This is a genomic window from Prescottella defluvii (genome assembly GCF_000738775.1).
Classification (GTDB): domain Bacteria; phylum Actinomycetota; class Actinomycetes; order Mycobacteriales; family Mycobacteriaceae; genus Prescottella; species Prescottella defluvii.
On the sequence record NZ_JPOC01000020.1, the window covers coordinates 169182 to 226852 of the forward strand.

Sequence of the window (57671 nt, forward strand, 5' to 3'; positions counted from 1 at the left end):
TGGTGTTCCATGCGGCGCTGGCGGTGTTGCTGTCGCGGCTCGGGGGCTCCGACGACGTCACGGTCGGCACCCCGGTCGCCGGTCGCGGTGAGGCCGCGCTCGACGATCTGATCGGCATGTTCGTCAACACCCTCGCCCTCCGCACACGGGTCGAGCCGGGCGCGCCGTTCACGGACCTGCTGGCCCAGGCCCGGGAGAAGGACCTCGCCGCATTCGGCAACGCCGACGTCCCGTTCGAGCAGGTGGTGGACGCCGCCGGTGCGCGCCGCTCGGGCGCGTACACGCCGCTGTTCCAGGTGATGCTCACGTTCCAGAACATCGACACGGGCACCTTCGCGTTGCCGGGCCTCGAGGTGTCGGCACTGGATCTCGGCGGTGATCAGGCCAAGTTCGACCTGCAGCTCACCGCGGTCGAGCAGTACGACGCCGACGGCGGGCTCACCGGTATCCGGGCGATGTTCACGTACGCCACGGACCTGTTCGACCCCGACACCGTCGCGGTCTTCGCCGATCGGTTCGTGCGGATCCTCGACGCGGTCACCGAGAATCCGTCGATCGTCCTGCGGGCGATCGACGTGACGACCGATGCCGAGCGGGAGGCGCTCGAACCGAAGAAGCAGCTCACGGTCGACGACCTCCCCGAACTGGTCGCGGGCGCCGCGCAGGTCGCGCCGGACACGGTGGCGATCGCGCACGCCGGCACCGACGTCACGTTCGGCCAGTTGCACGCCAAACTGGCGGCGACGGCCACCGCGATGGGCGGGGCGTTGAAGCCCGAGGCCCTGACGACCGTCGCGTTGTCGGGTCTGCTGCCGGGCATCCTCCCGGCGCTGGGTGCCGACGGGTACCAGGCGGCTGTCGCGGGCATGATCGCCGAGGCGTCGGCGATCATCGAGGGCGGACACGAGTGATCGCAGTCGGATGATGCGGGGGAGCCGAGACATCGGCTCCCCCCGCATCGGGCGATCGAAGTTTTCAGATGTCGGGAAGGACACAAAGCACATGGCGGCCCAGCAGCCCGGAGTCGACGCGTTGACGGTCGAGGACCTGCCCCGGTTCCTCGCCGGGGTGGTCGAGGTCGATCCCGAGCGGATCGCCCTGACCGCTGGTGACGACACCGTCACGTACGCACGGCTGAAGCAGGAGATCGAGAACCTCGATGCCGCGATGGGTGGCGTGCTCGGTATCGACGCGCTCGTGCCGGTCGTGCTGTCGACCGTGGCACCGGGTCTGCTCGAGTCCCCCGAGACCGGAGGACTGGCCGGGCTCCTCGGCAGGCTGTTCACCGACGCCGCCGAGGTACTCGGTGACCTGGCCACCGCCGCGCCCGCCCCCGAGTCGGCCGCGACGCTGGCGTCGCTGTTCGACGAGCAGGTGGCCCGCACTCCCGACGCGGTCGCGCTCGAGTTCGACGGAGTCACCCTCACCTATGCGGACTTCGATGCGCGCGCCAATCGCCTGGCCCGGCACCTGATCTCGCGCGGTGTCGGCCCGGACACCCTGGTGGGCCTGGGGATTCGCCGGTCGCTCGACCTGCTCGTCGGTATGTACGCGATCGTCAAGGCCGGTGGCGCGTACGTGCCGCTCGACCCCGACCATCCGGCCGACCGCCTCGGCTACGTGCTCGACATCGCTCGACCCGTCGCGATCCTCACGACGACCCGCGACGGGCTGACCCTCGACACCGACACCCCGATCCTGCCGATCGACTCGCTGGACCTGCAGGCACAGTCGGGCGCTCCGGTCGTCGACGCGGACCGCCGCGCGCCGCTGTCCGCCGACAACATCGCGTACGTCATCTTCACGTCCGGTTCCACCGGGCGGCCGAAGGGCGTCGCGGTGGCGCACCGCGCGATCGTCGCGAACCTGCGCTGGCGTCAGCACATGTACCCGATGTCCGCCGCGGACGTGGTGCTGCAGAAGACGCCGTTCACGTTCGACGTGTCGGTGTGGGAATTCTTCTGGCCGTTGCAGGCCGGTGCACGCCTGACGATCGCGGCGCCGGACGGGCACCGGGATCCCGCATACCTCGCCCGGGTGATGGTCGAGAGCGGCGTGACCGTCGCGCACTTCGTGCCGTCGATGCTGTCGGTGTTCGTGGCATCGCTGGCGAGCGGAGCGACGGGGGATCCGACACAACCGTCGGCCGCGGATGTCACGACGCTGCGGAACGTGTTCGCGTCCGGTGAGGCGCTGCCGCCGCAGACCGCGGCCCGCTTCCGTGAGATCTCCGGAGCCGCGCTGCACAACCTGTACGGCCCCACCGAGGCCGCGGTCGACGTCACGTTCCACGAGGTGACCGCGGACGATCAGGCGACCGTCCCGATCGGTGCCGCGGTCGCCGACACCGACCTGTACGTGCTCGACGAGGGTCTGCGCCGCGTCCCCGCCGGTACCGAGGGCGAGCTGTACCTCGCGGGCGTGCAGTTGGCGCGCGGCTACCTGCAGCGACCGGATCTGACGGCGGACCGATTCGTCGCCGACCCGTACGGCGCCCCCGGGGACCGTATGTACCGGACCGGTGACCTCGTGAAGCTGGGCCGTTCCGGCGAGCTGGAGTACATCGGCCGCACCGACTTCCAGGTGAAGCTGCGCGGCCTGCGCATCGAACTCGGCGAGATCGAGTCCGCGCTCCTCGGCCACCCGGCCGTCTCGCAGTCCGTCGTCGTGGTGCACGCCGACGCCGACCTCGGGGACCACCTCGTCGGGTACGTCGTCACCGACGGCGGTGCCGACGTCGATCGCCACGAACTGGCGGCGGCGGTGAGCACGCGCCTGCCCGAGTACATGGTGCCGTCGCTGTTCGTCGCGCTGGCCGAGTTCCCGTTGAACGCGAGCGGCAAGCTGGACCGCAAGGGGCTTCCCGCGCCGGACTTCTCATCGCTGGCGAGCGAGTACCGGGCGCCGAGCACCGCCACCGAGGAAACCCTCGCCGCGACGTTCGCGGAGGTCCTCGGGGCCGAGCGGATCGGCGTCGACGACGACTACTTCGCGCTCGGCGGCAACTCGCTCAGCGCCACCCGCGTCGTCGCGCGCATCAACGCCGATCTCGGCATCCGCATCGACGTGCGCGACTTCTTCGACGCGCCCACCGTCGCCCGTCTCGCGGCCCTCGTGGACGCGGCGGTGGCAGCCGGCGGCGACACCCGCGCGCCGCTGGTGGCACAGGACCGCCCCGAGACCGTGCCGCTGTCGATGGCGCAGCAGCGGATGTGGTTCCTCAACCGCTTCGACACCGAGTCGGCGGCGAACAACATCGTCGTCGCGATCCGGTTGGCGGGGGCGTTGGACGTCGACGCTCTGGGCGCCGCCGTGTCGGACGTGGTCGCGAGGCACGAGTCGCTGCGCACCGTCTTCCCCGAGATCGACGGCACCGCGAGCCAGGTGATCCTGCCGGCCGATCAGGTGGTCGTCGACCTCGCGGCAGAGGTTGTGAGTGAGACGGAGGTGGCCGGCGCTGTCGCCGAGACGATCTCGCGGGGATTCGACGTCGCCGCGGCCGTCCCGTTCCGGATGCGGCTGCTCGCGGTGACGCCCACCGAGCACGTGCTGGTGGTGGTCGTGCACCACATCAGCGCCGACGGCTTCTCGATGGGGCCGCTCACCCGTGACATCGCCGCGGCCTATGCGGCCCGCTCCGCCGGGACCGCCCCGACCTGGGCACCGCCGGCAGTGCAGTACGCCGACTACGCGCTGTGGCAGCGCGCCGTCCTGGGCAGTGAGGACGACCCGGAGTCCGTCGTCGCACGACAGGTCGAGTTCTGGCGGGACACGCTGGCGGACCTGCCCGATCGACTCGACCTGCCGATGGATCGTCCGCGCCCGGTCGTGGCATCGAATGCCGGTGCATCGCATCGATTCTCGATCGGCTCCGAACTCGCCGCCAGGATCGATGCCGTCGCACGCGAGCACGGCGCGACACCGTTCATGGTGGTGCACGCGGCGCTGTCGGTGCTCCTGGCGCGGCTGAGCGGCACCACCGACATCGCGATCGGTACGCCCGTCGCGGGCCGGGGTGAGGCCGCCCTGGACGACCTCGTCGGCATGTTCGTCAACACCCTGGTGCTGCGGGCCGACGTCCGGAGCGAGCGCCCGTTCGCCGACCTGCTCGCCGGGGTGCGGGCCACCGATCTCGCGGCGTTCGGTAATGCGGACGTCCCGTTCGAGCGACTGGTCGAGGTGCTGAACCCGGCCCGGTCGCAGGCCCGGCATCCGCTGTTCCAGGTGGTCCTGTCGTTCCAGAACATGGACCGCACCGAACTGGCCCTCGGCGACCTCACCGTCTCCGGTGTCGACTTCGACGCCGCAGTCGCGAAGTTCGATCTGGCTGTGACGCTCGCCGAGACCGGCACGGGTGCAGCAGGGTTCGACGTCGACCTCACCTACGCGACCGACCTGTTCGACGCATCGACGATGCGTGGGTTCGCCGACCGGTTCGTGCGCGTACTCGACGCCGTCACCGCCGACGCCACCGTCCCGGTCGGGGACGTCGACCTCCTGGACGCCGCGGAGGCATCCGCGCTGACCGCGACGACCGACGACGGTGCACCGGCGCCGCTGCTGCTGCCGCAGATCCTCGCGGCCGCCGCGGACACCGATCCGTCGAAGATCGCACTCGTGTCCGGTGACGAGAACATCACCTACCGCGACCTCGACGAGCGGTCCTCGCGTCTGGCCCGCACGCTGATCGCGCGCGGCGCCGGACCGGACTCCGTGGTCGCCGTCGCGGTCACCCGCTCGTTCGAGTCCGTCGTGGCCGTGTGGGCCGTGTCGAAGAGCGGTGCCGCGTTCGTGCCGGTCGACCCGAACTACCCGGCCGACCGGGTGACGCACATGGTGTCGGATTCGCGTGCACTCCTGGGCATCACCGTCACCGAGCACATCGGTGCCCTGCCCGGCTCGCTGCCGTGGGTCGTCGTCGACGACGCGGCGACCGCCGCCGAGATCTCCGCGCAGTCCGCGGCCGCCGTCACCGACGCGGACCGCACTCGGCCCGTGCATGTCGCCGACGCCGCCTACGTCATCTACACCTCCGGTTCGACGGGTGTGCCGAAGGGCGTGGTGGTCACGCACACCGGTCTGGCGGCGTTCGCGGCCGAGCAGGTGGAGCGGTACGGCGTCGAGCCCGGTTCTCGGACGCTGCATTTCGCGTCGCCGAGTTTCGATGCGTCGATCCTCGAGCTGTCGATGGCGTTCGGTGCGGGTGCGACGATGGTGATCGCCCCGACGTCGATCTACGGCGGCCACGAACTGGCCGAACTCCTTCGGACGCAGCACGTCACGCACGCGTTCGTCACGCCGGCCGCGCTCGCGTCGGTCGACCCCGCGGGTCTGGACGCGCTGCGCACGGTCGTCGTCGGCGGCGAGGCCTGCTCGAGCGACCTCGTCGCCCGGTGGGCGCCCGGCCGGAAGATGTTCAACGCGTACGGGCCCACCGAGGCCACCGTCGCGTCCAACATCTCCGACGCCCTGGTCCCCGGCGAACCCGTCACGATCGGCCGCGCCATCCGCGGCGCCACCACGTACGTCCTCGACGCCCGCCTGCGTCCGGTTCCCGCCGGTGTCCCCGGCGAGCTGTACCTCGCCGGTGCGGGTGTCGCCCGTGGCTACCTCGGTCGTCCCGCCCTCACCGCGGAACGCTTCGTGGCCAACCCCTTCGGTGCACCGGGATCGCGGCTGTACCGCACGGGCGACGTGGTGCGCACCGGTGCCGACCGTGTCCTCGAATACGTCGGTCGCGCCGACGACCAAGTCAAGCTGCGCGGCTTCCGCATCGAACTCGGCGAGATCGAGGCGGTGCTGGCAGCACACGACGCGGTCGCGCAGTCGGCCGTCGTCGTGCTGCGGGATCAACTGGTCGCGTACGTCGTGGCCGCCGCCGGTCGGTCCATCGACGCCGCCGAGGTCACGGAGTTCGCGGCCCGCTCGCTCACCGCGTACATGGTGCCCGCAGCGGTGATGGTCCTCGACCGTCTCCCGCTCACCGGCAGCGGCAAGCTGGATCGGAAGGCCCTGCCGGAACCCGAGTTCGAGTCGCGCGAGTTCCGGGCCCCGACGACTCCCGCCGAGGAGGCCGTGGCGTCCGTGTTCGCCGACGTCCTCGGCGTCGACGGGGTCGGCCGGGACGACGACTTCTTCGCGCTCGGCGGCAACTCGCTGCTCGCGACGCAGGTGGCCTCCCGGCTGGGCGCAGCGCTGGACACCACCGTCCCGGTCCGGGTCCTGTTCGACGCGTCGACCGTGGAATCGCTCGCGGCCCGGGTGTCCGGGTCCACCGTCGGCCGGACGAAGGCACTGGTCGCCGGTCCGCGACCGGACCGGATTCCGCTGTCGCTCGCGCAGCAGCGGATGTGGTTCCTGAACCGTTTCGAGCCTGAGTCCGCGGTGAACAACATCCCGCTGGCGATCCGCCTGTCCGGCGACCTCGATGCCGAATCCCTCTCCGCCGCCATCAGTGATGTCCTGGACCGGCACGAATCGCTGCGGACGGTGTTCCCGGACGTGGACGGGATCGGCTACCAGTCGATCCGCCCGACGTCCGAGATCGCGGCCGCCGTCACCGCCGAGGCCGTCGTCGAGACCGACCTCCCGGCTCTCGTCGAGCAGATGGTCACGGCCGGATTCGACCTGACCGCCGACGTCCCCGTGCGGGTGCGGTTGTTCGCGCTGTCGGCGACCGAGCATGTTCTCGTCCTCGTCGTGCATCACATTGCCGCCGACGGCTTCTCGATGGGACCGCTGATCCGCGACGTCATGGCCGCGTACGCGGCACGGATCGACGGCCAGGTACCGGGATGGTCGCCGCTCGCGGCGCAGTACGCCGACTACACCCTGTGGCAGCGGGAGGTTCTCGGATCCGAGGACGATCCGGATTCGGCGATCTCGCGGCAACTCGGCTACTGGAAGCAGACCCTCGCGGGTCTTCCCGATCAAATGGACCTGCCGGCGGATCGGCCGCGCCCGGCCGTCGCCGGCTACCGCGGCGCCCGCCACACCGTCGAGGTCCCGGCCGACGTGCAGTCCGCCGTCGCCGAACTGGCCCGCGCGCGCGGGGTCACGCCGTTCATGGTGGTGCATGCGGCGCTGTCGGTGCTGCTGGCGCGGCTCAGTGGGACGTCGGACATCGTCGTCGGCACGCCGGTCGCCGGCCGCGGTGAGCAGGTGCTCGACGACATGATCGGCATGTTCGTCAACACGCTCGTCCTGCGGACCGAGGTGGACGGCGGCCGGTCGTTCGACGAGCTGCTCTCCCAGGTCCGGGCAACGGATCTGGCGGCGTTCGGGCACGCGGACGTGCCGTTCGAGCGGCTCGTGGAGGTCCTCGACCCGGCGCGGTCGCAGTCACGGCATCCGCTGTTCCAAGTGATGCTCACCTACCAGAACCTGGGCCTGAGCGCATTCGAACTCGGTGGCCTCGGCGTCTCCGAGGTCGACTTCGACTCCGTGACCGCGAAGTTCGACCTGCAGGTCACCGTCACCGAGTCCGACACCCGCGCACTGACCATCGACCTGACGTATGCGACGGACCTGTTCGATGCCGACACGATGCGCACCTTCGGTGACCGCTACCTGCGCATCCTGTCCGCGGTGACGGCCGCGCCCGCGGCTGCAGTCGGCGACATCGGCCTGCTCGGTGGGGCCGAGCGGGGCCGCGTCGTCGAGGAGTGGAACGCGACGTCGCGGCCGGTGCCGGATGCCACGTTGGTGGATCTGTTCGAGGCTCAGGTGGCGCGGACGCCGGATGCGGTCGCGGTGGTGTTCGAGGGCGAGGCGCTGTCGTATGCCGAGTTCGCGTCCCGGGTGCATCGGACGGCGCGGTTCCTGATCGCGGAGGGTTTCGGCCCGGACTCGTTGGTGGGTCTGGGGATGCGGCGGTCGCTGGATCTGCTGGTGGGTATGTATGCGGTGCTGGCTGCCGGTGGCGGCTATGTGCCGATCGATCCGGATCAGCCGGCCGAGCGCAACCGCTACATTCTCGAGACCGCGAATCCCGCCCTCGTGCTGTCCACGTCGCGGGAGGCGTCGGAGCTTCCCGCCGCGGTGCAGATCGTCGAGTTGGATTCACTCGACGTGTCGGGCTTCTCTGATGCTCCGGTTGCGGATGTGGATCGGGTTGGGTCGCTGCGTGGTTCGAGTGTGGCGTATGTGATCTTCACGTCGGGTTCGACGGGTCGTCCGAAGGGTGTGGCGGTCGAGCATGCGGCGATTGTGAATCGTCTGGTGTGGATGCAGGCCGAGTACGGTTTGACCACCGATGATGTGGTGTTGCAGAAGACGCCGTTCACGTTCGATGTGTCGGTGTGGGAGTTCTTCTGGCCGTTGCAGATCGGTGCGCGCCTGGTGGTGGCATTGCCGGATGGGCATCGCGATCCGGGGTATCTGGCGAAAGCCATGGTCGAGCACGGTGTGACGACGGCGCATTTCGTGCCGTCGATGTTGTCGGTGTTCGTGGCATCGCTGGCGAGCGGAGCGACGGGGGATCCGACGCAGTCGGCCGTTGCCGATGTGGATTCGGTGCGGTTGGTGTTTGCCTCCGGTGAGGCGTTGCCGGCGCAGACCGCGGAGCGGTTGCGTGAGGTGCTGCCGTCGGCCGCGTTGCACAATCTGTACGGGCCGACCGAGGCTGCGGTGGATGTGACGTTCCACGAGGTGACGGCCGCGGATGTGGCGTCGGTGCCGATCGGCGGCCCGGTGTGGAACACGCAGGTGTTCGTGCTGGACGGGCGGCTCAACCCGGTGCCGGTGGGTGTTCCGGGTGAGCTGTATCTGGCGGGCGTGCAGTTGGCGCGCGGCTATGTCTCGCGTGCGGATTTGACTGCGGATCGGTTCGTGGCGAATCCGTTCGCCGAGAACGGGACTCGCATGTATCGCACGGGCGATCTGGTGCGGTGGACGGCCGACGGCGAGCTCGAGTACATCGGGCGCACCGATTTCCAGGTGAAGCTCCGTGGTCTGCGGATCGAGCTCGGGGAGATCGAGACGGCGCTGCTGGCGGTGCCGGAGGTCGCGCAGTCGGTGGTGCTGGTGAAGAACGACCAGCTGGCCGCGTATGTCGTCGCGGATGCCGCGCTGGACATTCCCGCGGTCAAGGCGCAGCTGGGGACGTCGCTGGCGTCGTACATGGTGCCGGCGGTGTTCGTGGTGCTCGATGCGTTCCCGTTGAATGCGTCGGGGAAGTTGGATCGGAAGGCGTTGCCGGAGCCGGTGTTCGAGGTGGCGGTGTTCCGGGCTCCGACGACGCCGATCGAGGAGATCGTCGCGGGGGTCTTCGCGGACGTTCTCGGTGTCGAGCGGGTGGGCCTGGACGACGATTTCTTCGCGTCGGGTGGTAACTCGTTGCTGGGTACGCAGGTGATCTCGCGGCTGGGTGCTGCGTTGGACACGCAGGTGCCGGTGCGGGTGTTGTTCGAGGCGTCGACGGTGGAATCGCTTGCGGTGCAGGTGGAGTCGCTGGTCGGTGGGGGTGCGCGGAAGGCGCTGGTGGCGGGTCCGCGTCCGGTGCGGGTGCCGTTGTCGTTGGCGCAGCAGCGGATGTGGTTCCTCAACCGCCTCGATCCCGGGTCGACCAGCTACAACATCCCGCTCGCGATGCAACTGACCGGCGCACTCGACGTCGACGCGCTGCACGCCGCCCTGCGTGACGTGCTGGTACGCCACGAGTCGCTGCGCACCCACTACCCGGAGGACGCCGACGGGCCGCACCAGTCGATCGTCGCGGCCGACGACGTGGAGTTCGACCTCACCCCGGTCGCCGTCGACGCCACCGAACTGCCGGCGCGGCTGCTGGAGCTTCTCGGGCAGGGCTTCGATGTGCGCAGCGCGGTCCCGTTGCGTGCGGGCCTGTTCCGCCTCGACGACGCCACCCACGTCTTCGCGTTCGTCGTGCACCACATCAGTGCCGACGGTGTGTCGATGGCGCCGCTGGCCCGGGACCTCGTCGCGGCCTACGCGGCTCGCGTTCAGGGCGAGGCGCCGCAGTGGGCGCCGCTTCCGGTGCAGTACGCCGACTTCGCGCTGTGGCAGCGCGAGGTCCTCGGCGCGGCCGACGAACCCGGAACGGTCGCCGCCGAGCAACTCGACTACTGGGTGCGTGCGCTCGCGGGCGCGCCCGATCAGCTCGAACTGCCGACCGACCGGCCCCGTCCGGCGGTGGCGTCGATGCGGGGCGCCGAGACCGAGTTCACGATCTCCTCCGAACTGCACACGTCGCTCAGCGAGCTGGCGCGCACAGAGGGCGCGTCCCTTTTCATGGTCGCCCACGGTGCGCTGGCCGTTCTCCTGGCACGACTGAGCGGCACGTGGGACGTCACGGTCGGCACCCCGATCGCCGGGCGTGGCGACGCTGCGCTCGACGACCTCGTCGGCATGTTCGTCAACACGCTCGCACTGCGCACCGAACTCGCGTCGTCGATGCGGTTCACCGACGTGCTGGCGCGCGCCAAGGAGACGGACCTGTCCGCCTTCGGGAACGCAGACCTGCCGTTCGAGCGGGTGGTCGAGGCCGTCTCGTCGGATCGTTCGTCGGCGCGGCACCCGCTGTTCCAGACCGTGCTCTCGTTCCAGAACCAGCAGCAGGCGAAGCTCGAGCTGCCCGGACTGACCGTCGGCAGCGTCCCGGATGCCGACCGGGCGGCGAAGTTCGACCTGCAGCTCACCCTGATCCCGACCGACTCGGGGAACCTCGAGGCGATCCTGACGTACGCCACCGACCTGTTCGACGAGCCGACGGTGGAAATGCTCGGGCAACGGTTCGTCCGCATCCTCGAGGCCGTCGCCGCGGACACCCGTGTGGTGGTCGGCGACATCGACATCGTGTCCGACGCGGAGCGCGCACAGCTGCAGAGCGTCGCGTCGGCCGGACGCGCGGCGAGCGTCGAACCGGACGCCGTCGTCGTCCCGAGCGACAGCACGGTGCCGCAGATCCTGGCGGCGGTCGTGGAGGCCGACCCGGAGGCTCCCGCGATCTCCGAGGACGGCGAGGAGGTCCCCTACGGCGAACTCGACGAGCAGTCGTCCCGACTGGCGCGTCTGCTGATCGGCGCGGGTGTCGGCCCCGGCCACGGGGTGCCGATCGTGCTGCCGCGGTCGGCGGACGCGGTGGTCGCGGCGTGGGCGGTGCTCAAGAGCGGCGCTGCCCTGATGCCGATCGCGGCGGCCGACGTGGATCGGATTCCGTCCGACCTGCCGGCGAAGGTCGGCCTCACGACGTCCGAGCTCGTCGGCACCCTTCCCGACAGCGCGGACTGGATCGTGCTGGACAGCGATGCGGACCGGATCCGCATCGACGAGCAGTCGGGACGACCGGTCACCTACACCGAGCGCAATCGCCTCCTGAGCTCCGACGATCCCGCGCTCGTGCCCTCCGACGGATCGCCCGCACTCACCCACGGACACGTGGTGGCGCTCGCGGAACGGGACCGCGCTCGCTACGACGTCACCTATGAGTCCAGGACCACGTGCACCGAGCCCGTGAGCAGCGTGTGGTCGGTCATCGAGTTGATCGTGGCATCCACCGCGGGCGCGGTGACCGTCGTCTCGGCGGCGCCGGACGGTAACGTCACCGACCTTCTGGCCGACGAATGGGTGACCCATGCATTCGTGTCGGCGGCCTGTGCGCAGGCCCTCGACGTGGCGGACCTCGAGGATCTCGAGGTCCTGGTGCTCACCGACGGTGCCCAGCCGGAGGCGCGGCCGGACGTCCGGCGGGTCGTCGCCGATGCGGAGGTGTGGTCCGCGTGAGGCGATAATGATGGCTGGTCCCGGGCGATGTAGGTGTAAGGAAAGAGTCACTGTGGTGCGTTGTGAGATGCCAGGCCGTCGCATGTCGGCGATCGACACCCGAGGTGTTCGGAACGCATGAACGAGCAGAGTCGGGAACTGCACGGGAATGACGGGGACGAACGCAAGCGCACCAGGCGCCCTCGGCCGGAGCGCCGCGAACGCCCGGCGCGGCGGAGCGGCCCTCGGACGACGACGCTGCCGCAGCTGCTGGCCGCCGCCGTCGAACGTGACCCGGCGGCCACCGCGCTGGTGTGCGCGGACCGCTCCCGCACCTACGCCGACCTCGACGCGTGGTCCTCACGACTCGCCCGGGTACTGATCGAGCGGGGCATCGGTCCCGGCGACTCCGTGGCCGTGGCTGTCCCGCGGTCCATCGAATCGGTGTCGGCGGTGTGGGGTGTCGCGAAGTCGGGTGCCGCCTACGTACCCGTCGACCCGAACTACCCGGCCGACCGCGTCGAGCACATGATCACCGATTCGGGTGTCGTCGTGGGACTGACGACCGCCGAGTCCCGCGCCGCGCTCCCGGACACCGTCGAATGGCTGGTCCTCGACGACGACTTCGAGAGCGCACTCGCCGACCGCTCCCCGGAACCGATCTCGTTCGCCGACCGCACCCGGACATTGGCCGGAACCGACCCCGCCTATGTGATCTACACGTCCGGCTCGACGGGCCGGCCGAAGGGTGTCGTCGTCACCCAGGCCGGTCTCGGCGACTTCTGCGCCGAACAGGTCCGGCGGTACCGGCTCACCCCGGCGGCCCGGACACTGCACTTCGCGTCGCCCAGCTTCGACGCCTCGGTGCTCGAACTGCTGCTCGCGGTGGGCGCCGGTTCGACGATGGTGATCGCGCCGCCCACGGTGTACGGCGGAGCGGACCTCGCGGAACTGATTGCGTCACATCGCGTCACACACGGATTCGTGACACCGGCCGCTCTCGCGTCGGTCGATCCGTCTGGGCTGGACACCTTCCTCGACGTCGTCGTCGGCGGCGAGGCGTGCCCGCCCGACCTGGTGACGCGCTGGGCCACTCCGGGGCGCCGGTTCTTCAACGGCTACGGCCCCACCGAGACCACCATCATGACCGCGATCTCCGATCCGCTGGTCCCCGGCGAGCCGATCACGATCGGTGGTCCCACCCAGGGCATGTCGCTCGTCGTGCTGGACGATCGGCTGCGCCCCACCCCCGTCGGTGTCGCGGGTGAGCTCTACGTGTCGGGCCCGGGTGTCGCGCGCGGCTACCACGATCGATTCGCGCTCACCGCCGAGCGCTTCGTCGCGTGCCCGTCCGGTGAACCCGGAAGCCGGATGTACCGCACCGGAGACGTGGTGCGCTGGAACGCGAACCAGCAGATCGAGTACGTCGGGCGCTCCGACTTCCAGGTCAAGATCCGCGGATTCCGGATCGAGCTGGGCGAGATCGACGCCGCGCTCGGAGAGCACGACGACGTCGACTTCGCCGCCACGGTGGCACACGAGGCGACGACGGGCAGCAAGGTCCTCGTCTCCTATGTGCGCCCGGTCGCGGGCCGGCAGATCGACGTGCCCGCGCTGCTCGAGTTCGTCGGCCGATCGCTGCCCCGGCACATGGTGCCCGCGACGGTCATGGTCCTCGACACGATCCCGCTCACCCCGGTCGGCAAGCTGGATCGTCAGGCGCTGCCGGCGCCGGTGTTCGAGGCGCGCGAGTTCCGGGCGCCGGCCACCCCGACGGAGGAACTCGTCGCATCGGTGTTCGCCGACGTGCTCGACGCCCCGCAGGTGGGACGGGACGACGACTTCTTCGAGCTCGGCGGCAACTCGCTGATCGCAACGCAGGTGGTCTCCCGACTGTCCGCCGCAGTGGATGCCCAGATTCCGGTGCGTGCGGTGTTCGAGGCATCCACCGTCGAGGCACTGGCCGCCCAGGTCGCCGCGGCCTCGGGCGGCACGGCCCGCCCGGCGCTGACCGCCCGCCCTCGGCCCGAGCGGATTCCGCTGTCGCTGGCGCAGCAGCGGATGTGGTTCCTGAACCGGTTCGAACCCGAGTCCACCGTCAACAACATCCCGGTCGCAATCCGGCTGTCCGGCACACTCGACGTAGCGGCGCTGCGGGCCGCGGTGCGCGACGTCGTCGACCGCCACGAGTCGCTGCGGACGGTGTTCCCCGACGTCGACGGCGTCGGCCACCAGGTGATCCGCGAGTCGAGTGAGATCGACGAACTTCTTCCGGTACAGGACGTTTCGGCCGATGTGATCGTCGACCGGGTCGCCGCGCTGGTCGGGGCCGGATTCGATCTGGCCCGCGACCTCCCGGTCCGGGCACGGCTGTTCGCGGTGTCACCGACCGAGCACGTGCTCGTGTTCGTGGTGCATCACATTGCGGCCGACGGTTTCTCGATCGGACCCCTGACCCGCGACGTCATGCTCGCCTACGCGGCGCGGTCCGCGGGGACACTTCCAGGCTGGGCGCCGCTCGAGGTGCAGTACCCCGATTTCACCCTGTGGCAGCGTGAGGTTCTCGGTTCCGAGGACGATCCGCAGTCGGTGCTGGCACAGCAGGTCGCCCACTGGACATCCGCGCTCGCCGGTCTTCCGGACCAGCTGGACCTGCCCGCCGACCGGCCGCGTCCCGCGGTGGCGTCGAACCGCGGTGCCACCCACCGGTTCGATCTCGACGCCGAACTGTCGGCGGCGATCGCCGAACTGGCCCGCGCGCACGGGGTCACCCCGTTCATGGTGGTGCATGCGGCACTGTCGGTGCTGCTGGCGCGGCTCAGTGGGACGTCGGACATCGCGGTCGGCACGCCGGTCGCCGGTCGTGGCGAGCAGGTGCTCGACGACGTGATCGGCATGTTCGTCAACACGCTGGTGTTGCGTGCCGACGTGCACCCGGCAGCGACCTTCGGCGAACTGCTGGCGCAGGTGCGTACTTCCGACCTCGCGGCGTTCGGGCACGCGGACGTGCCGTTCGAGCGACTGGTGGAGGTCCTCGACCCGGCGCGGTCGCAGTCACGGCATCCGCTGTTCCAGGTGATGCTCACGTTCCAGAACCTCGGGAAGGCCGAGTTCGCGCTCGGTGACCTCGCCGTGTCGGAGGTCGACTTCGACTCCGCCACCGCCAAGTTCGACCTCCAGGTGACGATTCTCGAGACGGGCGACGAGTCCGGGTACTCCGTCGCCCTGACATATGCGACGGATCTGTTCGACGAGTCGACGATGACGGGCTTCGGTGAGCGGTTCGTGCGGGTGCTCGCAGCCGTATCGGCCGACCCCACCTCCGTGGTCGGCGAGATCGAGTGGCTGGACGCCGACGAACGCGACCTGGTGCTGCACGGCTGGAATGCGACGCCCCACCCGGTGCCGGATGCCACGTTGGTGGATCTGTTCGAGGCTCAGGTGGCGCGGACGCCGGATTCGGTCGCGGTGGTGTTCGAGGGCGAGGCGCTGTCGTACGGCGAGTTCGCGGCGCGGGTGCATCGCACCGCGCGTCTGCTGGTGGATCGCGGTGTCGGCCCGGACTCGTTGGTGGGTCTGGGGATGCGGCGGTCGCTGGATCTGCTGGTGGGCATGTATGCGGTGCTCGCTGCCGGTGGCGGATATGTGCCGATCGATCCGGATCAGCCGGTCGAGCGCAACGGCTACATTCTGGACACGGCAGCGCCGGCGTTGGTGCTGTCGACGTCGAGGGACGGTTTCGAGGCCGCGGGGGAGAGGTCTGTCCCCGTCGTGCATCTCGACGAGACCGATGTCACGGGGTTCTCGGATGCTCCGGTGTCCGATGCGGATCGGGTTGGGCCGCTGCGGGGTTCGAACACTGCGTATGTGATCTTCACGTCGGGGTCGACGGGTCGTCCGAAGGGCGTGGCGGTCGAGCATGCGGCGATTGTGAATCGTCTGGTGTGGATGCAGGCCGAGTACGGGCTGACCACCGATGATGCGGTGTTGCAGAAGACGCCGTTCACGTTCGACGTGTCGGTGTGGGAGTTCTTCTGGCCGTTGCAGATCGGTGCGCGCCTGGTGGTCGCATTGCCGGACGGGCATCGGGATCCGGGGTATCTGGCGAAGGCCATGGTCGAGCACGGTGTGACGACGGCGCATTTCGTGCCGTCGATGTTGTCGGTGTTCGTGGCATCGCTGGCGAGCGGAGCGACGGGGGATCAGACGCAGTCGGCCGCGCAGACGGTGCCGACATTGCGACACGTGTTCGCCTCGGGTGAGGCGTTGCCGGCTCAGACCGCGGAGCGGTTCCGGTCGATCTCGGGTGCGGCGTTGCACAATCTGTACGGGCCGACCGAGGCTGCGGTGGATGTGACGTTCCACGAGGTCACCGAGGCTGATGTGGCGTCGGTGCCGATCGGTGCGCCGGTGTGGAACACACAGGTGTTCGTGCTCGACGGGCGGCTCAACCCGGTCCCGGTCGGTGTTCCGGGTGAGTTGTATCTGGCGGGCGCTCAGCTGGCGCGCGGGTACGTGGGCCGTAGCGATCTGACGGCGGATCGTTTCGTGGCGAATCCGTTCGCCGAGAACGGGGCTCGCATGTATCGCACGGGCGACCTGGTGCGGTGGACTGCGGCCGGTGAGCTCGAGTACATCGGGCGCACCGATTTCCAGGTGAAGCTCCGTGGACTGCGGATCGAGCTCGGGGAGATCGAGACCGCGCTGCTGGCGGTGCCGGAGGTCGCGCAGTCGGTGGTGCTGGTGAAGAACGACCAGCTGGCCGCGTATGTCGTCGCGGATGCCGCGCTGGACATTCCCGCGGTCAAGGCGCAGCTGGGGACGTCGCTGGCGTCGTACATGGTGCCGGCGGTGTTCGTGGTGCTCGATGCGTTCCCGTTGAATGCGTCGGGGAAGTTGGATCGGAAGGCGTTGCCGGATCCGGTGTTCGAGGTGGCGGTGTTCCGTGCTCCGACGACGCCGATCGAGGAGATCGTCGCGGGGGTGTTCGCGGACGTTCTGGGTGTCGAGCGGGTGGGCCTGGATGACGATTTCTTCGCGTCGGGTGGTAATTCGTTGCTGGGTACGCAGGTGATCTCGCGGCTGGGTGCTGCGCTGGACACGCAGGTGCCGGTGCGGGTGTTGTTCGAGGCGTCGACGGTGGAATCGCTTGCGGTGCAGGTGGAGTCGCTGGTCGGTGGGGGTGCGCGGAAGGCGCTGGTGGCGGGTCCGCGTCCGGTGCGGGTGCCGTTGTCGTTGGCGCAGCAGCGGATGTGGTTCCTCAACCGCCTCGATCCCGCATCGGCCGTCAACAACATTCCCCTCGCGATCCGGCTGTCCGGCGCCCTGAACGTCGAGGCCCTGCGTGCCGCGATCCGCGACGTTCTCGCGCGGCACGAGTCGCTGCGCACGGTGTTCCCCGACACGAACGGTGTGGGCCACCAGTCGATCCAGGATGTCGACGACGTGGACTTCGCCGTCGAGATCGAGCCGCTCACCGAGGATGCGCTCGTCGGACGGATCGAGGACTGGGCCCTGTCCGGCTTCGACCTGACCACTGAACTTCCCGTCCGCGGGCGGGTGTTCGCGCTGTCGGCGACCGATCACGTGCTGGTGCTGGTGCTGCACCACATCGCATCGGACGGCGTGTCGATGGGCCCGCTCACCCGTGACGTGATGACGGCCTACGCGGCGCGTGCTGCCGGGCAGGCGCCCGGTTGGGTTCCGCTCGACGTGCAGTACTCCGACTACGCACTGTGGCAGCGTGAGGTGCTCGGCGCGGAGAACGACACCGAGGCAGTGATCTCGCAGCAGGTCGAGTACTGGAAGACGGCCCTGGCCGGTCTGCCCGACCAGCTGGATCTGCCGTCGGACCGGTCCCGGCCGGCAGTGGCCTCCAACAGTGGTGCCACACATCGGTTCTCGATCGACCCCGAGTTGCAGGCCGGTATCGACCGCGTTGCCCGCGCGCACGGGGCGACTCCGTTCATGGTGGTCCATGCGGCGCTTGCGGTGCTGCTGGCCCGGCTCAGCGGCACGTCCGACATCGCTGTCGGCACCCCCGTCGCGGGGCGTGGCGAGGCTGCGCTGGACGACCTGGTCGGCATGTTCGTCAACACGCTGGTCCTGCGCACCGAGGTCGACGGTGGACAGTCGTTCGCCGATCTCCTCGCGCAGGTCCGGTCCACCGACCTGGCCGCGTTCGAGCACGCCGATCTGCCGTTCGAGCGACTGGTCGAGATCCTCGACCCGGAGCGGTCGCAGGCCCGGCACCCGCTGTTCCAGGTGGCTCTGGCCTTCCAGAGTGGCGTGGCCGGTCAGTCCCTGGAACTGCCCGGACTGACCGTGTCGGGAGTCGACTTCGACATCGCACTCGCGAAGTTCGATCTGCAGGTGACGGTGGCCGACCTGACGGTCGAGATGACCTACGCCACCGACCTGTTCGACGAGGCCACCGTCCGGGACATCGGCGCGCGATTCGTCCGCGTCCTCGAATCGGTGGTCGCGGACGATTCGGCCGCAGTGGGGGACGCCGTCCTGCTCGCGGAGTCCGAGTTCGACGCACTCACCCGCGTCGCGGGACCCACTGTCGACCACCACGCGACGTTGACCGAGATCCTCGGTCGCCACGTGACCTCCGATCCCGCCGCACCCGCGCTGAGCTGCGGTGACACGACGCTCACCTACCGTGACCTCGACGAGCGGTCCAGTGCGCTGGCCCGTGAGCTGATCGCCCGCGGGATCGGACCGGAGAGCGTTGTCGCGCTGTCGTTCCCGCGCTCGTGGGAGATGGTGCTGTGTGTGTGGGCGGTCGCGAAGACCGGTGCCGCCTTCGTCCCGGTGGACCCGACGTACCCCGACGATCGCATCGAACACATGGTGACCGATTCCGCTGCCGCACTGGGCATCGCGGCCGAGGACACGATCGGCGACCTCCCCGGCGCCGTCTCGTGGTGGTTGCTGGGTGACCTCGAGGATGCGGCGGCCACCGCCGGTCGTGCGGTGACGCCTGTCGGCGACACCGACCGGACGCAGCCGCTGCGCCTCGACCACGCCGCCTACGTGATCTACACGTCCGGATCGACCGGCAAGCCCAAGGGCGTCGTCGTGACGCACCGCGGGCTGTCGGGCCTGGTGGACCAGTCCGTCGAGCTGTACGCCGTGGACGCCTCCGATCGGGTGCTGCACATCTGCTCACCCAGCTTCGATCCGTCGGTGTTCGAGTGGGCGCTGGCCGCCGCTGCCGGTGCGGAACTGGTCGTGGTGCCCCCGTCGATCCTCGGTGGGGAGGAACTGCACGCGCTGCTGGCACAGCGCCGGGTGACCGTCTCGATCATCACCCCTGCGGTGCTGGGATCGATGGATGCCACCGGCCTCGACGACCTGCGTCTACTGTCGGTCGGCGGTGACGCCTCGACCACCGAACTGGTGGGACGCTGGGCGCCCGATCGGCAGTTCTTCAACGCCTACGGGCCCACCGAGACGACGATCGTGTCGACCCGCGGTGAACTGTTCGCGGGCAAGCCGATCACCGTCGGCGGACCGGTGCCGGGCGTCGGCGCCCTGATCCTCGACACCCGGCTGCGGCCCGTCCCGGTGGGCGTCGCGGGTGAGCTGTACCTGTCGGGTGGCGCCCTCGCCCGCGGCTACCACGGCCGCAGCGGTCTGACGGCGGACCGCTTCGTCGCGAACCCGTTCGGGGAGCCCGGCGAACGGATGTACCGCACCGGAGACGTCGTCCGGTGGACCGCATCTGCGAGCGGAGCGGCGGGGGAGGACACCGACCTGTCGATCGAATACGTCGGACGCTCCGACTTCCAGGTCAAGGTGCGCGGCTTCCGCATCGAACTCGGCGAGATCGACTCGGCACTGACCGATTGCCCCGGAGTGTCGTTCGCGACCACCGTCGGACATCGGATGCCGTCCGGGCAGACCGCCCTCGTGTCGTACGTCCTCGCCGACGACGGCGTCGACACCGACACGATGACGCGGCACGTGGAGTCGCTGCTGCCGTCGTACATGGTCCCGGCGTCCGTCATCGTTCTCGACGAGGTCCCGTTGACCGCAGTGGGCAAGCTGGACCGGCAGGCGCTGCCGGAACCGGTCTTCGAGGCCAAGGCCTTCCGTGCACCGGTGACCGATACGGAGGTGGCGGTCGCGGACGCCTTCGCCGGCGTCCTCGGCGTCCAGCAGGTCGGCCTCGACGACGACTTCTTCGACCTCGGCGGCAACTCGCTGGTCGCGACGCAGTTGGTGTCCAGGCTCGGTGCGGTGCTCGGGGCCCGGATCCCGGTGCGGGAACTGTTCGAGGCGTCGACGGTGGAATCGCTTGCCGCACGGCTGGGGTCGCGGTCCGGTGGCGACCGCAAGGCCCTCGCCGCCCAGGCGCGTCCCGACCGCATCCCGCTGTCGCTCGCACAGCGGCGCATGTGGTTCCTCAACCGACTCGAACCCGAATCGGCGGCCGACAACATCCCGACGGCGGTGCGCATGACCGGCGCCCTGGACGTGGAGGCGCTGCGGGCCGCGGTGGTGGACGTGGTGACCCGTCACGAATCGCTGCGGACCCGGTACCCGGAGGTGGCCGGCGTCGGCTACCAGGAGGTGCTGCCGGTCGAGGAGGCGCTGGCGGAGTGGGACTTCGGTCCCGAGCGGGTGTCCGCCGACGACGTCCGCGACCGGGTCGGCGCGATCACGTCGAGCAGTTTCGACGTCACCGCCGAGGTGCCACTGCGCATCCGGCTGTTCGAGTTGTCCCCGTCCGAGCACGTCCTGGTCGTCGTGGTGCACCACATCTCCGCCGACGGCGTCTCCATGGGGCCGCTGATCCGCGACGTGATGACGGCCTACACCGCGCGGTCGGCGGCGTCGGCTCCGCCGTGGGCAGAGTTGGATGTCCAGTACGCGGACTATGCACTGTGGCAGCATGATTCGCTCGGCGCCGAGGACGACTCCACGTCGGTGATCGCTCGGCAGATCGACTTCTGGCGCGACCGACTGGCCGGCATCCCCGACCAACTCGACCTCCCGACCGACCACCTGCGTCCCGCACAGCAGACCTATGCGGGCGCCACCGTCGGCGCGCAGATCGACGCGGCGACCCACCGCGGACTCGTCGAACTCGGCCGGGCCCACAACGCCAGTTCGTTCATGGTGATGCACGCGGCGCTCGCGGTGCTCCTCGCGCGCCTGTCCCGGTCGCAGGACATCGTGGTCGGCACACCGATCGCGGGCCGTGGCGATGCCGCGCTCGACGATCTGATCGGCATGTTCGTCAACACCCTCGCGCTTCGGGTCCAGGTGGACCCCGCCGAGACCTTCGTGGACCTGCTCGCGCGGGTGCGCAGCGCGGACCTCGACGCGTACGGCCACGACGACCTGCCGTTCGAGCGACTGGTGGAGGTCCTCAATCCGGTTCGGTCGACGGCCCGTCACCCCCTGTTCCAGGTCGGATTCTCGTTCCAGAACATGCGGATCGGATCACTCGCCCTGCCCGGCCTCGAGATCGCACCACTCGAGATCGACTCCGATCTGGCGAAGTTCGATCTGCACGTGACCATCGTCGACAACACCGACGACGACGGGAACCCGGCGGACTTCGCCGTCCAGTTCACCTACGCCACCGACCTGTTCACCGAGACCACCGCCCGGCGGTTCGCGCAGATGTACGCGCGGATCCTGCACGGCGTGGTCGCGGACGCGTCGGTGCCCGTCGGCGACCTCGAGATGATCGATGCCGACGAGCGCGAACAGGTGCTCCGCCGGTGGAACGCCACACAGCACCCGGTCGACCAGACCATGACGCTCGTCGACCTGTTCGACGCCCAGGTCGCTCTCGTACCCGACGCGCCGGCGCTGGTGGCGGACACGGAGCGGCTGACCTACGGCGAACTCGATGCGCGGATCAATCGTCTCGCGCGGCGACTGATCGCACTGGGCGTCGGACCGGAGAGCCGGGTCGCACTCGCGATGCGCCGCTCCGTCGAACTGATCATCGGCATGTACGCGGTGTCCAAGGCCGGTGGCGCCTACGTGCCGATCGATCCGGACCATCCTGCGGACCGGATCGCCTACATCCTCGAGACCGCCGATCCGGTCTGCGTACTGACCACCGTCCGTGACGGGTTCGCGGGGGACCCACAGACTCCCGTCGTCCACCTCGACACCTTCGACGGCACCGAGTTCGACGCGGGCCCCGTCGCCGATCACGAGCGCACGTCACCGCTGCGCCCGGCCAACACCGCCTACGTGATCTTCACGTCCGGTTCGACGGGACGGCCCAAGGGCGTCGCCGTCAGCCATGCGGCGATCGTCAACCAGTTGGAGTGGAAGCGAACCGAGTACGGGCTGGACGCGTCCGACTCCGCGCTGCTCAAGACCGCGGCGACGTTCGACCTGTCGGTGTGGGAATTCTGGTCGGCGTTGACGTCCGGCGGACGTCTCGTCGTCGCCACGGCGGACGGCCACCGCGACCCCGGATATCTCAACGCGCTGGTGCACAGCGAAGGGGTCACGACGCTGCACGCCGTGCCGTCGATGCTGCAGGCACTGCTCGTCGAATCCGGGGACCGGCTGCCCGAATCCCTGCGCCGGGTCCTCGCGATCGGCGAGGTGCTGCCGGCCGACACCGCGGCGCGCTTCGCCTCCGCCGGTACCGCGGACCTGTTCAACCTCTACGGTCCGACCGAGGCCGCGGTGTCGGTCACCGCGCAACGGGTGCGGGACACCGACGGATCCGCGGTGCCCATCGGCGGCCCCGAATGGAACACCCGCCTGCTCGTTCTCGACGATCGCCTCCGTCCCGTCCCGGTCGGCGTGCCCGGCGAGTTGTACCTCGCCGGCGCCCAGTTGGCGCGCGGCTACTTCGGTCGCCCGGCACTGACGGCCGACCGATTCGTCGCCGACCCGTACGGGTCGGCGGGGGAGCGTATGTACCGCACCGGCGACGTCGTCGCGTGGCGCCCGGACGGCACCCTCGCCTACGTCGGCCGCGCCGACTTCCAGGTCAAGGTGCGCGGCTTCCGCATCGAACTCGGCGAGATCGAGGCCGCGCTGCGGGCGAGGCCCGACATCGCCGAGGCCGCGGTCCAGGTGTGGAGTGATGCACGCGCCGGCGACCGCCTGGTCGGCTATGTCGTGCCATCCGGGACCGATGCTCTCGACCTCGACGAACTCGGATCAGGTCTCGCAGCGGCGCTGCCGTCGTACATGGTGCCGTCGACGTTCGTGGAACTCGAGGCGCTACCGCAGAACATCAACGGCAAGATCGACCGGAAGGCTCTGCCCGAGCCGGTGATCGAGGCGCGGGAGTTCCGGGCCCCGGTCACGCCGCTCGAAGTAGCCGTGGCTGCGGCATTCGCCGACGTCCTCGGCATCGAACAGGTCGGCCTCGACGACGACTTCTTCGAACTCGGGGGCAACTCGCTCGTCGCGGTCACCGTCATTTCCCGGCTACGGAGTGCTGCGAACGTCAGCATCCCGCTGCAGTGGATGTTCGTGGAGCCGACCGTGGAAAGCATCGCGGCGCGCATCCAGTCCGGTGCGGCGACCGGCTCCGGGATGACGGAGTCGGGCGGGCTCGACGTGGTTCTGCCACTGCGCGAGTCGGGGAACGAAGCGCCGCTGTTCTGCATCCATCCGATCAGCGGCCTGTCTTGGGGATTTACGGGGCTGTCGCAGTACGTCGGCCCGGACCGGCCGATCTACGGTCTCCAGTCTCCGGCACTCGGCCAGGACACCGAACTTCCCGCGACGATCGAGCAGTGGGCGGCGCTGTACGTCGACGAGATCCGTCGCATCCAGCCGCACGGGCCCTACCACCTGCTCGGGTGGTCGATGGGGGGATCGGTCGCGTACGCGATGGCAGTCCAACTGCGGGCCCTCGGCGAGGAAATCCGCACGCTCGCGATGCTGGACAGTTTCGTCTCGGATCCGGAGAAGGACATCGAGCTGCATCCCAGTCCGTCGCTCGCCGACCTTCTCGGTGACTTCGCGGCCCAACTTGCCGGCGGCGACGTCGCGCTGGCCGAGATGAACGAGGAGAGAATCGAACAGATTCTGCAGGGCCTGCCGGCGCCGTTCGACAAGATCACCGAGCACGGCTGGGGACGGATCCTCGATGGCATTGCTCATTCGTCGGCGCTACTGGACCGTTACCGCCCCGCGGAGTTCGACGGTGACGTGTTGTACTTCCGGGCCGCTGCGAATGCCGATGCCGATGGTGACGTCGGCGTCGACGGATGGCGACCCTCCGTGTCCGGCACCATCGAGGTCGTTTCGGTACCGGTCGAACACCGGAAGATGACCTCCCCTGCGGGGCTCGAGGTCGTCGGACCGAGCCTCGAACGGTATCTGCGCGACTAGCGGGAGGATCAGCAGGGCACCGCGTTGCGCGCGCCGTAGCCCGGGTCGAGCGCGCTCTGCACCCGGTGGACCGAGCGCGGATCGCTCAGAAGTCCCACATGCGACACGGTGGCACCCGGGCAGAGATCCTGGATCCACTCGTTGCGCACCGACACGCCAGGGTCGGGTACGAGGAACGACCCCTCGGGCGGGGTGATGATCGCGTCGCTCCGGGACGCGACGACCGTGTACTCGATGCCGGAAATCGTCTCGCGGCCGGCATTGAGGTCGGCGAGGAACCGGGATCCGATCATCTGCTGGTACGACGCGACCCCGAAGCCGACCCCGGCGAGCCATTCGTTGCTCCGTTCGTCGGTGAGCCGCAGCGACGTGAAGGCGTCGACGAAACGCTGAAATCCGTTGAACGTGGTGCCGTGCGTCGTGGGACCCAGCATCACGAGACGGCCGACCTTGTTGCGGGACGGGTCGACGGCATCGGCCCCGCCCTCGAAGCGCAGGTACTGCCGGGCCATCGTGCCGCCCTGGGAGTGGCCCACGATGTCGACCTGGGCGGTGCCGGTGCGGGAGCGGACGGTCTCGACGAATCCGGCCAGTTCGCGCGCGGAGCTCCGGATGTCGCCCGTACCCCACGAGTGCGCCGAGGCGCCGTAGTTCAGTGTGAACACGCAGTAGCCCGAGTTCGCCAGCGCGGGAGACAGCGCACTCCAACTCTGCATGCTCATACCGGTGCCGTGTACCAGAACGACCGGCCGGGGGTGCTGCGCGCTCGGCCGGCAGGACCAGTCGTTGGCGCCCACCGGTGCGGCATCGGCCGACGCGGGTGCGGTGCCGGCCGCGGGCTGTGCGAGGCTCCCCGGCGCAGGCTCGGCAGTCGCGGAGGCCGGGTGAAGGCCCATCGCGCCGAGGAAAACCGCTGCCGTGGCGGCGAGGACGCGCGCCGTCGAGCGTTGCCGAATGGCCATTCTGGGGCTCCTGGAAAGCTGTGGAGATGCAGTGATTCGCTGAATTGATATCAGACGAAAGAGGCATTCAACCCGCTATCCGGATGAATGATCGGCTGCGTTGGGGTAGTACCGGGGACCGAACCGATCAAGCGGCCGGCCAGAGGTGGCCCAGAGGTCGTCCGGTAGGCACCGGACGACCTGTAGTCGGCGAGTGTTCCGGCTCAGCCGGTCGCGGCGGCGCGCCGGTAGCCGCGGATCGCCGGGTAGATGAACACCGCCATCATGCCGAACGACCACGCCAGCGTCTGCAACACCGGTTCGAGGACCGGGCCGCCGACCGCGAGACCGCGCATGGCGTCGATGGCACACGACATCGGCTGAGCCGAGACCACCGGTTGCAGCCACGTCGGATAGGCCATCACGGGGACGAATCCGGAGTTGAAGAACATCAGCAGCGTGCACGCGATGGAGACGAGTTCAACGAGCGGAGCGTCGCCGGCGACCGTGGCCAGTGCCGTCACCATCATCGCGAAGCCCATCCCGAAGATCACCGGAATCACCAGCAACAGGATGCTCGGGAGGATCCCCTGATTCATCCGGAATCCGAGCGCGAACCCGACCGCCAGGATGATGACGGTCGTCGCCAGAACCCGCACGGCCTCCGCCATCATCCGCCCGACGAGGCCCGCGGCACGATGGATGGGCAGCGTCCAGAACCGCGACAGCAGACCCGTTTTCCGTTCGGTCCGCAGACCCACCGCACTCACGATCGAGCCGAACATCGCGCCGACGAGGATGATCATCGGAACCTGCCCGTAGATCGCGGGCATGCCGGTCGCTGCCGTCACGGTGTTACCGATGACGACCCGGAACATGATCAGCGTCAACGCCGGATAGAGCAGCGCCTGGATCATCGTCGACGGGTCGCGTGCCCACCGCATCAGCAGTCGTTTGCACTGGATCGAACTGTGCGTCCACAACGACTGCATCGACTGCTCGTCCCACGCGTTCACCGGGCGCGGGAAGCCGAGGCCACCGTCGTCGATCCGGCGATCCGGCGACGTCACGGCTGACCGGGAGAACTGGGAGTGTTCAGTCATCGTCGCCTCATACTTGCCCACCAGGCGAGCGGACCGAACACCGCTGCCAATCCGACGCACCATGCGGCTGCGGGGAACAACGTCGACGCCGACACCCCGCCCTCGGCCATGTCGCGCATGGCGAAGGAGAACTGGGAAATCGGCTGGTTACGGACGAACGGCCGGATCCATTCGGGGAATCCGGATTCCGGGACGAAACCACACGACAGCATCCCGAGGATCAGCTGCGGAAGGGCGAGCGCCTGCGCGGTCGCCTCGGGCGACTTCGACAGCGTGCCGATCGCGTCGGCACCGAGCGACAGGGTGAGACTGATCGCGAGGGCCATCACGCAGAAGAGGACCGCCGGAACGAATCCCGCACCGAACCGGAACCCGATCGCATAGCCGTACGCGAGCGCCGCCCCGAGCGCGATCGCCGAGCGGACCAGCGCACTGGTCATGCGGGACAGCAAGGGCACCGGACCCGACACCGGCATCGTCTTGAGCCTGGTCGTCAGCCCGTGCAGCGCCTCGACCGACGCCAGCTGCGACGCCGAGATCGCGGTGAAGGCCATCGCCTGCAACACGATGATCGGCATCAGGAACTGCGCGTAGTCGATCCCCTGCAGCTTCATCACGAACCGCAGCGGTAGATAGAAGCCGATGGTGAAGATCAGCGGAGCAATGATCGCGACGGCGAGCTCGCCCGTCTTCACCATCGTCTTGAGAGTCCGGCCGGTCAGCGCCACCCACTGCTGGAACCCGTTGGGGTCCGGACGGCGGTGCGAGCCGATCCGCCGTGCGGGCACGCTCACCGCGGCCTGCTTCGACGACGCGGACACCGAGATCCCCTTCGCGGCAGCACTCTCCGCCGAGGTCGTCATCGCTGATTCTCCGGTGCGGAATGGCCGGTCAAGGACAGGAAGACATCGTCGAGGGACGGTCGGCGCAACGCGATGTCGGCCAGTTCGATCCCCGCGGCATCGAGTCGTCGCAGCGCCTCGGACAGCGTGCCGGCCCCGTGCGGGGCCGGAATCGCGAGCCGATCGCTGTCCTCGGAGATCTCGGCACGAACCTCGATCGGAACCAGATTGCCGAGCGCATGCACCGCCCACGGCAGTTTCTGCGGATCGAGCGGAACGATCTCGCAGTAGCTGCCGCCGGTCCGCGCCTTCAGTTGGTCGGCCGTGCCCTCCGCGATCACCGTGCCGCGATCGATGACGATGATGTTGTCGCTGAGCAGGTCGGCCTCCTCGAGATACTGCGTGGTCAACAGCACCGTGATGCCCTGCGCCTTCAGCGTGTTGACGAGCGACCACACGCCCTGTCGACTGCGCGGGTCCAGGCCGGTCGTCGGCTCGTCGAGGAACACCACCTCGGGGCGGACCACCAGACCGCACGCGATGTCGATGCGGCGGCGCATGCCGCCCGAGTAGTTCCGCACCGCGCGCTTACCGGTATCGAGGAGATCGAACTCGGCGAGCAGTTCCTGGGCGCGCTGGCGGGCCGACGCGCGGTCGAGACCCATCAGCCGGCCGAACAGCTCGATGTTCTCGCGGCCCGACAGCGTCTCGTCGAGCGCGGCGTACTGGCCGGTCATCATGATCGACCGGCGGACGTCCGCGGCGTGGCTGACCACGTCGTGGCCGGCAACCATCGCTCGGCCGCTGTCGGGTCGGAGGAGCGTGGACAGCACCTTGACCGTCGTGGTCTTTCCGGCGCCGTTGGGCCCGAGAATGCCCAGAACAGTTCCGCGCTGGGCCTGGAAACTGACGCCCTGCAAAGCCTTCACATCGCCGAAGGACTTGTGGACATCGTCGACCAGTACCGCTGCGTCCTGGAATATGGGCATCGACACTCCGCTGTTTCACCTGGGTTCGGATGGGTGACCGCTCACAGGGTCCACGTGTCCATCCGTCGACGTGTAATCCCTCCGCTCCCGCAAAATGTTACCCGGCGCTGTGACGCGGGTCGTTCTGTGCGGTTTGCCCCGAGCGTCGCCCCGCGGCTCGGGATCCGTCGATTTCCCGGTCGGCCGTTTGTTTGATCAGTGCCAAATTCCGACGGTCTCCAGGTGCCGCACCAGGCGTTTTGCGCCGTCCTCGAAATGCGCGTGGGTCTCCGCTGCGACCGCCACGGCGTCGCGCGCGGCAAGCGCCGACAGCAGGCGTGTGTGACTCGCCACCGCCTCGTGCCCCCAGTCCGGGTCCGACGAGTAGAAGTGCGCCGGTGTGTAGCGCGTGGCATTGAGAAGGAACCACGACAACTTCCGCGCACCGGCCAGCCGATTGAGGATGCGGTGGAAACCGAACTCGAGTTCCTCGATCCGGGCGGCGTCCCGGTCGGCGACCGCACGCCGCAGCTGTTCGTTCACTGCCCGGAGCTCCGCGAGGGCGTCGTCGTCGACCACCTCTGTGGCCCGAACAGCCAGTTCCTCGGCGATCCGGCCCTGCAACCAGAAGAGGTCGTCGACGTCGTCACGACTGAGTGGGGCGACGACGTAGCCCCGGTGGGGGACCAGTTCGACGAGGCCCTCGCCGCGCAGCGTCAGTAGTGCCTCGCGTACCGGCGTGACGCTGACCCCCAGTTCGGCCGCGGTCTCGTCGAGGCGGATGAAGTCCCCGGGCCGCGCACCGCCCGACATGATCAGATTCCGCACGTGCACCGCGACATCGTCGGAGAGCTGCGGCCGGCGGTGCAACGTGCGCGGTGACGTGGGGCGAGGGGCGGCGGACGAGGTCATGAGCACTCCTTCGCGGGACGGGAACTCCCGCTGTCGTCTGCAGCCACCGCGGAGGGTTCGCGATCCGAACCGGTCGCTGTGACGCGTGCAACAGTTGATCGGATCGAATATATCGGGTGGGTGCCGCCCGACCCGCATCCGCAGCCGATCGACGCCGGCGCTCGCACTCAGGCCGGCGTCACCCACACGGTGATGTCCGCGCGGACCACCTCGGTGCCGTCCCTGTCGGTGAGCGAGACCGGGATGGTGAGTTCGGTGCCGGAGGTGATGGCCGGGAAGTCGGGGAGTGCGGACAGCGACGCGGTCGCACGCAGTCGGGTCTGCGCCTTCGTGACGTAGCGGACGTTCATCGACTTGGGAATCCATCTATGCGTGGACGGCACCGTGGCTTCCGCCAGCATGCCCATCGCGGCCTCGGCGAGATTGCAGGCGGCGATCGCGTGAAAGGTCTTGATGTGGTTGTGGACTCCCCACCACTTCGGGGCCGAGATCACGCAGAGTCCGGGTGCCAACTGCTCCACGCTCGGCAGCACGGTCGCGAAGTAGGGGACCCGGGCGCACATGCCGATCGAGAACAGTGCGCGGCCGAATCGGTTGGCGGGCAGGCGTTGCCAGCTTCGGTAGGTGGCGGTCGCGGTCGTCATGGAACGCAACCTTACTCATCGGTAAGATGTTCGGTGGTGATTCGAGTCGACAGCAGCCGTTGACCTCGGGCTTGTCCGTGAACCTGTCCCGGGATGTGATTTGAACTCTCGGGTCCACTACGGCATACTGATCGGGTTGCCTTGACTGAGACGTGATCCGTCGCGACTCGGGTCGGGCGGGATGAACGTCGAAGATCGCGTCGAAAGACCTGGTCACGGCGAATGCAAGACGGAAGCAGTACCCAGCTTTGCGCCCATTGCGGGTGCATCCGGTTCGAGTTTCCGAGGCTTCTGGAGAGCGATCTCCGGGGCCCGGGAATAAGTGGCAGGGCGACACGCCCGACCGCGTGGACCGGAGAACCATGACAGATGAACAGCGGCAGCGGATCGAGTGATGTCTCGGTCGCCATTCCAATGTTCGTGTCGTGTTTCAGTCCGGGGACTGTGCAGACGAGGTAGTCCCCGGCTCGATCGGGTTCTACGAAACGCGGCAAGAAAAGGACACTAAGCGTGGCGGGACAGAAGATCCGCATCAGGCTCAAGGCCTATGACCATGAGGCGATCGACGCGTCAGCGCGCAAGATCGTCGAGACGGTGACCCGTACCGGGGCCCGCGTGGTCGGCCCGGTGCCGTTGCCTACCGAGAAGAACGTGTACTGCGTCATCCGCTCGCCGCACAAGTACAAGGACTCGCGCGAGCACTTCGAGATGCGTACTCACAAGCGGCTGATCGACATCCTCGACCCGACGCCGAAGACGGTTGACGCGCTCATGCGTATCGACCTTCCGGCCAGCGTCGACGTCAACATTCAGTGAGCTTGGGAAGACGCAGCGGAGATAACACATGACTAATCAGATCAAGGGAATCCTGGGCACCAAGCTCGGCATGACCCAGGTCTTCGACGAGAACAACCGGGTCGTCCCGGTCACCGTCGTCAAGGCTGGGCCCAACGTCGTCACCCAGATTCGTACCGAAGAGCGTGACGGCTACAGCGCCGTGCAGCTGGCCTTCGGCGCCATCGACCCGCGCAAGGTGAACAAGCCCACCTCGGGCCAGTTCGCCAAGGCCGGCGTCACCCCGCGTCGCCACATCGTCGAGCTTCGTGTCGCCGACACCTCGGAGTACGAGGTCGGCCAGGAGCTCACTGCCGAGGTGTTCGAGGACGGCGCATACGTCGACGTCACCGGCACCAGCAAGGGCAAGGGCTTCGCCGGCACGATGAAGCGTCACGGCTTCTCCGGCCAGGGTGCCTCCCACGGCGCGCAGGCTGTCCACCGTCGCCCGGGCTCCATCGGTGGCTGTGCCACCCCCGGTCGCGTGTTCAAGGGCATGCGCATGTCGGGCCGCATGGGCTCCGACCGCATCACGACGCAGAACCTCTCGGTCCACAAGGTGGATGCCGAGAACGGTCTGCTGCTGATCAAGGGTGCGATCCCCGGCCGCAAGGGCGGCCTCGTGATCGTCAAGACCGCAGTGAAGGGTGGTGCGTCGGCATGACCGAGACCGCAACCAAGCTGACCCTCGACGTCAAGGCTGCCGGTGGCAAGACCAACGGCACTGTCGATCTCCCCTCGGAGATCTTCGACGCGACCGCGAACATCGCTCTGATGCATCAGGTCGTCGTCGCGCAGCTCGCCGCCGCACGTCAGGGCACCCACTCCACCAAGACCCGCGGTGAAGTCCGCGGTGGTGGCAAGAAGCCGTACCGCCAGAAGGGCACCGGCCGCGCACGTCAGGGCTCGACCCGTGCACCGCAGTTCGCCGGCGGTGGCGTCGTCCACGGCCCGCAGCCGCGTGACTACAGCCAGCGGACCCCCAAGAAGATGAAGGCTGCTGCTCTGCGTGGCGCCCTCTCCGATCGGGCTCGCAGCGAGCGCATCCACGTCATCACCGAGCTGGTCGCCGGGCAGGTCCCGTCCACCAAGTCGGCGAAGTCGTTCCTGGGTGAGATCTCGGATCGCAAGAAGCTTCTGCTCGTCGTCGGGCGCGAGGACATCGCTGCCTGGAAGAGCGTGCAGAACCTGGAAGGCGTGCACCCCATCGCACCCGACCAGCTCAACACCTACGACGTGCTCAACAGCGATGACGTCGTGTTCAGCCTCGAGGCTCTGAACACCTTCATCGCGGGCCCGGCCAAGAACGAGGAGGAGAGCAAGTGACCACCATCGCCGACCCCCGCGACATCTTGCTGGCCCCGGTCATCTCCGAGAAGTCCTACGGACTGATCGAGGAAGGCACCTACACCTTCCTGGTGCACCCGGACTCGAACAAGACGCAGATCAAGATCGCCGTCGAGAAGGTCTTCGGCGTCACGGTGACGAGCGTCAACACCGCCAACCGTCAGGGCAAGCGCAAGCGGACCCGCTTCGGTTACGGCAAGCGCAAGGACACCAAGCGTGCGCTCGTGACCCTCTCGGCCGACAGCAAGCCCATCGAGATCTTCGGAGGCCCGGTCGCGTAAGCGGGCGGGACTTGACGAGATATAGAGGACGAGAAGACTCATGGCAATCCGTAAGTACAAGCCGACTACCCCGGGCCGTCGTGGCTCGAGTGTCTCGGACTTCGCCGAGATCACTCGGTCGACGCCCGAGAAGTCGTTGGTTCGCCCGCTGCACGGTCGCGGTGGTCGTAACGCCCACGGTCGCATCACCACCCGTCACAAGGGTGGCGGTCACAAGCGCGCCTACCGGTTGATCGACTTCCGTCGCAACGACAAGGACGGCGTGCCGGCCAAGGTCGCTCACATCGAGTACGACCCCAACCGCACCGCCCGCATCGCGCTGCTGCACTACGCGGACGGCGAGAAGCGCTACATCATCGCCCCCAAGGGCCTGGTGCAGGGTGCCCCGATCGAGTCCGGCGCTACCGCCGACATCAAGCCGGGTAACAACCTGCCGCTGCGCAACATCCCCACCGGTACCACCATCCACGCAGTCGAGCTGCGTCCGGGTGGCGGCGCCAAGATGGCCCGTTCCGCCGGCGCCAGCATCCAGCTGCTGGGCAAGGAAGGCACCTACGCCACGCTGCGTATGCCGTCCGGTGAAATCCGTCGCGTCGACGTGCGCTGCCGCGCAACCGTCGGCGAGGTCGGCAACGCCGAGCAGTCGAACATCAACTGGGGCAAGGCCGGCCGTATGCGCTGGAAGGGCAAGCGCCCGACCGTCCGTGGTGTCGTGATGAACCCGGTCGACCACCCGCACGGTGGTGGTGAGGGTAAGACCTCCGGTGGTCGCCACCCGGTCAGCCCCTGGGGCAAGCCCGAGGGCCGCACCCGCAAGAACAAGGCGAGCGACAAGCTCATTGTCCGCCGCCGCCGTACCGGCAAGAACAAGCGCTAGGAGGGAGTGAAGGATGCCACGCAGCCTTAAGAAGGGCCCGTTCGTCGATGACCACCTCCTTGCGAAGGTGGACGTGCAGAACGAGAAGGGCACCAAGCAGGTCATCAAGACCTGGTCCCGTCGTTCCACGATCATCCCGGACTTCATCGGTCATACGTTTGCCGTCCACGACGGACGCAAGCACGTTCCGGTGTTCGTGTCGGATGCGATGGTTGGCCACAAGCTCGGAGAGTTTGCACCGACCAGGACGTTCAAGGGCCACATCAAGGACGACCGGAAGAGCAAGCGTCGATGAGTACTGAAACACAGAACCCCACTGCGAAGGCGGTCGCGCGCCACGTGCGCGTGACCCCCATGAAGGCGCGTCGTGTTGTGGACCTGGTCCGCGGACGCTCGGTCGAGGATGCACTGTCGATCCTCAAGTTCGCGCCGCAGGCCGCCAGCGAGCCGGTCGCCAAGGTGATCGCCAGCGCAGCCGCCAACGCGCAGAACAACCTGAACCTGGATCCCTCCACTCTCGTCGTCGCGACGGCGTTCGTGGACGAGGGCGCGACCCTCAAGCGGTTCCAGCCGCGCGCTCAGGGCCGGGCCTTCCGGATCCGCAAGCGTTCGAGCCACATCACGGTCATCGTGGAGAGCCGGACCAACGTGTCCGGTGCCTCGGGCCGTAATCGCCGGAAGGGAAGTGGTCAGTAGTGGGCCAGAAGATCAACCCGCACGGCTTCCGTCTCGGCATTACGACCGACTGGAAGTCGCGCTGGTACGCAGACAAGCAGTACGCGGAGTACGTCAAGGAAGACGTCGCGATCCGTAAGCTCCTCGCCACGGGCATGGAGCGGGCCGGCATCGCGAAGGTCGAGATCGAGCGCACCCGTGACCGTGTGCGTGTGGACATCCACACCGCACGCCCGGGCATCGTCATCGGCCGCCGCGGCGCCGAGGCCGATCGCATCCGCGCCGAGCTCGAGAAGCTGACCGGCAAGCAGGTCCAGCTGAACATCCTCGAGGTCAAGAACGCGGAGGCCGAGGCTCAGCTCGTGGCACAGGGTGTCGCCGAGCAGCTCTCGAACCGTGTCGCGTTCCGTCGCGCCATGCGCAAGGCCATCCAGTCGGCCATGCGTCAGCCGAACGTCAAGGGCATCCGCGTGCAGTGCTCGGGTCGCCTCGGCGGCGCCGAGATGAGTCGCTCGGAGTTCTACCGCGAGGGTCGCGTTCCGCTGCACACGCTGCGTGCGGACATCGACTACGGCCTCTACGAGGCCAAGACCACCTTCGGTCGCATCGGCGTGAAGGTCTGGATCTACAAGGGCGACATCGTCGGTGGCAAGCGTGAGCTGGCCGCAGGCGCTGCTGCTCCGGCGGATCGCCCGCGTCGCGAGCGTCCGAGCCGCCCGCGTCGCTCCGGTGCTGCCGGCACCACGGCGACCAGCACCGAGGCCGGTCGCGCTGCGACTGCAACCGCCGATGCTCCCGCTTCTACCGAGCAGAAGGAGGGCTGACGCATGTTGATCCCACGTCGGGTCAAGCACCGCAAGCAGCACCACCCGAGCCGTTCGGGTGCCGCCAAGGGCGGTACCCAGGTGGCCTTCGGTGAGTACGGCATCCAGGCTCTCGAGCCCGCCTACATCACCAACCGGCAGATCGAGTCCGCTCGTATCGCCATGACTCGCCACATCAAGCGTGGCGGCAAGATCTGGATCAACATCTTCCCGGATCGCCCGCTCACCAAGAAGCCTGCCGAGACCCGCATGGGTTCCGGTAAGGGTTCGCCGGAGTGGTGGGTCGCGAACGTCAAGCCCGGACGGGTGATGTTCGAGATGAGCTACCCGAACGAGGAGATCGCCCGCGAGGCCCTGCGCCGCGCGATGCACAAGCTCCCCTGCAAGTGCCGGATCGTGACGAGGGAGGAGCAGTTCTGATGGCAACCGCAAGCCCCGCTGCAGAGCTCCGCGAGCTGACCGAAGAAGAGCTGGTCACCAAGCTCCGTGAGTCGAAGGAAGAGCTGTTCAACCTTCGCTTCCAGATGGCCACCGGTCAGCTGGACAACAACCGCCGGCTGCGCACGGTCCGTCACGAGATTGCGCGCATCTACACCGTCCTGCGCGAGCGTGAGCTCGGCCTGGCCTCCGGTCCGGACGCAGGTGACGCGGCATGAGTGAGGAAAAGGCAGTGAGCACCAACAGCACCGAAGAGCGCGGCAGCCGCAAGGTCCGCATCGGCTACGTGGTCTCGGACAAGATGGAGAAGACCATCGTGGTCGAGCTGGAGGACCGGGTCAAGCACCCGCTCTACGGCAAGATCATCCGGCGGACCTCGAAGGTCAAGGCGCACGACGAGAACGGTATCGCCGGCGTCGGCGACCGCGTCCAGCTCATGGAGACCCGACCGCTGTCGGCGACCAAGCGCTGGCGTCTGGTCGAGGTCCTCGAGAAGGCCAAGTAAGAGCCGAAGAGTGTATCCAGTACGATGGTGGGGTTGCCCTGCGAAAGCAGTGGTGGCCCCACCATCGGCGGGTACAGACCGCGCGCGTCGGGTCGGAATCTGCCGCGCATGATCAGCGCGAACCACTGCGGTTCGCACTGGTCGAAACAAGCCAGGTCAAGGAGAAGTAAGTGATTCAGCAGGAGTCGCGACTGCGCGTCGCCGACAACACGGGTGCCAAGGAGATTCTCTGCATCCGCGTTCTCGGTGGCTCGTCTCGTCGCTACGCCGGGATCGGCGACATCATCGTCGCCACCGTCAAGGACGCGACCCCGGGTGGAAACGTGAAGAAGGGCGAGGTCGTCAAGGCCGTCATCGTCCGTACCGCCAAGGAGCGTCGTCGTCCGGACGGCTCGTACATCAAGTTCGACGAGAACGCTGCCGTCATCATCAAGGCGGACAACGATCCTCGTGGTACCCGAATCTTCGGACCCGTCGGCCGTGAGCTGCGCGAGAAGAAGTTCATGAAGATCGTCTCGCTCGCCCCGGAGGTGCTGTGATGAAGGTGCACAAGGGTGACACCGTGCTGGTCATCTCCGGCAAGGACAAGGGCGCGAAGGGCAAGGTCATCCAGGCCTTCCCCGCGACCAACAAGGTCCTGGTCGAGGGCGTGAACCGCATCAAGAAGCACACCGCGGTCTCTGCGAACGAGCGTGGCGCCTCCTCGGGCGGCATCGTGACGCAGGAAGCACCGATCAACGTTTCCAACGTCGCGGTCGTCGACTCGGACGGTAACCCCACTCGCGTGGGCTACCGCACCGATGAGGAGACCGGTAAGCGCGTTCGGATTTCCCGGAAGAACGGGAAGGACATCTGACATGACCTCCACTGAGAACAAGATCCAGCCGCGCCTGAAGCTCCGCTACCGTGCGGAGATCAAGGACGCGCTGAACGCGGAGTTCGCGTACGCGAACGTCATGCAGATCCCCGGCGTCGTCAAGGTCGTCGTCAACATGGGTGTCGGCGACGCCGCCCGTGACGCGAAGCTGATCAACGGCGCGGTTGCCGATCTCGCTCTGATCACCGGTCAGAAGCCTGAGATCCGCAAGGCTCGCAAGTCCATCGCGCAGTTCAAGCTGCGTGAGGGCATGCCGATCGGCGCGCGCGTCACGCTGCGTGGCGACCGCATGTGGGAGTTCCTGGATCGCCTGGTGTCGATCGCGCTGCCCCGTATCAGGGACTTCCGCGGTCTGTCGGGTAACCAGTTCGACGGCAACGGCAACTACACGTTCGGCCTCAACGAGCAGTCGATGTTCCACGAGATCGACGTGGACAAGATCGATCGTCCGCGCGGTATGGACATCACCGTCGTGACCACCGCCACCAACAACGAAGAAGGCCGTGCGCTGCTCAAGCACCTCGGCTTCCCGTTCAAGGAGAACTGAGCCCATGGCTAAGAAGGCACTGGTCAACAAGGCCAACAAGAAGCCGAAGTTCGCGGTGCGCGCGTACACCCGCTGCCAGAAGTGCGGCCGTCCGCACTCGGTGTTCCGCAAGTTCGGCCTGTGCCGTATCTGCGTTCGCGAGATGGCGCACGCCGGCGAGCTGCCGGGCGTTCACAAGAGCTCCTGGTAACCCCTTCCGGGCTACACAGATTTCCGTTCCGCATCCGCGGAACGGTGAAGGTAAGAACCACTTCGTTGTAGGCCCACGACCGGGCCGGCTCCGCTCCCCAGATTCGTCGGGGGAGCGGAGCCGGGATCGGTGTTGCATGGGAACCCCAGCGAGAAAGGTGCACAGGTCAACTCATGACCATGACTGATCCGATCGCAGACTTCTTGACTCGTCTGCGTAATGCCAACTCGGCGTACCACGATGAGGTGAAGCTGCCGCACTCGAAGATCAAGGCGAACATCGCCGAGATCCTCAAGCGCGAGGGTTACATCGCGGACTACCGCACCGAGGATGCCGAGGTCGGCAAGACGCTGATCGTCGACCTCAAGTACGGCCCGAGCCGCGAGCGCAGCCTCGCCGGCGTCCGCCGTGTTTCCAAGCCCGGTCTGCGCGTGTACGCGAAGTCCACCAACCTGCCCAAGGTCCTGGGCGGCCTCGGCGTGGCCATCATTTCCACGTCGTCCGGTCTGCTCACCGATCGTCAGGCGGCCAATCAGGGAGTGGGCGGGGAAGTCCTCGCCTACGTCTGGTAAGGGAGGCCACCACTATGTCGCGTATTGGAAAGATTCCGGTCGCCGTCCCCGCGGGCGTCGACGTGACCATCACCGGCCAGGACGTCGCGGTCAAGGGGCCCAAGGGCGCCCTGACGCTGACCGTCTCCGAGCCGATCTCGGTTGCCCAGGAGGACGGTGCCCTGCAGGTCACCCGTCCTGACGACGAGCGTCGCAGCCGTGCGCTGCACGGTCTGTCGCGCACCCTGGTGCAGAACATGATCGTCGGTGTGACCGCCGGTTACAACACCAAGATGGAGATCCACGGTGTCGGTTACCGTGTGGCGCTGAAGGGCCAGGACCTCGAGTTCTCCCTCGGCTTCAGCCACCCGGTCCTGATCGAGGCTCCGGAGGGCATCTCCTTCGCTGTCGAGACGCCGACCAGGTTCTCGATCTCCGGCATCGACAAGCAGAAGGTCGGCCAGATCGCGGCCAACATCCGTCGTCTGCGTAAGTCCGACCCGTACAAGGGCAAGGGCATCCGCTACGAGGGTGAGCAGGTCCGTCGCAAGGTCGGAAAGACGGGTAAGTGATATGAGCCAGACTGCAAATCAGAAAGCCAAGCGGATCCCGCTGGGCAAGGACGCGTCCACGACGCGTCGTCTGTCGAAGGCGCGTCGTCACTTCCGTCTCCGCAAGAAGGTCTCCGGCACCCCCGAGCGTCCCCGTCTGGTGGTGAACCGCTCCGCGCGGCACATCCACGTGCAGCTGGTGGACGATCTGGCCGGCAAGACCCTCGCCGCTGCGTCGACCATCGAGGCGGACGTTCGTGCGCTGGACGGCGACAAGAGCGCCCGCGGTGCCAAGGTCGGTCAGCTGATCGCCGAGCGTGCCAAGGCAGCCGGCGTGGACACCGTGGTCTTCGACCGCGGCGGCCACACCTACACGGGTCGCATCGCGGCCCTGGCTGACGCCGCTCGCGAAGGCGGGTTGAAGTTCTGATGACCAACATTACTAACGGAAGGAATGCCTGATGCCGGGACGTCAAAGGCGTGACGGCGGAAGCGGACCCGCCGGACAGAATGGGCCGAACAGCGGCAGTGGCGACAACCGTGGCGGCCGTGACCGTCGCGACAACCGCCGCGACAACGCTGCCGAGAAGTCGAACCACATCGAGCGGGTTGTCTCCATCAACCGTGTCTCGAAGGTCGTCAAGGGTGGTCGTCGCTTCAGCTTCACCGCTCTGGTGATCGTGGGCGACGGCAACGGACTCGTCGGCGTCGGCTACGGAAAGGCCAAGGAAGTTCCCGCGGCCATCCAGAAGGGTGTCGAGGAGGCTCGCAAGAGCTTCTTCCGCGTGCCGCTCATCGGCAGCACCATCACGCACCCGGTGCAGGGCGAGGCCGCTGCCGGCGTCGTCATGCTGCGTCCGGCCAGCCCCGGTACCGGCGTCATCGCCGGTGGCGCGGTGCGTGCCGTGCTCGAGTGCGCGGGTGTCTCCGACATCCTTGCGAAGTCGCTCGGTAGCGACAACGCGATCAACGTCGTGCATGCGACCGTTGCTGCCCTCAAGGGTCTGCAGCGTCCCGAAGAGGTTGCGGCTCGCCGTGGCCTGCCCATCGAGGACGTTGCCCCCGCCGGCATGCTGCGCGCTCGTGCACAGGCTGGGAGCGTGAAGTAATGGCACAGCTCAAGGTCACTCAGGTCAAGAGCACCATCGGCACCAAGCAGAACCAGCGGGACAGCCTGCGCACCCTCGGACTGAAGGGCATCCGTAAGACGGTTGTCCGCGAGGACAACGCGCAGAACCGCGGTCTGATCAACGTGGTGCGCCACCTCGTCACAGTTGAGGAGGTCTAACCATGACCATCAAGTTGCACCACCTCCGCCCCGCGCCGGGCGCCAAGACCGACAAGACTCGCGTCGGTCGCGGTGAAGGCTCGAAGGGTAAGACCGCGGGCCGCGGTACCAAGGGCACCAAGGCTCGCAAGAACGTTTCGGCCGCCTTCGAGGGTGGACAGATGCCGCTTCACATGCGTCTGCCCAAGCTCAAGGGCTTCACGAACCCGTTCCGCACCGAGTACCAGGTCGTCAACGTCGGCGACATCGCTCGTCTGTTCCCCGAGGGTGGACAGGTCGGCGTTGCCGAGCTCGTTGCCGCTGGCGCGGTTCGCAAGAACCAGCTCGTGAAGGTTCTCGCCGAGGGTGAGCTCACGGTTGCCGTTCAGGTGACCGCGAACAAGTTCTCCGGCGCTGCCAAGGAGAAGATCGCTGCTGCTGGTGGTTCCGCCACCGAGCTGTGATCTCGCTCAGCTAGTCGTCGAATGGCCGCAACTCTGCCCCAACGGGTCAGGTTGCGGCCATTCGTCGCTCTGCAGGTCGTTCTGTCGGCATAATGTTGAGTGTCCGGCCCCGGGAACGGGGCTGTGTTTTCATGTGTCACTGTTAGAGTTCTAGAGTTCTGCAATCCATGGGACGGGTCAATCGACTTGGCTCCCCGTATGTCGTGCGCCAGGAGGATCTTTGCTTTCCGCCTTTGTCTCGGCCATCAGGACGCCTGACCTGAGGCGGAAGATCCTCTTCACTCTCGGTCTCGTCGCGCTGTATCGCCTTGGCGCGACACTGCCGTCTCCTGGTGTCGACTACGGCAATGTCCGTGAATGTATCGACCAGGTGTCGGGCGGCGAATCCGCCGGCATCTACTCGCTGATCAACTTGTTCTCCGGCGGCGCGCTACTGCAGCTGTCGGTGTTCGCGATCGGCATCATGCCGTACATCACGGCGAGCATCATCGTGCAGCTGCTCACCGTCGTCATCCCGAAGTTCGAGGAACTCCGCAAGGAGGGCCAATCGGGCCAGGCGAAGATGACGCAGTACACGCGTTACCTGTCGATCGCTCTCGCGATCCTGCAGTCCACCGGCATTGTGGCTCTCGCGGCGCGAGGGCAGCTGCTGCAGGGCTGTTCGCAATCGATCATCGCCGACGAGAGTGTGTTCGGGCTGATCATCATCGTGCTCGTCATGACCGCCGGTGCGGCGCTCGTGATGTGGTTCGGTGAGCTGATCACCGAGCGCGGCGTCGGCAACGGAATGTCGCTGCTGATCTTCGCCGGTATCGCCTCGCGCATCCCGTCCGAGGGCAATGCGATCCTCGAAAGCCGCGGTGGCCTGACGTTCGCGCTCGTGTGTGTGGCCGCGCTGGCCATCATCGCCGGCGTCGTCTTCGTCGAGCAGGGCCAGCGGCGGATCCCGGTGCAGTACGCGAAGCGCATGGTCGGCCGCAAGATGTACGGCGGATCGTCGACCTACCTGCCGCTGAAGGTCAACCAGGCCGGCGTCATCCCGGTGATCTTCGCGTCGTCCCTGCTCTACCTGCCGAATCTGATCGCGCAGCTCACCGGCGCCAACACGAGCGCCGATCCGAGCTGGTGGCAGCGGTTCATCAACGAGTACCTGGTGAACCCGGCCAACCCGGTCTACATCCTGATCTACTTCGGCATGATCGTCTTTTTCACCTACTTCTACGTTGCGATCACCTTCAATCCGGAGGAACGCGCGGACGAGATGAAGAAGTTCGGCGGGTTCATTCCGGGCATCCGCCCGGGCCGTCCGACCGCCGACTACCTGAACTACGTACTGAGCCGTATCACCCTGCCGGGCGCCATCTACCTCGGCACCATCGCGGTCCTGCCGAATCTGTTCCTCGATATCGGCAATTCGGGCGGCGCGGCGAACCTGCCGTTCGGTGGCACCGCGGTGCTGATTATGGTCAGTGTGGGCCTCGATACCGTGAAGCAGATCGAGAGCCAGCTTATGCAGCGAAACTATGAAGGGTTCCTCAAGTGAGACTTGTCCTCCTTGGTCCTCCCGGTGCCGGTAAGGGCACCCAGGCCGCGATCCTGTCCGAGAAGCTGGGCGTTCCGCACATCTCCACCGGCGACCTCTTCCGCGCGAACATCGGGCAGCAGACGCCGCTCGGGCTCGAGGCCAAGAAGTACCTCGACGCAGGGGACCTGGTTCCCAGTGAGATCACGAACAACATGGTGAAGGCCCGCGTCGCCGAGCCCGACGCCGTCAACGGCTTCCTGCTCGACGGGTTCCCCCGCACGGTGGATCAGGCGAAGGCGCTCGAGGACATCCTCGAAGGCCTCGGTGCCAAGCTCGACGGTGTGCTCGCATTCGACGTCGACGACGACGTCGTGGTCGAGCGGATGCTCGCCCGCGGTCGCGCGGACGACACCGAGGACGTCATCCGCAACCGCATGCGCGTCTACCGCGAGGAGACGGCGCCCCTGCTCGACCACTACGCCGGCCAGATCGTCACCGTCGATGCTGTCGGCGCTGTCGAAGAGGTCAACGCCCGCGCTCTGGCCGCGCTGGGGAAGTAATGGCATTCGGCCGCAAGCGCAAGGTCGTTCCGTTCCGCACCGCGGGTGAGCTCGACGCCATGGCTGCTGCGGGCGCGATCGTCGGGACCGCCCTCGTGGCGGTGCGGGACGCGGCCAAGCCCGGTGTCAGCACCCTCGAGCTCGACCGGGTCGCCGAATCCGTCATCCGGGATGCCGGCGCGGTGCCGTCGTTCCTGGGCTACCACGGGTTCTCCGGCTCCATCTGCTCGTCGGTCAACGATCGCGTCGTGCACGGGATCCCGTCCGCGGACGACATCCTCGTCGAGGGTGATCTGGTCTCGATCGACTGTGGGGCCATCCTCGACGGTTGGCACGGCGATTCGGCATGGACGTTCGGTGTGGGTCAGCTCAGCGAGGCGGATGCTCAGCTGAGTGAGGCGACGCGGCTGTCGATGGAGGCCGGGATCGCGGCGATGGTCGAGGGCAACCGCCTCACCGACGTCTCGCATGCGATCGAGTTGGGCACGCATGCCGCGGAGAAGTTGCACGGCAGGCCCTACGGCATCGTCGACGGCTACGGCGGTCACGCGATCGGCCGTGAGATGCACATGGATCCGTTCCTGCCGAACGAGGGTGCCCCGGGTAAGGGCCCGCATCTGGTGATCGGGTCGGTTCTCGCGATCGAGCCGATGCTCACTCTCGGCACGTACGAGACCGAGGTCCTGGGCGACGACTGGACTGTCGTCACGACCGACGGAAGCCGTGCCGCCCACTGGGAGCACACCGTCGCGGTGACCGAGGACGGTCCGCGGATTCTCACGCTCCGTCCCGGAGACAACTGAAGATCTGCAAGACGCCGAACGGGCAGTGGATTGATCCACTGCCCGTTCGGCGTTTTCGTGTCTCGGCCGGGAGCGGCCGGGTCAGGCGTCGAGCAGGACGGTGACGGGTCCGTCGTTGACGAGGCTGACTCGCATGTCTGCGCCGAACCGGCCGGCCTCGACGGTTGCCCCCAGTTCCCGGAGTGCGGCGGCGAAGGCATCGACGAGGGGTTCGGCCACGGCGCGCGGCGCGGCCGGTGACCACGACGGTCGGCGACTCCGGCGGGTGTCGGCCATGAGGGTGAACTGGCTGACGACGAGGATCGGTGCGTCGACGTCGGACGCGGAGTTCTCGTCGTCGAGGATGCGCAGTCTCCACACGCGTCGCGCGAGGTTCGACGCCGCGGTGGGGTCGTCGTCGTGTCCGACGCCGAGCAGGACGAGTAGCCCCTGCCCGCCGTCGGCCGGTTCGATCCGGGCGACTTCCTCGCCGTCGATCTCGACGGCGGCCGAGGTGACGCGTTGGACGAGTGCGCGCATGAGCGGTGCGGATCCCTTCTCGAAGGATTGGGGGAGCGGTTCCCGGTGGAGTCTGCGGCGACTCGAGGACCCATTTGGCCTGGTTGGGAAATGCCGGTAAGATGGATCAACGGTGCGCCCTGCGTATCGGTTGACTGGCTGTCCGGCCTCGTGTCGGGAAGCGATCGTCGACCGGTAATGCCTGCGGGGTCGCCCTGTAGCGGATACCGGTGACGGTAGCCGATGCATCCAAACGCCACTCAACGGATCGCGGAGGATATGGCTAAGAAGGACGGGGCCATCGAGGTCGAGGGACGAGTTGTCGAGCCGCTGCCCAATGCGATGTTCCGCATTGAGCTGGAGAACGGCCACAAGGTCCTCGCACACATCAGCGGCAAGATGCGGCAGCACTACATTCGCATCCTTCCCGAGGACCGCGTGGTCGTGGAGCTGTCGCCCTACGACCTGTCGCGTGGACGCATCGTTTACCGCTACAAGTAAAAGCTTCCCCGGCCACATCCGGCCGGGGAAAACTGTGTCCGCCGTCCGGCGGACAGACAACAGGAGATCAGACGCAACGTGAAGGTTCAGCCTAGCGTCAAGAAGATCTGCGAGAAGTGCAAGGTGATTCGTCGTAACGGGCGCGTCATGGTGATCTGCGAGAACCTGCGTCACAAGCAGCGTCAGGGTTAATCCCAGCAGTACACGCTCTCTTCGAGATCTGCTTGGCAACAAGCGCAAAGAAGACCTCTCAGCACCAACCGCAACCCGGGCCCAGGGAGAAATCCCGAAGGCAGGTGGCGGTCGACCCCCGGCACGGAGGCCGGGGCCCCACTGCGATTCGAACGCAGAGTCTTACGCAGGGGACGGACTGGGAGCAGACCTCCGCACACCGATAGGAATGCCACATGGCACGTCTCGCAGGTGTTGATCTTCCTCGCGAAAAGCGCATGGAGATCGCACTGACCTACATCTACGGCATCGGCCGTACCACCTCCCAGGCGATCCTGGCTGCCACGGGTGTCAACCCGGACCTGCGCAGCAAGGATCTGACCGACGAGGACCTCGCCAAGCTCCGCGAGTACATCGAGGAGTCGGTGAAGGTGGAGGGTGACCTGCGCCGCGAGGTGCAGGCCGACATCCGTCGCAAGATCGAGATCGGCTGCTACCAGGGCCTGCGCCACCGTCGTGGTCTGCCCGTGCGTGGACAGCGCACCAAGACCAACGCTCGCACCCGTAAGGGTCCGAAGCGCACCGTCGCAGGAAAGAAGAAGTAATGCCCCCCAAGTCACGTAGCACCGGTCCGAAGAAGACCCAGAAGGCGCGTCGCAGGGACAAGAAGAACGTCCCGCACGGTGCCGCTCACATCAAGAGCACCTTCAACAACACGATCGTGTCGATCACCGACCCGGCCGGCAACGTCATCTCCTGGGCGTCGTCGGGCCACGTGGGCTTCAAGGGCTCGCGTAAGTCGACGCCGTTCGCTGCTCAGCTCGCTGCTGAGAACGCTGCCCGCAAGGCGCAGGAGCACGGCGTGAAGAAGGTCGACGTTTTCGTCAAGGGTCCGGGTTCGGGCCGCGAGACGGCGATCCGCTCGCTGCAGGCTGCAGGCCTCGAGGTCGGCACCATCTCCGATGTCACCCCCCAGCCGCACAACGGCTGCCGTCCGCCCAAGCGGCGTCGGGTTTAAGTAGCGGGAAGGATAGGTAAAAGAACATGGCACGTTATACCGGACCCATCACCCGCAAGTCGCGTCGTCTGCGCGTCGACCTCGTCGGAGGCGACCAGGCGTTCGAGCGGCGTCCTTACCCGCCGGGCCAGCACGGCCGCGCGCGCATCAAGGAGAGCGAGTACCTGCTCCAGCTGCAGGAGAAGCAGAAGGCTCGCTTCACCTACGGCGTCATGGAGAAGCAGTTCCGTCGCTACTACCAGGAGGCGGTCAACCGTCCCGGTAAGACCGGTGAGAACCTGCTCCAGATCCTGGAGTCGCGTCTCGACAACGTCGTGTACCGCGCAGGCCTCGCTCGCACCCGCCGTCAGGCGCGTCAGCTGGTCACGCACGGTCACCTTCTCGTGAACAACAAGAAGGTCGACATCCCCAGCTACCGCGTCTCGCAGTACGACATCATCGATGTCCGCGAGAAGTCGCTGGCGACGCTGCCCTTCCAGATCGCCCGCGAGACCCAGGGCGACCGCCCGATCCCGGGTTGGCTGCAGGTGGTCGGTGGACGTCTTCGCATCCTGGTGCACCAGCTCCCCGAGCGTGCGCAGATCGAGGTTCCGCTGCAGGAACAGCTGATCGTCGAGTTCTACTCGAAGTAAGGCGTGATGCCTGTGAGTGGCTGGTTCGCCGGCCACTCACAGGCCCCAGGCCTTTCCCATCGTGGGCGTCAAATAGCGGACGCCCGTACAGGAGGAAATCCAATGCTCATTTCTCAGCGACCCACGCTGACCGAAGAGGTCATCGCTGAAAACCGCTCGAAGTTCGTCATCGAGCCCCTCGAGCCTGGCTTCGGGTACACCCTCGGCAATTCGCTGCGCCGCACCCTGCTGTCGTCGATCCCCGGCGCTGCTGTCACCAGCATCCGTATCGACGGCGTCCTGCACGAGTTCACCACCGTCCCCGGTGTGAAGGAGGATGTCACCGACATCATCCTGAACCTCAAGGGCCTGGTCGTGAGCTCCGAAGAGGACGAGCCGGTCACCATGTACGTCCGCAAGCAGGGCCCCGGTGCCGTGACTGCAGGCGACATCGTTCCGCCGGCAGGTGTCACGGTCAACAACCCGGATCTGCACATCGCCACCCTGAACGACAAGGGAAAGCTGGAGATCGAGCTCGTCGTCGAGCGCGGTCGCGGCTATGTCCCCGCCGTCCAGAACAAGGCGTCCGGTGCCGAGATCGGCCGTATCCCGGTCGACTCGATCTACTCGCCGGTGCTCAAGGTCACCTACAAGGTGGAAGCGACTCGCGTCGAGCAGCGCACCGACTTCGATCGGTTGATTCTCGACGTCGAGACCAAGAATTCCATCACCGCTCGGGACGCGCTCGCTTCTGCGGGCAAGACCCTGGTTGAGCTCTTCGGCCTGGCCCGTGAGCTGAACGTCGAAGCAGAAGGCATCGAGATCGGACCCTCGCCCGCCGAGGCCGATCACATCGCTTCCTTCGGACTCCCCATCGAGGATCTGGACCTGACGGTCCGTTCCTACAACTGCCTCAAGCGCGAGGGTGTTCACACCGTCGGCGAGCTGGTTGGTCGTACCGAGTCCGATCTGCTGGACATCCGCAATTTCGGACAGAAGTCCATCGACGAGGTGAAGGTCAAGCTCCATTCGCTCGGCCTCGCACTCAAGGACAGCCCTGCGTCCTTCGACCCCACCACGGTTGCCGGTTACGACGCCGCCACCGGAACGTGGAGCGACACGGATGCCGGTTCCTTCAGCGACGCTGACGGGGCCGAGCAGGACTACGCCGAGACCGAACAGCTTTAACCCGTAGCCCCCGGCACATGGGCAAATGTGCTGGGCGAGCCCTAGAGGAGCTTCAATGCCCAAGCCCAAGAAGGGTGCCCGCTTCGGCGGGTCGGCGTCGCACCAGAAGGCGATCTTCGCGAATCTCGCGACCGCTCTCTTCGAGCACGGCCGAATCACCACCACGGAAGCCAAGGCCAAGGCCCTGCGTCCGTACGCCGAGAAGCTCGTGACCAAGGCCAAGGGTGGAACCCTGGCCGACCGCCGCGAGGTTCTCAAGGTCATCCGCAACAAGGACGTCGTGCACGCCCTGTTCGCGGAGATCGGCCCGTTCTACGCCGACCGCGATGGCGGTTACACCCGCATCATCAAGACCATTCCCCGCAAGGGCGACAACGCTCCGATGGCCATCATCGAGCTCGTCCAGGAGAAGACGGTCACCTCCGAGGCCGACCGCGCTCGTCGCGTCGCGGCTTCGCAGGCCCCGGCTGAGGAGAACGTGGTGGAGGCCGTCGAGGCCGACGCCACCGACGCCGAGGTCGATAACGCTGACGCTGTGATCGAGGCCGTCGAAGACGAGACCGCGACCGCAGCCGACGCCGACGAGGCCAAGAAGGACTAGTCCACTTGGTTTCGGCATCTGCCGCATCGAACGAACCCGCCGCTCCCTCCGGGGACGGCGGGTTCGTTCGCTTGCGGCTCGACATCTCGTACGACGGAACCGACTTCTCCGGGTGGGCACGTCAGCCCGGTCGCCGCACGGTGTGCGGTGAGATCGAGGAGAAGCTGAGTGCGATCGTGCGCACACCGGTGTTGCTGACGGTCGCCGGTCGTACCGACGCCGGGGTACATGCGAGCGGGCAGGTCGCGCACGTCGACGTCCCGGCCGACATGATCCCGGACGATCCGTCCCGGATGGTTCGACGGCTGGCACGGTTCCTGCCCAAGGACGTTCGGGTGAAGGCGGTCTCGTTCGCGCCCGAACATTTCGATGCCCGGTTCTCTGCGATCCGCCGGCACTACGAGTACAGATTGACGACGGCGCCGTACGGTGCGGAGCCGCTGCGGGCCCGGGACACGGTCGCGTGGCCCAAGGACGTGGACGTGGACGCGATGCGGGAGGCGTCGGCGCGACTGCTGGGCCTGCACGACTTCGCCGCGTTCTGCAAGCGCCGCGAGGGCGCGACGACGGTGCGTGAGTTGCAGCGCTTCGACTGGGCTGTGTCCGATGGCCGCTCCGCGGGCTCCGCTCCCGAGTCGGGCCACGAGCTCACCGCGTTCGTCAGCGCCGACGCGTTCTGCTGGTCGATGGTGCGCAGCCTCGTCGGTGCCGCGCTGGCGGTCGGTGAGGGTCGGCGCACGGTCGACTGGATGGCCGGCCTGCTGTCCGAGCGTGAACGCGCCAGCGCGGTGGCCGTCGCTCCGGCGCACGGGCTTTCGCTGGTGCGGGTCGACTATCCCGCGGACCAGGATCTGGCGGCCCGCAACGAGGCCACCCGGGAGATGCGCACGGCGATCGAGCCGGGTGGCGCCGGTTGCTGCGGCGGTTGAGGGTCAGCCCGCGAGCTGGCGGGCGATGACGAGGCGCTGAATCTGGTTGGTGCCCTCGAAGATCTGGGTGATCTTGGCTTCGCGCATGTACCGCTCGACGGGGAAGTCCTGCGTGTAGCCGTAGCCGCCGAACACCTGTACGGCATCGGTGGTGACCTTCATCGCGGCGTCGGTCGCGACGAGCTTCGCGACGGAGGCGTTGCGGGAGTAGGGCAGGCCGGCGTCGCGGCGTCGGGCGGCATCGATGTAGGTGGCGCGGGCGGAGTCGACGGCGGCGGCCATGTCGGCGAGGACGAAGCCCAGACCCTGGTGGTCGATGATCCGCTTGCCGAATGCCTTGCGCTCCTTGGCGTAGGCGACGGCGTCGTCGAGCGCGCCCTGTGCCAGGCCGACGGCGACGGCGGCGATGCCGAGTCGACCGGAGTCGAGGGCGCTGAACGCGATGGGCAGGCCCTGTCCGGTCTTGCCGATGAGCCGCTCGCCGGGGACGAAGGCGTCGTCGTAGTGTGCGGCGGTGGTCGGGACGGCGCGTAGTCCCATCTTCTCCTCGGGCTTGCCGAAGCTGAGGCCCTCGGTGTCCTTCGGGACCAGGAAGCACGAGATGCCGCGGGCGCCGTCGTCGCTCGTGCGGGCGAAGAGGGTGTAGAAGTCGGCGCGACCGCCGTTGGTGATCCATGCCTTGCTGCCGTTGATGCGGAAGCCGCCGTCGACCTCGGTGGCCCGGCACGTCAATGCGGCGGCGTCGGAACCGGCCTGCGGTTCGGACAGGCTGTAGGCGCCGATGGTCTCGCCGCCGAGCATGTCGGGCAGCCACTGCGCCTTCTGCTCGTCGGTGCCGTGGGTGGCGAGGGCGAAGCAGGACAGGCTGTGCACGCTGGTGGCGACCGCGACGGCCGCCCAGCGCGCGGCGATCTCCTCGAGCACCTGCAGGTAGACCTCGTACGGCTGGTCGCCGCCGCCGAACTCCTCGGGGTACGGCAGGCTCAGCAGGCCGGCCCGGCCGAGGGCGGGGAAGACGCCGTCGGGGAACGTCTCGTTCTTCTCGTGGCCGTCGACGATCGGTGCCAGCACCTTGTCCGCGACGTCGCGGGTGAGGTCGATCAGATCGTGGGCTTCCTGGGTGGGCAGCAGGCGTTCGACGGGCACGGCGTTCTCCTCGCGAATGTGACGAGCTCGAAAAATAGTACTGATGACGATACTCCAGTACTGTTTTGAGTATGGCAACCCCGGTGAAGATGACGGCCCGACGACTCGCGCTGTTCGACGCCCTCGTGGACCTCATCCTCGCGGAGGGGTTCGCTCATCTCACCCTCGACGACCTCGCAGCCCGCCTGCACTGCTCCAAGTCCACGCTGTACCGGCTCGCGGACAGCAAGGAACAGCTGGTGCGGGCCGCCACGGTGCACTTCTTCCGCGGCGCGACCGACCGGGTCGAGGCGAGTCTCGCCGGGGCCGTAGGCGCCCGCGAACGCATCCGGATGTACCTGGAGGCGGTGGGGGAGCAGTTGCGGCCCGCGTCGGCGCGGTTCATGGAGGATCTCGCCGCGGAATCGGCGGCGCGCGAGGTGTACGAGCGCAACACCCGGTTCGCCGCCCGGCGGGTCCAGGAACTGATCACCGAGGGCGTCGCCGCCGGTGAACTGCGTGACGCGCACGCGGCGTTCGTCGGCGACGTCGCGGCAGCGGTGATGGTGCGGATCCAGCAGCGTCAGGTGTCGGCGTCGACGGGGCTCGACGACGCCCAGGCCTACCAGGAACTCGCGGTCCTGCTGACCCGCGGACTCTGACCGCACGCTCTACGATCGGACCGGAAAGGGGGCGTGCCGATGACCGAACCGGGCCGACCGCTGCGGCTGGAAGTGATCGTGGGAAGTGTCCGTGCGAAACGGTTCGCGCCGGTGGTCGTGGACTGGGTCGTCGAGCGGGCCCGTCGTCGCGAGGAGTTCGACACCTCGGTCCTCGACCTGGCAGATTCCCCTCTGCCCCTGGATCTTTCGCCGACGCCGGAGGCCGAGCGGTTCTCCCGACGGATCGGCGACGCCGACGCGTTCGTCGTGGTGACCAGCGAGTACAACCACGGCTACCCGGCGGCACTCAAGACCGCACTCGACACCGTCAAGTACGAGTGGCGGGCCAAGCCGGTGGCGTTCGTCGCGTACGGCGGAATGTCGGGTGGGCTGCGCGCGGTGGAGCAACTCCGCCAGGTGGTGGCCGAACTGCAGATGGTGTCGATCCGGGAGACCGTCAGTTTCCATCAGGCGCGCAAGCACTTCGACCCGACGGACGGCGCCGCGAACGACGCGGCTGAGCGCATGCTCACGCAGTTGTCGTGGTGGGCCGACGCCCTCCGCTCCCAGCGGGAACGGCGACCGTATCCGGGCTGACGGTCACCGGGCGCCGACGAGTCCGGTGGGCGTACGTCCGCGTCCGATGAAGGCGGTCTCGGACGCGATCGTCACCAACGCCAGTTCGACGTGTCGGTCGCCGGTGGTGAGCACCACCCGATCGCCGGCCGCACCCGGTTGCATGATCGCGAGGTCGGGAGCCGTCGGTGGCCACTGGCGGGGATGGCTGTGGAGATGGATGGTCGTGACACCCGCCCGCGCCGGCGGTGCCGGGACCCCGTCGACGACGACCGTGTCGAATCCCGTGTCGGACCAGGAGGATTCGCCCGCGGCCCGCAGTCGGGTCGGGGTTGCGACGACGCCGATCAGCATCGCCCACGCGTGCGGACGATCGGTGTGGATCAGGACGCGGGCGCCGGTCGCCACCGCCCGGAACACCACCTGCTGGGCCAGATACAGCTCGCCGGCCAGGTACACGTCGACGACGCCGCGACCGGTGACTCGGGCCGTCACCGCGTGTCCGTGGGCGTCGGAGCCCACCAGTTGGCCGCAGCCCGCGACGGGCAGTGCGAGCGCGTCGAGGTCGGCTCGGTCGATCTCGGACAGCGGCGTCAGGCCGTCGAGGTGCGGCGAGGACGTGGGCAGGTGGGACAACAGGGCGTCGCGGTGGCGACCCTGCATGGTGATCACGCCCGGAACGGCGAGTTGCTCCGGTGTGCTGCGCACCGTGCGGCGGAAGGCCGCGCCTGCCCGGACCGAGCCCGGCCGGCCCGACGGGCGGAGCCGGATCGCCACGGTGGTTCCCACGCTCGGTGCGGCCCACACCGCGGTGAGCACCTCCCGGGAGAGCCGGCGGGGATCGATGGCGTTGCCGACGTTGACCACTCCCGGCAACGGCACGTGGGACCAGTCCTGATCCATCGCGGTCGGGTGCACGCCGCGGCAGATCCGCGCCGAGGCCGACTCGATCTCCGATGCCGTCAGGATCCGCGATCGGCATCCGGCGTCGGCGAGTGCGCGGACCACGCGACGCGCCGCGACGGCCACCGTGCGCGACGCGCCCTCCTCACCGCCGCCCCTGCGGGCGACGGACTCCGGGTGGTCGGCGGCATCGAAGCGCAGCACGATCCACACACCGCGCTGCGCGACGGCGGGCAGCGGCCCGACCAGGCTGTCGTACACGTCGGCGGCGGGCGTGCCGGCGACCGCGCGACTGCCGTGGCTGACGATGTCGATCCCGCTCAGGCTGACGTCGTGCTGTTCGAGGCAGTCGGCGAGGGCCGACACCGGAACGCACTCACCCGAATCGAACGACTCGCGCGTGATCCGGGTCCAGCCCCGCTGCGGCGGGAGCAGCTCCACGACAGCCAGGACCTGACCGTCGATCCAGTGCAGCCCCACCGATTCGCCGGGTGAACGGAAGTCCGCGGAGTGTCCTGCGACGGGCCGGCGGTTGCGGAGGAAGAGCCACACGGACCCTAGCCAGGACAACGTCATCCGCCCACCGACCCGGGCGAACATCACGCCGCCGGCGACGAAGGCCGAGACGGCCGCGGCCCACAGCGGCAGCCCGGCGAGCAGCGCGAGCAGGCACGCGACGGCCGCGAGAATCTGCGCGACGATCACGGTCGCCACCGGTACGGCGGGTGTGTGCCGACGGCGTCGGGCACGGAATTGGTCCACGGATCCTCCCCGATACCTGAACCAGACGGACCGAGTTGTCGACCGCCGAAGTGTGTTTCCAGGCGAACTGTACTGTGTGGGTCCGTAGCGTGCGCCTCATGGGGGAGGGAACATGGCAGCACAGCCGACGACGCGATGGCAGGTCAGTGGATATCGATTCCTGGTCCGTCGCATGGAACATGCGCTCGTCCGACGGGATGTGCGCATGCTGCACGACCCGATGCGATCGCAGTCGCGGGCACTGGCGGTGGGTGTGGTCGTCGCGTGCCTCGGCCTGGCGGCGTGCGCGGCGCTCGCGTTGATCCGGCCCCAGGACAAGATCGGCGATGCCTCGATCGTCGTCGGAAAGAGTTCGGGCGCAATGTTCGTCGTCATGAACGGCACGCTGCACCCGGTGCTCAACCTGGCATCGGCACGGCTCGTGATCGGCGACGCGGCTCGCCCGGTGATGGTCAAGGAGTCCGAGATCGACACGCGGCCACGCGGCGCCCTCGTCGGGATCCCCGGCGCACCGTCGGCGCTCCCTGCCGGCAGTGGCGCAGACGGTCGACCCTGGACGGTGTGCGACACGGTCGCGGCGGGCGGAAGTGATTCCGTCACAACCACAGTGGCTGTCGGTGAACCGGTGTGGGGTGAACGTATCGGTCGGCTCGGGTCGGACGAGGCGCTGCTGGTGTCGCACGCCGACGAGATGTTCCTCGTGTACGACGGTCGCCGGGCTCCGATCGACCTGAGCGACCAGTCGGTGTCCCGGGCTCTGGGGCTGGAAGGGGCACGTCCGCGCCCGATCAGCCGGGGCATGCTCAACGCGATCCCCGAGTCGCTGCCGATCACACCGCCCCGCATCGAGGACGCCGGGAACACGCCGGAGTTCGAGATGGCCGGACGGACAATCGGTTCCGTCGTCAAGGTGATGCGCGGCGACGACGCCCGCTACTACGTGGTGTTGCGCGACGGCGTGCAGGAGGTCAGCGCCGCGACCGCTCTCCTCATCCAGTTCTCCGACTCGCAGGGACAGTCGGAGATGGCCGCGGTGACGCCGGACGCGCTCGCCGCAGTGCCCACGGTGCACGGTCTCGACGTCTCGACGTTCCCCAGCGTGCCCCCACGACTGGTCGGAGCGGCCGACGACCCGGTCGGCTGCCTCACCTGGACGCCCCAGGGATCCGCCGCGGGTGCCGAGGCCGGCAGGGTCGACGCGGTGCTCGAGGTCTCGGCCGGCCGAGACCTGCCGATCCCCGACCAGGCGCGTACCGTCCGACTCGCGCAGGCGGACGGCCCCGGGGACAACGCAGACGAGGTGTACGTGAGCCCCGGTAGCGGCGGGTTCGTGCAGACCACCGGCCTCGAGTCGGGCAGTTCTCGCAAGGGCGGCATGTTCTTCGTCGCGGACACCGGCGTTCGGTACGGCGTCAAGAACTCCGACGCCGCGAAGGCCCTCGGCTTCGAGGTCCCGGGTGCCCCGGCGCCGTGGCGGATCGTCGATCTCCTCGCTCCGGGACCGACTCTCGGCAAGGAAGAAGCTCTCGTCGCACACGACGGCGTCGCACCCGACAGCAATCCGGCGCCGGTGGCAGCGGGGAACTGACCGGGCACGAATCCGGCTGCGCCGGAAGCCGAGTGCGTCCGATCTACCTCCGTCGTCGGCGCAGTGGAAACGACGCGAGGACCCCGAGCGCCGCCACCACGACGATCGCGCCCGTCGCGGCCAGTGCCACCGTGCGCGGGCGGGTGTCCTCCTCGACCGGGCGCGGCGCCGCAACCGGGACCGACAGTGGCCGCCCGGCGGGTACTCCGCCGGGCGGAAGATCGGCAGTGACGGCGGCGGCCGGGTCGACGACGCCGTGACCGACGAATGGATTCCACCCCTCGGCCGGTGCATGTGCGGTGGCCTCGATCCGCTCGATCACCTGCTGCGCCGTGAGCTGTGGGAAGCGGGCGCGGACGAGTGCGACAGTCGCCGAGACCAGTGGCGCGGCGAAACTCGTTCCGGCGAAGGGGCTCCGCTGTCCCTGCGCAGTCACCCATTCGCGGGTCTGACCGTGGCCGTCCGGGCTCAGGGAGACGATGCCGGTTCCGGGGGCGGCGACGTCCACCCACGGCCCGCCGAGGCTGAAGCCGGATGCCGAGCCGTCCGGATCGACCGACCCGACGGTGAGGACGTAGTCGTCGTACCACGCCGGAGTCGCGATGGTGGCCACCGAATCCCACCGATCGGCGTTCGGGTCGAGGGGGTCGAGAGGCGGGTTCTGGGCGGTGCATCCGCCGGACTGGAAGTTGCCGGCGGCCGCGACGACGACCGCGTTCTTCACGGTCGCGGCGTACTGGACGGCGGCGCCGAGGGATTGGTCACCGATGCCGTCCACCGCGGAGCGGCACGCCACCTCCGAGATGTTGATGACGGTGGCGCCCGCGTCCGCGGCCTCGCGCACGGCCATCGCCATGGTCTGGGTGTTGCCGTAGCCGCTCGAGTTCTGGACGTCGTTCGGGTCCTGGCTGCGGCGGACCTCGGAGAAGTTGGCGCTGGACTGCCGGATGGTGAGGATCCGCGCATCGGGTGCGCCCCCGGCGAATCCGGAGCCGGGGACGACGTTGGCGGCGATGAGTCCCGCCACGATGGTGCCGTGGGCGTCGCAGTCGTCGGTCCCGTCGCCGGTGGAGACGAAGTCACCGCCCGCCGTCAGCTGGGGCAGCCTGGGGTGGCGGGCCACACCGGTGTCGATGACCGCGACCACCTGTCCGGCGCCGCGGGTCAGTGGCCATACCGCCTGAAAGTCCATGGTGCGCTGTGGCAGCGGTATCTCGGGGCTCTCGCTCATCGGCAGGGGGTCCGCGCACGCGTTGCGCTGCTCGGTCGGCGCCAACGGGGCCGGCCGCGTCCGCGCCGGCAGCTTGCCCGGATCGATCGGAGCCGGGACGACGGCCCCGCCGACACCCGCCCCGATCGTCGCCGTCAGGGCAACCAACGCGGTGGCGGCGGCGGTGCCCGACCATCGCCGCCGACGTGCCCGGCTCACAGTCCCCGGACGGCCGCGAAGAGGCCGGACACCCAACAGACCAGCGGCACGACGGTGGCGATCACGGTGTAGTCCACCAGTTCGGCTGCCCGCCGTTGGACCGGCGAGAAGTTCCGTTGCGGCGCGACGATTCCCAGTGCGAGGGCCGCGACGACGACCAGTGCCGCGACGGCGAACAGTCCCAGTGCCGCGTCGGGGACGGCGAATGCGGTACCGGCACACAGCAGGACGACGATCGCGCCGCCACCGCCGATCAGCGGCACCGCCTGCTCCGCCGACGTGTAGGTCCGCCCGCGGAACATCAGGACGGTCGCTGCGGCCACGGCCAGTGCGGTTCCCGGCCAGTAGATCCCGGACCCCGTCGTCGGGACCGACGCCAGCAGGGCACCGGACACGGTGAGCAGCATCATCGCGCAGACCAGGCCCGTCAGGTATCGCCGCGCGCGGTCGGCGCGCATGGCGACGGACTCGAACGACGGGACCGCGCGGGCGTCGTCCGGATCGTCCTCCGCCGGATCGACCGAGGTGCCGGGAGCGGGTACCGGAGGCAGCGGGAGTTTCGCGAGCAGCATCGCCACCCGTGCCGCGAACACCAGTCCGATCAGCGCGGTGCCCACGAGTATCGAACCGATCGCGCGCGGCGACTGGTCGGTCAGCGTCGCCAGCAGTGCGGCGCCGGACCCGATCGCCGACATCGCCGCGGCCGCGGTGAACACGCCGTACCCGACGCCCGCGGTGCGCAACGCGAGGATCGAGGTGGCGCCCACCAGGACCAGTCCGAGGAGGACGTGGGGTGCCCCGCGGTCGCCGGGGACCAGCAGGACACCGGCCGCGAATGCCGTCGGCAGCGCGGCGGTGCACAGGGTCAGGGCGGCGGCCGCGTCACCGTAGACCCGGCTCACGACGACACCGGCAACCACGAACAGGATCAGCGTCACCAGCGCGCACACGGCGCCCACGAGGGATTCGGTGGCGCCGTCGGCCTGCAGCAGCGCGACCGACCCGGCGACCGTCGCGGCGATCGCGAGGGCGGACCCGGTCAGACGGGCGATCCGCGGAGTCCACGCCCGGGTGTGGCCGGTGTCGGCGACCGCCACGTTGTACATGATGTCGTCGAACAGCGGTGGGGGAGATCCGGCCTCGGCGCTGTCGAACACCAGGAGTTCGCCGTCGAGCACCGCGTGCTCGCGCAGACTCAGTGCGGGCGAGAGCGGCGGCTGGCCCAGCCGCGCGAGTGTCCATCGGGCCGGTTCGGTGCGCTCACCGGCGACGTCGAAGTCGTTGGCGGCACTGTGGCGATCGACCAGGTCGGCGATCCCCGGGATCAGCAGTTCGACCGGAACCGTGTTGGGCAGCGCGAGGTCGATCTGTGTGTGCGGCGCCAGAATCGTCAGGCGGCACAGGTCGGCCGCTCCCCGTGGCCGTGAACCGGTACCTGCGCCGGCCGCGTGCCCGGCATGCAGAACTGTCACGCTCATCCCCCCGGATTCCGCGGTACGGATCCCCACCCGAACCGCTCACTTCGAAACATCGGCACTGTACCGCTCCGAGCCGTCGGGCCACTACCGCGAGGTGTCGGCGCCGTACTGTAGCTTCACAGATCGCGAGTCCGGAGCCCGTGGGGGGTGACTCGGTCCGGCCTGATCGGCCGACCGCGCGAGGACTGGCATTTCACGGGGGGTGGAGGCATGGGGACCGCGCATTTCGTGCGGAAGGCGCGTCGTGAGGCGCCGCGCACGCCGGGCGGCGAGGTGAGCCTGCAGAACCCGCCCGAGATCCCCCGGATCACTCCCGGCAACCTGATGACGAAGCTGCTCCCGCTCGTGATGGTCGCCGCCATGGTGGGCATGGTGGCGCTGATGTTCACCTCCGGGATGTCGGCCAACCCGATGGCGCTCATGTTTCCCGTGATGATGATGGTGTCGATGCTCGGCATGCTGGCGGGCTCCGGGCGCGGTGGGGGAGCGAAGGCCGCCGAGGCCAACGAGGAGCGCAAGGACTACCTGCGGTACCTCGATCAGCTGCGCCGCGACGCCCTCGACACCGGGCAGCAGCAGCGCAAGGCCCTCGAGTGGAGCCATCCCGATCCTCGGGCACTGTGGACGCTCGCGGGAACCGGTCGCATGTGGGAGCGCCGGATCACCGATCCCGACTACGGGCACGTACGGGTGGGACGGGGAAGCCAACGACTCGCGACCCGGCTGATCCCACCGGAGACCGGGCCCGTCGAGGACCTCGAGCCGGTCTCGGCGGTGTCGCTGCGCCGGTTCGTCCGTGCGCACTCGGTGGTTCCGGAGCTGCCGACGGCGGTCTCGCTCCGCGGATTCGCCGCGATCTCGATCGACGGAGACCGCGACGACGCACGCGGGTTGGTGCGCGCGATGCTGGTCCAACTGTGCACGTTCCACGGACCGGACCATCTCCAGATCGCGATCGTGTGCGGCCCGGACACCGCCCCGGAATGGGAGTGGGCGAAGTGGCTGCCACACGCCCAGCACCCGGATTCGCTCGACGGCGTGGGCT

The 57671-nt window shown here is 68.1% G+C and carries 50 protein-coding genes (2 of these 50 cut by a window edge); 39 read left to right on the forward strand and 11 right to left on the reverse strand.

Going from position 1 to position 57671, the window contains the following annotated elements:
* The 3 genes from IJ15_RS0107645 to IJ15_RS0107655 all read left to right on the forward strand — a co-directional run.
* Positions 1 to 911, forward strand: the end of a protein-coding gene (locus tag IJ15_RS0107645; RefSeq protein WP_081880631.1) for a non-ribosomal peptide synthetase. It extends 19852 nt beyond the left edge of the window; the window shows 911 of its 20763 coding nt (coding positions 19853-20763); its start codon lies beyond the left edge, outside the window; its stop codon occupies positions 909 to 911.
* Positions 912 to 1002: 91 nt separating this feature from the next.
* Positions 1003 to 11739 carry a non-ribosomal peptide synthetase gene (locus tag IJ15_RS0107650; RefSeq protein ID WP_031937752.1) on the forward strand — a complete coding sequence of 3579 codons (10737 nt, stop codon included), beginning with the start codon at positions 1003 to 1005 and terminating at the stop codon, positions 11737 to 11739.
* A gap of 117 nt (positions 11740 to 11856) precedes the next feature.
* On the forward strand, positions 11857 to 24060 hold the full coding sequence (locus tag IJ15_RS0107655) for a non-ribosomal peptide synthetase (protein ID WP_081880632.1): 12204 nt from the start codon (positions 11857 to 11859) through the stop codon (positions 24058 to 24060).
* An 8-nt stretch (positions 24061 to 24068) separates the two neighbouring features.
* Here the strand turns inward: IJ15_RS0107655 and IJ15_RS0107660 are convergent, their stop codons facing one another.
* The 6 genes from IJ15_RS0107660 to IJ15_RS0107685 all read right to left on the reverse strand — a co-directional run bounded on the left by IJ15_RS0107660 (position 24069) and on the right by IJ15_RS0107685 (position 29470).
* Entirely contained in the window at positions 24069 to 25022 is a 954-nt protein-coding gene (locus IJ15_RS0107660) for an esterase/lipase family protein (protein ID WP_031937754.1), read from the reverse strand.
* Positions 25023 to 25225: 203 nt separating this feature from the next.
* Positions 25226 to 26104: an ABC transporter permease gene (locus IJ15_RS0107665; RefSeq protein WP_031937755.1), complete on the reverse strand. Its 879-nt coding sequence runs from the start codon at positions 26102 to 26104 to the stop codon at positions 25226 to 25228.
* Positions 26101 to 26967, reverse strand: a complete 867-nt coding sequence (locus tag IJ15_RS0107670) for an ABC transporter permease (RefSeq protein WP_031937756.1) — start codon at positions 26965 to 26967, stop codon at positions 26101 to 26103. Before IJ15_RS0107670 ends, IJ15_RS0107665 begins: the two co-directional genes overlap by 4 nt.
* Positions 26964 to 27935, reverse strand: a complete 972-nt coding sequence (locus IJ15_RS0107675; protein ID WP_031937757.1) for an ATP-binding cassette domain-containing protein — start codon at positions 27933 to 27935, stop codon at positions 26964 to 26966. The genes IJ15_RS0107670 and IJ15_RS0107675 overlap by 4 nt, the downstream gene beginning before the upstream one ends.
* A 195-nt stretch (positions 27936 to 28130) precedes the next feature.
* A complete protein-coding gene (locus IJ15_RS0107680; protein WP_031937758.1) occupies positions 28131 to 28826 on the reverse strand; it encodes a GntR family transcriptional regulator in 696 nt (231 codons plus the stop codon).
* A gap of 167 nt (positions 28827 to 28993) precedes the next feature.
* Positions 28994 to 29470, reverse strand: coding sequence for a hotdog fold domain-containing protein (locus IJ15_RS0107685; RefSeq protein WP_031937759.1), 477 nt, complete (start codon positions 29468 to 29470; stop codon positions 28994 to 28996).
* A gap of 510 nt (positions 29471 to 29980) precedes the next feature.
* Between IJ15_RS0107685 and rpsJ the strand changes: the two genes are divergently transcribed.
* The 24 genes from rpsJ to map all read left to right on the forward strand — a co-directional run bounded on the left by rpsJ (position 29981) and on the right by map (position 42586).
* Positions 29981 to 30286 carry a 30S ribosomal protein S10 gene (gene rpsJ, locus IJ15_RS0107690; RefSeq protein WP_003938093.1) on the forward strand — a complete coding sequence of 102 codons (306 nt, stop codon included), beginning with the start codon at positions 29981 to 29983 and terminating at the stop codon, positions 30284 to 30286.
* 28 nt (positions 30287 to 30314) lie between these two features.
* Positions 30315 to 30968 (forward strand): 50S ribosomal protein L3, encoded by a 654-nt coding sequence (gene rplC, locus IJ15_RS0107695; protein ID WP_031937760.1) that lies wholly within the window; start codon positions 30315 to 30317, stop codon positions 30966 to 30968.
* On the forward strand, positions 30965 to 31630 hold the full coding sequence (gene rplD, locus IJ15_RS0107700) for a 50S ribosomal protein L4 (protein ID WP_031937761.1): 666 nt from the start codon (positions 30965 to 30967) through the stop codon (positions 31628 to 31630). Before rplC ends, rplD begins: the two co-directional genes overlap by 4 nt.
* Positions 31627 to 31932, forward strand: a complete 306-nt coding sequence (gene rplW, locus IJ15_RS0107705; RefSeq protein ID WP_005518367.1) for a 50S ribosomal protein L23 — start codon at positions 31627 to 31629, stop codon at positions 31930 to 31932. The genes rplD and rplW overlap by 4 nt, the downstream gene beginning before the upstream one ends.
* Positions 31933 to 31972: 40 nt before the next feature.
* Entirely contained in the window at positions 31973 to 32809 is an 837-nt protein-coding gene (gene rplB, locus IJ15_RS0107710) for a 50S ribosomal protein L2 (protein WP_031937762.1), read from the forward strand.
* A 13-nt stretch (positions 32810 to 32822) separates the two neighbouring features.
* Positions 32823 to 33104 (forward strand): 30S ribosomal protein S19, encoded by a 282-nt coding sequence (gene rpsS, locus IJ15_RS0107715; RefSeq protein WP_031937763.1) that lies wholly within the window; start codon positions 32823 to 32825, stop codon positions 33102 to 33104.
* Positions 33101 to 33505: a 50S ribosomal protein L22 gene (rplV, locus tag IJ15_RS0107720; RefSeq protein WP_031937764.1), complete on the forward strand. Its 405-nt coding sequence runs from the start codon at positions 33101 to 33103 to the stop codon at positions 33503 to 33505. The genes rpsS and rplV overlap by 4 nt, the downstream gene beginning before the upstream one ends.
* Positions 33505 to 34308 (forward strand): 30S ribosomal protein S3, encoded by an 804-nt coding sequence (rpsC, locus tag IJ15_RS0107725; RefSeq protein ID WP_031937765.1) that lies wholly within the window; start codon positions 33505 to 33507, stop codon positions 34306 to 34308. The genes rplV and rpsC overlap by 1 nt, the downstream gene beginning before the upstream one ends.
* A gap of 3 nt (positions 34309 to 34311) precedes the next feature.
* A complete protein-coding gene (gene rplP, locus IJ15_RS0107730) occupies positions 34312 to 34728 on the forward strand; it encodes a 50S ribosomal protein L16 (protein WP_031937766.1) in 417 nt (138 codons plus the stop codon).
* The gene (rpmC, locus tag IJ15_RS0107735) at positions 34728 to 34964 is read left to right on the forward strand and encodes a 50S ribosomal protein L29 (protein ID WP_031937767.1); all 237 of its coding nucleotides are present in this window, start codon (positions 34728 to 34730) and stop codon (positions 34962 to 34964) included. The genes rplP and rpmC overlap by 1 nt, the downstream gene beginning before the upstream one ends.
* Positions 34961 to 35251, forward strand: a complete 291-nt coding sequence (rpsQ, locus tag IJ15_RS0107740) for a 30S ribosomal protein S17 (protein WP_031937768.1) — start codon at positions 34961 to 34963, stop codon at positions 35249 to 35251. The genes rpmC and rpsQ overlap by 4 nt, the downstream gene beginning before the upstream one ends.
* 170 nt (positions 35252 to 35421) lie before the next feature.
* Positions 35422 to 35790 carry a 50S ribosomal protein L14 gene (gene rplN / locus IJ15_RS0107745; RefSeq protein ID WP_031937769.1) on the forward strand — a complete coding sequence of 123 codons (369 nt, stop codon included), beginning with the start codon at positions 35422 to 35424 and terminating at the stop codon, positions 35788 to 35790.
* Positions 35790 to 36107, forward strand: coding sequence for a 50S ribosomal protein L24 (rplX, locus tag IJ15_RS0107750; RefSeq protein WP_031937770.1), 318 nt, complete (start codon positions 35790 to 35792; stop codon positions 36105 to 36107). The genes rplN and rplX overlap by 1 nt, the downstream gene beginning before the upstream one ends.
* A gap of 1 nt (position 36108) precedes the next feature.
* Positions 36109 to 36675, forward strand: coding sequence for a 50S ribosomal protein L5 (gene rplE, locus IJ15_RS0107755; RefSeq protein ID WP_031937771.1), 567 nt, complete (start codon positions 36109 to 36111; stop codon positions 36673 to 36675).
* A 4-nt stretch (positions 36676 to 36679) separates the two neighbouring features.
* A complete protein-coding gene (locus tag IJ15_RS0107760) occupies positions 36680 to 36865 on the forward strand; it encodes a type Z 30S ribosomal protein S14 (RefSeq protein ID WP_005518383.1) in 186 nt (61 codons plus the stop codon).
* A 173-nt stretch (positions 36866 to 37038) separates the two neighbouring features.
* Positions 37039 to 37437, forward strand: a complete 399-nt coding sequence (rpsH, locus tag IJ15_RS0107765) for a 30S ribosomal protein S8 (RefSeq protein WP_031937772.1) — start codon at positions 37039 to 37041, stop codon at positions 37435 to 37437.
* A gap of 14 nt (positions 37438 to 37451) precedes the next feature.
* Entirely contained in the window at positions 37452 to 37988 is a 537-nt protein-coding gene (rplF, locus tag IJ15_RS0107770; protein WP_031937773.1) for a 50S ribosomal protein L6, read from the forward strand.
* Between the two features lies 1 nt (position 37989).
* Complete coding sequence (rplR, locus tag IJ15_RS0107775) at positions 37990 to 38397, forward strand: 50S ribosomal protein L18 (protein WP_031937774.1); 408 nt, start codon at positions 37990 to 37992, stop codon at positions 38395 to 38397.
* A 31-nt stretch (positions 38398 to 38428) separates the two neighbouring features.
* Positions 38429 to 39076 carry a 30S ribosomal protein S5 gene (rpsE, locus tag IJ15_RS0107780; RefSeq protein ID WP_031937775.1) on the forward strand — a complete coding sequence of 216 codons (648 nt, stop codon included), beginning with the start codon at positions 38429 to 38431 and terminating at the stop codon, positions 39074 to 39076.
* Positions 39076 to 39255, forward strand: a complete 180-nt coding sequence (rpmD, locus tag IJ15_RS0107785) for a 50S ribosomal protein L30 (protein ID WP_031937776.1) — start codon at positions 39076 to 39078, stop codon at positions 39253 to 39255. Before rpsE ends, rpmD begins: the two co-directional genes overlap by 1 nt.
* Positions 39256 to 39257: 2 nt before the next feature.
* Entirely contained in the window at positions 39258 to 39698 is a 441-nt protein-coding gene (gene rplO / locus IJ15_RS0107790; protein WP_031937777.1) for a 50S ribosomal protein L15, read from the forward strand.
* A 220-nt stretch (positions 39699 to 39918) separates the two neighbouring features.
* The gene (gene secY / locus IJ15_RS0107795) at positions 39919 to 41241 is read left to right on the forward strand and encodes a preprotein translocase subunit SecY (protein WP_031937778.1); all 1323 of its coding nucleotides are present in this window, start codon (positions 39919 to 39921) and stop codon (positions 41239 to 41241) included.
* Positions 41238 to 41783, forward strand: a complete 546-nt coding sequence (locus tag IJ15_RS0107800; protein WP_031937779.1) for an adenylate kinase — start codon at positions 41238 to 41240, stop codon at positions 41781 to 41783. The genes secY and IJ15_RS0107800 overlap by 4 nt, the downstream gene beginning before the upstream one ends.
* The gene (map, locus tag IJ15_RS0107805) at positions 41783 to 42586 is read left to right on the forward strand and encodes a type I methionyl aminopeptidase (RefSeq protein ID WP_031937780.1); all 804 of its coding nucleotides are present in this window, start codon (positions 41783 to 41785) and stop codon (positions 42584 to 42586) included. Before IJ15_RS0107800 ends, map begins: the two co-directional genes overlap by 1 nt.
* An 81-nt stretch (positions 42587 to 42667) precedes the next feature.
* On the opposite strand, the gene dtd is transcribed toward map, so the two are convergent.
* Positions 42668 to 43105 (reverse strand): D-aminoacyl-tRNA deacylase, encoded by a 438-nt coding sequence (gene dtd / locus IJ15_RS0107810; protein ID WP_031937781.1) that lies wholly within the window; start codon positions 43103 to 43105, stop codon positions 42668 to 42670.
* Positions 43106 to 43363: 258 nt separating this feature from the next.
* Here dtd and infA point away from each other — a divergent pair, with 258 nt between their 5' ends.
* The 8 genes from infA (at position 43364) to truA (ending at position 48103) form a co-directional block, all read left to right on the forward strand.
* The gene (infA, locus tag IJ15_RS0107815) at positions 43364 to 43585 is read left to right on the forward strand and encodes a translation initiation factor IF-1 (protein WP_003418601.1); all 222 of its coding nucleotides are present in this window, start codon (positions 43364 to 43366) and stop codon (positions 43583 to 43585) included.
* Positions 43586 to 43663: 78 nt separating this feature from the next.
* Complete coding sequence (gene rpmJ / locus IJ15_RS25540; RefSeq protein WP_003938068.1) at positions 43664 to 43777, forward strand: 50S ribosomal protein L36; 114 nt, start codon at positions 43664 to 43666, stop codon at positions 43775 to 43777.
* Positions 43778 to 43992: 215 nt separating this feature from the next.
* Positions 43993 to 44361 carry a 30S ribosomal protein S13 gene (gene rpsM, locus IJ15_RS0107820; RefSeq protein ID WP_031937782.1) on the forward strand — a complete coding sequence of 123 codons (369 nt, stop codon included), beginning with the start codon at positions 43993 to 43995 and terminating at the stop codon, positions 44359 to 44361.
* A complete protein-coding gene (rpsK, locus tag IJ15_RS0107825) occupies positions 44361 to 44774 on the forward strand; it encodes a 30S ribosomal protein S11 (protein ID WP_005239680.1) in 414 nt (137 codons plus the stop codon). Before rpsM ends, rpsK begins: the two co-directional genes overlap by 1 nt.
* 26 nt (positions 44775 to 44800) lie before the next feature.
* On the forward strand, positions 44801 to 45406 hold the full coding sequence (gene rpsD / locus IJ15_RS0107830) for a 30S ribosomal protein S4 (RefSeq protein ID WP_031937783.1): 606 nt from the start codon (positions 44801 to 44803) through the stop codon (positions 45404 to 45406).
* A gap of 102 nt (positions 45407 to 45508) precedes the next feature.
* Positions 45509 to 46573 carry a DNA-directed RNA polymerase subunit alpha gene (locus IJ15_RS0107835; protein ID WP_031937784.1) on the forward strand — a complete coding sequence of 355 codons (1065 nt, stop codon included), beginning with the start codon at positions 45509 to 45511 and terminating at the stop codon, positions 46571 to 46573.
* Positions 46574 to 46628: 55 nt separating this feature from the next.
* On the forward strand, positions 46629 to 47174 hold the full coding sequence (gene rplQ, locus IJ15_RS0107840) for a 50S ribosomal protein L17 (RefSeq protein ID WP_031937785.1): 546 nt from the start codon (positions 46629 to 46631) through the stop codon (positions 47172 to 47174).
* Between the two features lie 5 nt (positions 47175 to 47179).
* The gene (truA, locus tag IJ15_RS0107845; RefSeq protein ID WP_081880634.1) at positions 47180 to 48103 is read left to right on the forward strand and encodes a tRNA pseudouridine(38-40) synthase TruA; all 924 of its coding nucleotides are present in this window, start codon (positions 47180 to 47182) and stop codon (positions 48101 to 48103) included.
* 3 nt (positions 48104 to 48106) lie between these two features.
* Here truA and IJ15_RS0107850 read toward each other — a convergent pair whose 3' ends face one another.
* A complete protein-coding gene (locus IJ15_RS0107850) occupies positions 48107 to 49249 on the reverse strand; it encodes an acyl-CoA dehydrogenase family protein (protein ID WP_031937787.1) in 1143 nt (380 codons plus the stop codon).
* A gap of 71 nt (positions 49250 to 49320) precedes the next feature.
* Here IJ15_RS0107850 and IJ15_RS0107855 point away from each other — a divergent pair, with 71 nt between their 5' ends.
* Both IJ15_RS0107855 and IJ15_RS0107860 read left to right on the forward strand, forming a co-directional pair.
* Entirely contained in the window at positions 49321 to 49890 is a 570-nt protein-coding gene (locus tag IJ15_RS0107855; RefSeq protein ID WP_031937788.1) for a TetR/AcrR family transcriptional regulator, read from the forward strand.
* Positions 49891 to 49929: 39 nt separating this feature from the next.
* The gene (locus IJ15_RS0107860; protein WP_031937789.1) at positions 49930 to 50487 is read left to right on the forward strand and encodes an NADPH-dependent FMN reductase; all 558 of its coding nucleotides are present in this window, start codon (positions 49930 to 49932) and stop codon (positions 50485 to 50487) included.
* A gap of 3 nt (positions 50488 to 50490) precedes the next feature.
* On the opposite strand, the gene eccE is transcribed toward IJ15_RS0107860, so the two are convergent.
* Entirely contained in the window at positions 50491 to 52131 is a 1641-nt protein-coding gene (eccE, locus tag IJ15_RS0107865) for a type VII secretion protein EccE (protein WP_031937790.1), read from the reverse strand.
* A gap of 112 nt (positions 52132 to 52243) precedes the next feature.
* Here eccE and eccB point away from each other — a divergent pair, with 112 nt between their 5' ends.
* Complete coding sequence (eccB, locus tag IJ15_RS0107870; RefSeq protein ID WP_031937791.1) at positions 52244 to 53719, forward strand: type VII secretion protein EccB; 1476 nt, start codon at positions 52244 to 52246, stop codon at positions 53717 to 53719.
* Positions 53720 to 53762: 43 nt separating this feature from the next.
* Here eccB and mycP read toward each other — a convergent pair whose 3' ends face one another.
* On the reverse strand, positions 53763 to 55148 hold the full coding sequence (gene mycP / locus IJ15_RS0107875) for a type VII secretion-associated serine protease mycosin (protein ID WP_197059775.1): 1386 nt from the start codon (positions 55146 to 55148) through the stop codon (positions 53763 to 53765).
* Positions 55145 to 56626: a type VII secretion integral membrane protein EccD gene (gene eccD, locus IJ15_RS0107880; protein WP_031937793.1), complete on the reverse strand. Its 1482-nt coding sequence runs from the start codon at positions 56624 to 56626 to the stop codon at positions 55145 to 55147. The genes mycP and eccD overlap by 4 nt, the downstream gene beginning before the upstream one ends.
* Before the next feature lie 210 nt (positions 56627 to 56836).
* Between eccD and IJ15_RS0107885 the strand changes: the two genes are divergently transcribed.
* Positions 56837 to 57671, forward strand: partial view of a type VII secretion protein EccC gene (locus IJ15_RS0107885; RefSeq protein ID WP_031937794.1) — the start only. Its footprint extends 3224 nt past the window's final position; the window shows 835 of its 4059 coding nt (coding positions 1-835); the start codon lies at positions 56837 to 56839; its stop codon lies beyond the right edge, outside the window.

What these genes read in the sequence shown, in the direction of transcription:
- IJ15_RS0107650 (WP_031937752.1), top strand. Translation starts at nt 1,003, where the DNA reads ATGGCGGCCCAGCAGCCCGGAGTCGACGCGTTGACGGTCGAGGACCTG.
- IJ15_RS0107655 (WP_081880632.1), top strand. Translation starts at nt 11,857, where the DNA reads ATGAACGAGCAGAGTCGGGAACTGCACGGGAATGACGGGGACGAACGC.
- IJ15_RS0107660 (WP_031937754.1), bottom strand. Translation starts at nt 25,022, where the DNA reads ATGGCCATTCGGCAACGCTCGACGGCGCGCGTCCTCGCCGCCACGGCA.
- IJ15_RS0107665 (WP_031937755.1), bottom strand. Translation starts at nt 26,104, where the DNA reads ATGACTGAACACTCCCAGTTCTCCCGGTCAGCCGTGACGTCGCCGGAT.
- IJ15_RS0107670 (WP_031937756.1), bottom strand. Translation starts at nt 26,967, where the DNA reads ATGACGACCTCGGCGGAGAGTGCTGCCGCGAAGGGGATCTCGGTGTCC.
- IJ15_RS0107675 (WP_031937757.1), bottom strand. Translation starts at nt 27,935, where the DNA reads ATGCCCATATTCCAGGACGCAGCGGTACTGGTCGACGATGTCCACAAG.
- IJ15_RS0107680 (WP_031937758.1), bottom strand. Translation starts at nt 28,826, where the DNA reads ATGACCTCGTCCGCCGCCCCTCGCCCCACGTCACCGCGCACGTTGCAC.
- IJ15_RS0107685 (WP_031937759.1), bottom strand. Translation starts at nt 29,470, where the DNA reads ATGACGACCGCGACCGCCACCTACCGAAGCTGGCAACGCCTGCCCGCC.
- rplC (WP_031937760.1), top strand. Translation starts at nt 30,315, where the DNA reads ATGACTAATCAGATCAAGGGAATCCTGGGCACCAAGCTCGGCATGACC.
- rplD (WP_031937761.1), top strand. Translation starts at nt 30,965, where the DNA reads ATGACCGAGACCGCAACCAAGCTGACCCTCGACGTCAAGGCTGCCGGT.
- rplB (WP_031937762.1), top strand. Translation starts at nt 31,973, where the DNA reads ATGGCAATCCGTAAGTACAAGCCGACTACCCCGGGCCGTCGTGGCTCG.
- rpsS (WP_031937763.1), top strand. Translation starts at nt 32,823, where the DNA reads ATGCCACGCAGCCTTAAGAAGGGCCCGTTCGTCGATGACCACCTCCTT.
- rplV (WP_031937764.1), top strand. Translation starts at nt 33,101, where the DNA reads ATGAGTACTGAAACACAGAACCCCACTGCGAAGGCGGTCGCGCGCCAC.
- rplP (WP_031937766.1), top strand. Translation starts at nt 34,312, where the DNA reads ATGTTGATCCCACGTCGGGTCAAGCACCGCAAGCAGCACCACCCGAGC.
- rpmC (WP_031937767.1), top strand. Translation starts at nt 34,728, where the DNA reads ATGGCAACCGCAAGCCCCGCTGCAGAGCTCCGCGAGCTGACCGAAGAA.
- rpsQ (WP_031937768.1), top strand. Translation starts at nt 34,961, where the DNA reads ATGAGTGAGGAAAAGGCAGTGAGCACCAACAGCACCGAAGAGCGCGGC.
- rplX (WP_031937770.1), top strand. Translation starts at nt 35,790, where the DNA reads ATGAAGGTGCACAAGGGTGACACCGTGCTGGTCATCTCCGGCAAGGAC.
- rplE (WP_031937771.1), top strand. Translation starts at nt 36,109, where the DNA reads ATGACCTCCACTGAGAACAAGATCCAGCCGCGCCTGAAGCTCCGCTAC.
- IJ15_RS0107760 (WP_005518383.1), top strand. Translation starts at nt 36,680, where the DNA reads ATGGCTAAGAAGGCACTGGTCAACAAGGCCAACAAGAAGCCGAAGTTC.
- rpsH (WP_031937772.1), top strand. Translation starts at nt 37,039, where the DNA reads ATGACCATGACTGATCCGATCGCAGACTTCTTGACTCGTCTGCGTAAT.
- rplF (WP_031937773.1), top strand. Translation starts at nt 37,452, where the DNA reads ATGTCGCGTATTGGAAAGATTCCGGTCGCCGTCCCCGCGGGCGTCGAC.
- rplR (WP_031937774.1), top strand. Translation starts at nt 37,990, where the DNA reads ATGAGCCAGACTGCAAATCAGAAAGCCAAGCGGATCCCGCTGGGCAAG.
- rpsE (WP_031937775.1), top strand. Translation starts at nt 38,429, where the DNA reads ATGCCGGGACGTCAAAGGCGTGACGGCGGAAGCGGACCCGCCGGACAG.
- rpmD (WP_031937776.1), top strand. Translation starts at nt 39,076, where the DNA reads ATGGCACAGCTCAAGGTCACTCAGGTCAAGAGCACCATCGGCACCAAG.
- rplO (WP_031937777.1), top strand. Translation starts at nt 39,258, where the DNA reads ATGACCATCAAGTTGCACCACCTCCGCCCCGCGCCGGGCGCCAAGACC.
- map (WP_031937780.1), top strand. Translation starts at nt 41,783, where the DNA reads ATGGCATTCGGCCGCAAGCGCAAGGTCGTTCCGTTCCGCACCGCGGGT.
- dtd (WP_031937781.1), bottom strand. Translation starts at nt 43,105, where the DNA reads ATGCGCGCACTCGTCCAACGCGTCACCTCGGCCGCCGTCGAGATCGAC.
- infA (WP_003418601.1), top strand. Translation starts at nt 43,364, where the DNA reads ATGGCTAAGAAGGACGGGGCCATCGAGGTCGAGGGACGAGTTGTCGAG.
- rpsM (WP_031937782.1), top strand. Translation starts at nt 43,993, where the DNA reads ATGGCACGTCTCGCAGGTGTTGATCTTCCTCGCGAAAAGCGCATGGAG.
- rpsK (WP_005239680.1), top strand. Translation starts at nt 44,361, where the DNA reads ATGCCCCCCAAGTCACGTAGCACCGGTCCGAAGAAGACCCAGAAGGCG.
- rpsD (WP_031937783.1), top strand. Translation starts at nt 44,801, where the DNA reads ATGGCACGTTATACCGGACCCATCACCCGCAAGTCGCGTCGTCTGCGC.
- IJ15_RS0107835 (WP_031937784.1), top strand. Translation starts at nt 45,509, where the DNA reads ATGCTCATTTCTCAGCGACCCACGCTGACCGAAGAGGTCATCGCTGAA.
- rplQ (WP_031937785.1), top strand. Translation starts at nt 46,629, where the DNA reads ATGCCCAAGCCCAAGAAGGGTGCCCGCTTCGGCGGGTCGGCGTCGCAC.
- IJ15_RS0107855 (WP_031937788.1), top strand. Translation starts at nt 49,321, where the DNA reads ATGGCAACCCCGGTGAAGATGACGGCCCGACGACTCGCGCTGTTCGAC.
- IJ15_RS0107860 (WP_031937789.1), top strand. Translation starts at nt 49,930, where the DNA reads ATGACCGAACCGGGCCGACCGCTGCGGCTGGAAGTGATCGTGGGAAGT.
- eccB (WP_031937791.1), top strand. Translation starts at nt 52,244, where the DNA reads ATGGCAGCACAGCCGACGACGCGATGGCAGGTCAGTGGATATCGATTC.
- eccD (WP_031937793.1), bottom strand. Translation starts at nt 56,626, where the DNA reads ATGAGCGTGACAGTTCTGCATGCCGGGCACGCGGCCGGCGCAGGTACC.